Below are 56,575 nucleotides of genomic sequence, written 5' to 3' on the forward strand. Positions count from 1 at the left end.
CCGAGCCCGAGAGCACCTGCTGGTGCACCGCCCGCAGCTCTTCGCCGGGATCGATTCCCAGCTCCCGCACGAGCAGGGTGCGGATCTGCTGGTACGCGGCCAGCGCCTCCGCCTGTTGCCCGGACTCGGCCAGCGCGAGCATCAGCCTGGCCCACAACGGCTCCCGGAACGGGTGCCGCTTCGTCAGCGCACGCAGCTCGGCGACCAGTTCCGGGCCTCTGCCGGACGCGAGGTCCGCGTCGATCCGCCGTTCCAGCGCCCCGAGCCACTCCTCCGTCACCAGCGGGACGTCCTGCCGGTGCAACACGTCCGACGAGACGTCCCCCAGCACGGGCCCGCGCCACAACGCCACCGCACCACCGAAATCGCCCGACCGCACCAGCGAGCGGAACCGCAGCAGGTCGAGCTGCTCCGGCTCCACCGACGCCTGGTAGCCACCGGCCAACGTCCGCACGCAGTCGGCGTCCCCGAGCGCGACCCTCAGCCGCCGCACCACCATGTGCAGCGACCTCTTGGCTCGGGCAGCGTCAACCGGCGAACCGTCCCACACCCGTTCGACCAGGTCGTCGACGGACACGAACTTGTTGGGGCGCAACAACAACATGGCCAGCAACACCCGGCACCGCCCGGCGGGCACCGGCACGACGGCACCGTCGAGCAGCACCTCCAGCGGCCCGAGGACCCGGTACTCGGCGGTCACCCCTCCCCCTTCCCCCGGCGCGTGACCGAAGTGTGAGCGCGCTCAGGGAATCTGTAGCCGGTCGGTCCAGCCGCAGTTACCTCCCTCTTCACTGTGGCGGGACCGGCCTCTCCACGAGGGACAGCAGCTCGCGCACGTCGTCCGCCTTGGCGAACCCGAGGTCGTCGTACACCGCGAGCGCCGAGAGGTAGTAGCCGCGAGCCGCGTCGGCCGCGCCCAGCTCCCGTTTCATGTCGGCCAGCCGGACGAGGGTGTCGGCCTGGTAGTGGCGGTACGACAACGTTGCCTGCAGCTCGACGGATCTGAGGTAGTTCGCCTCCGCCTCCTCGTAGCGGCCCAGTGCGCGGTAGATGCTGCCGAGGGTGTCGCGGTTCGAGGCGACCACGGTGTCCCGCTCGTCCGGCACCAGGTCCAGGTACATGTCGCGGGCCTGCTCGGCCCGGCGTGCCGCTTCGAGGTGGTCGCCGAGCTCGTGGTGCACGAACGCCAGCGAGGCCGAGACGCTCGCCAGCTCGATGCGGTCGCCGCTGCGCAACGCCACGTCCGAGGCGCGCAGCAGCGGGTCGAGGGCGTCGGCGTACCTGCCCTGCCTGCCGAGCAGGTAGGCGAGGCCGCGCAGGTCGTTGGACAGCCCGATGAGGTCGCCGAGGCGTTCGTCCAGCGCGACGGCCGCGCGGAGCTGGTGCTCGGCCTCGTCGAACTCCCGCTCCGGTACGAGGCAGGACACCAGGCCGCGGCGGGCGCGGCACTCGCCTTCGAGGTCGCCTGCCCGTTGCGCGGCCGCGACGGCCAGGCGTTGCAGCCGTTCGCCCTCGCGCCAGCGGCCGGTGGCGAGCAGGAAGTGGCGGATCGCCCACACGGTGCGCCACACGTGACCGTCGAAGCCCGCCTCGCCCGCGGCGGCCACCGCGGGGCCGAACACCGCGCGTTCCTCCGCGTACCAGCGGTCGGCGTCGGTGCTCGCCTCGAACGTCAGCACGACCGCGCCGGGAGCGGGATCCGGTGTGGTGATGGGCTGGCGCAAGGGGTCGGACTTGGCGGTCGCGGCCAGCGCGGAGTGCATGAGGTGGTCGAAGAACCGTTGTTGGGCGGCCGTTCGCTCAGCGGACGACAACCGTTGAGCCGCCTCCTCCGCCGCGTACGAACGCATCAGGTCGTGCAGCCGGTAGCGGTCCCTCTGGCACGCGATCAGGCTGTAGCGGACCAGTTCGTCCAGCGCCTCGGCCGAGGGGGCCGCCAGCAGACTCGTCGCGGCGGGCTCGGTCACGTCGGGGCCGGGGTGCAGGCCGAGCAGGACGAACAGGCGTGCCGCCGCCGGGCTCAGGCAGCTGAACGTCCACGAGAACACCGCCCGCACGCTCGTCAACGGGTCGTCGGTGTCCAACGCGTCCAGCGCGGCGTGTTCGAGCTCCTCCACGAGCATGCCCAACGGGTGCTGGTCGAGCGTCGCCCGTGCCGCCACCACCGCCAGCGCCAGCGGCAGGCCCGCGCACAGCTCCACCAGCCGGGTGGCCGCCTGCGGTTCCGCCGCGATCCGTTCGGCGCCCACCCTGCCGCCGAACAACACCATCGACTCGTCCGGATCCAGCACGTCCAGCGGGAACACGCGGTGCTGGGCGGCCAGCCCGCGCAAACGGTTGCGGGACGTGATCACGGCCAGGCTGTGCGACCCGCCGGGCAGCAGCGGCCGCACCTGCGCCACGTCACGGACGTTGTCGAGCAGCACGAGCACTCGCCGCCGGGACAACAGGGAGCGGTAGCTGCTCAGCATGTCCTCGGTGCCGACCGGGATCTCGTCCGCGGGCACGCCGAGGGCCAGCATGAAGTCGCGGGCCGTGCTGATCGGGTTCACCGGCGCACCGGTCGGGTCGAACCCGCGCAGGTCGCTGTAGAGCTGACCGTCCGGGAACCGGTTCGCGACCCGGTGCGACCACTGCACCGCGAGCGACGTCTTGCCGATGCCACCGCTGCCGCTGATCACCGCGACCAACCGGCCGGAGGCGAGCACGGCGTCGAGCCTGTCGAGTTCCGGTTCCCTGCCCACGAAGTGCGGCAACGCGGTCGGCAGCTGCCTCGGCACGTGGTGCGGCTGCGGCAACGGCGGCGTGGCGGGCACGTCTCCCGCCAGCACCTGCTGCTGCGCCTCCCGCACCCGTGAACCCGGCGGGACACCGAGCTGGTCGGCGAGGACCGCCACGACCTCCTGGTGGGCGGCCAGCGCGTCGGCCTGCTGACCGCTGCGGTGCAGGGCGAGCATCAACTGCGCCCAGAACACCTCCCGCAGGGGGTGCTGGGTGGTGAGCGCCCTCAGTTCGGGGACGAGCTCCGCGGCGACACCCCGGGCCAGGTCGGTGTCGATCCGCCGTTCCAGCGCGTCCAGCCGTTCCTCGGTCAGCGCGGGCACGAAGTCGCGGTGCAACGACTCCGACGAGACGTTCGCGAGCACCGGCCCGCGCCACAACGCCGTCGCCTCGGTGTGCTCGCCGGCCGCGACGTGAGCGCGGAACCGCAGCAGGTCCAGCTGGCCGGGTTCGACGACGGCCGCGTAACCACCGGGACGAGTGTGCACGCAGCTCGCCTCACCGAGCGCCCGCCGCAACCGGGTCACGATCATGTGCAGCGTCTTGCCCGCGCGATCGGCGCTGGGCGGCGTTCCGTCCCACAGCCGTTCGACGATCTCGCCAGTCGAGACAGGCTCGTTGGCGCGCAACAGAAGTGTGGCGAGCAACACGCGGCACCGGCCGGCCGGGACGTTGACCGGAACTCCGTCGAGCAGGACCTCGAGCGGCCCCAGCACGCGGTACTCGACTCGCACGTCGCCCCTCTCCCCGGTGTGACCGAGCGCCGAGTGTAGGGGCGTGGACGCGGTGTGACCGAAGTGTGAGCGCGACCCGGCAAAGTAGTGATCAGCCGGACGACGAGAGTGACAACGAGTTCTTGGGGGGTGTCACGATCGTCGGCCTCCGTCCCGGTCGCCCCTCCCCAGTGGGTCGGTCGGAGAAGGAACCCGGTCATGGGGGAACCGGACAGTCCCCTGCTGTTCGGTTTGGGCCCGCGGCTTCGGCTGCGGGCCCATTTTTGTCGCCCGGAAACGGGAACGCGGGGGCCTCGCGTTCCCCGGAAGGAAACGAAAGGCCCCCGCGTTACTTCTCGAACGGCTTAGTCGGGCGGGATCCAGGCGAACTGCATGCGCTGCTGACCGTGCTTGCGGGTCACCAGCGTGCCCCGGCCGGGAGGCTGCGGCGACGGCTTCAGGTTGCCGACGATGTTGCCCTCCTCCTTCGAACCGGAACCGACGAAGATCGGCGCCGCGATCTCCTTCAGCTTGCCGATGATCGGGTCGTACATCGCGCGGGACGCACCACCCATGCGGCGGACGACGACGATGTGCAGACCGACGTCCTTCGCCTGCGGGATGAACTCGGCCAGGGGCTGCATCGGGTTCGCGCCGCCCTGCGGGGCCACCAGGTCGTAGTCGTCGACGACGATGAACACCTCGGGCCCCGTCCACCAGGACCGGTTCTTGAGCTGTTCCTGCGTGACGTCAGGACCGGGCATGCGCTTGGCGAGCGAGCCGCGCACCTCCTGGACGTTCTGCGTGAACTGCGTGCCCGACACCGCGTAGCTGAGCAGGTGGTCGGTGTCGATGAAGCCCAGCATCGTGCGGCGGTAGTCCGCGAGCAGGATCAACGCCTCGGACGAGGTGTAGCTCTGCATGATGCCGCGAACGATCGTGCGCAGGATGTTCGTCTTGCCCGACTCACCGTCGGCGAGTGCCAGGAAGTGCGGGTCCGCGTCGAAGTCCAGGTAGACCGGCGCGAGCTCGTCCTCGTTGACACCGACCGCGACGAGGTGTCCGCGGTTGGGGTTGATCTGCTGGACCTGCGCCATGAACTGCGCGTGGTCGAGCAGGTCGGGCAGCATCCGGACCTGCGGAGCCCGCGGGCCCTGCCACGTCTGGTTGAGCTTGGCGCTGAGGTCCTGCACGCCCGCGGAGACCGTGGTCGGGTCCTGCGAGGTGTCGATGCGCGGCAGGCCGGTGAGGAAGTGCAGCTTGTCACCGGTCAGACCGCGGCCGGGGCGGCCGGGCGGCACGTTGACCGCGACCTTGCGGTCGATCTCGGACTCGCTCGGGTCACCGAGACGCAGCTCGAACCGGGTGCCGAGGAGGTCCTTCATCGCGGGCCGGATCTCCGCCCACCGGTTGGCGGCGACGACCACGTGCACGCCGTAGGACAGACCCTGCGCCGCCAGCGCCTGGACCTGCGGCTCGACCATCTCGAACTCCTGGCGGAAGTTCATCCAGCCGTCCACGATCAGGAACGCGTCACCGAAGTCGTCGTCCTTGATCTCACCGCGGCGCTTGCGGTTGCGGAACTCCGTCATCGAGTCGATGCGCTGGTCGCGCCACCGCAGTTCGCGCTCGGTGATCAGGGTCTGGAGCTCGGCCACCATGCGGCGGACCTTGTCGACGTCGAGACGACCGGCGAAGCCACCGACGTGCGGCAGGTCCTCCATCGCGGCGAGCGTGCCACCACCGAGGTCGATGCAGTAGAACTGCGCCTCCTGCGGGGTGTGCGTCAACGCCATCGACGCGATCATCGTCCTGAGCAGCATCGACTTGCCCGACTGCGGACCACCGACGACCGCGCCGTGACCGGCGGCACCCGAGAAGTCGGCCCACAGCAGGTCGCGGCGCTGCTCGAACGGCTTGTCGACCACGCCGACCGGGATCTGCAGCGTGCCGTTCGCCGGGTAGCCCGGTGACGTGAGACCGCGGTCCGGCGTCACGTCGAGCGGCGGCAGCATCGTGTCCATCGTCGGCGGCTCGTTGAGCGGCGGCAGCCACACCTCGTGCGCGGGCGGGCCCTGGCCGACGAGCCGCTCGACGATGAGCTCGAGCTGGGTCGGCTCGTTCGCGTCTTCCTTGACCGGCGCGGCCTCGACCTTGACCGGCTCGATCGGCCGCTCCGGCTCCTTCGGGATCTCGATGAAGTCCGGCACGAAGAACCGCGGGCGCTTGTCGCTGCGGACCGCCACCGACTCACCGGCGGACTGCATGCCCGACGGCCGGTAGGTGCCCGAGACGTAGAGTGCCTTGAACCTGGTCAGCGGCATGCCCTGCACGCTGAGGTAGCCAGAGCCCGGGATCGGCGGCAGCTCGTAGGCGTCCGGCACACCGATCGCCGCGCGGGACTCCGCCGCGTTGAACGTCTTCAGACCGATCCGGTACGAGAGGAACGTGTCCAGACCGCGCAGCTTGCCCTCTTCCAGTCGCTGCGACGCGAGGAGCATGTGCATCTGCAGCGACCGGCCGACACGACCGATCTGGAGGAAGATGTCGATGAAGTCCGGCTTCGCCGTCAGCATCTCGGAGAACTCGTCGATGCAGATGAACAGCGCGGGCAACGGGTCGAGCTGGGCGCCGTTCTCACGGGCCTTCTCGTAGTCCCAGACGTTCTTGTAGTTGCCCTTCGCCAGGACCTCCTGGCGGCGCGACACCTCACCGGCGATGGCGTCCTTCATGCGGTCGACCAGGGTGAGGTCGCCGGCCAGGTTGGTGATCGTCGCGGCGACGTGCGGTGCCTTGTCCAGACCGAGGAACGTCGCACCACCCTTGAAGTCGACGAGGATCATGTTGAGCGCCGTCGACGAGTGCGAGGCCAGCAGACCGAGCACCAGCGTGCGGAGGAACTCCGACTTGCCGGAACCGGTCGCGCCGATGCACAGGCCGTGCGGGCCCATGCCGTCCTCTGCCGCTTCCTTGATGTCGAGCTCGACCGCCTGGCCGTGCTCGCCGATGCCGAACGGGATGCGGTAGCGGTCGCGCTTGGGCCGGGGCCGCCACGCCTGCTGCACGTCGAACGTGATCGGGTCGCCGGGGATGCCCATGAACTCGAGCAGCGGCGGGTTGTTGCTCATCGCCAACGGGTCCTCGCCGCTGTCGCCACCGGCCTCACCGGCGGCGCCCATGCGGTACGGCGAGAGCCTGCGGGCGAGCGCCTCCGCCTCCACGACGGACAGCCGGTCCGGCGCGCCGAACCACTCGACACCGCTCGCGGAACGGGCGCCGAGCTGGTTGTTCTCGACGACGAGACGCAAGCCCCGGCGAGCGGTCAGGTTGCCCAGGCACTCGGACAGGTCCAGCAGCGTGACGCCGACCAGACCCTCCTCGAGGATGATCATCTCTTCGCGGCTGATGTCGCCGTCGTCGATGACGATCACGATGTGCGGCTGGTCGGGCGGCGGCGGGGCGTTGCGGGTGAACCGCTGCCGGTCGCGCAGGTTCTCGTCCAGCATCGCCTCGATCTCGGCGAGCGAGTTCGCCATCATGCGGCGCTGGCCGATGCCGTCGATGTCGGTGGGGTGCTGCGCGTGCGGCAGCCACTTCACCCACTCCCACAACTGCTTGGTGCGGCCCGCGCTGACGACCGCGATCAGCAGGTCGTCCGGGGCGTGGAAGGTGACGAGCTGGGCGAGGAGGGCGCGCGCGAGGTCGCGGCGGTCCTCCAGGTCACCGAGCAGGCCGACGGCGGCGAAACCGCGCAGTGCGATGGAGATCGGCAGGTCGGGCACGAGCGAGTGGGCGCGCACGAACCGGCGCAGCGCCAGCGTCGCGATCGGCTCGAGCTCCTCGACCGGTCCGGTCTGCGGCGGCACCAGGCGGGTGGCGAGGCGCTGCGAGCCCCGTCCCGCGCGCAGGTGGCAGAAGTCGGGGTCGTTCTGGCGGCGTTCCCACATGCGGCGGGTGGTGGCGAGCGACCACAGCATCTGCGGGTCCGGGTGCACCCACTCGCGTTCGGCGCGCTGCTCGTCGGCGGCTTCGCGGGCGCGGTCGCGCATCTGGCCGAGGTACCGCAGATAGTCCTTGCGGTCCTCGTTCATCTCGGCTTTCTTCTGGCCCTTGCCAGTGCCCATGCCGCTCGCCATCATGCCGATGGTCGAGATCATCATCATGCCCGGCATGATCATCGCGGCGGGCTGCCTGTTCGAGTACACGAACATCATCGCCATCATGCCCACGGAAGCGATGATCATCACGACGGGCATCGCCTTCATCATGATGTTGCCGGGGATGATCCGGGGGACCTCGGGTGGCGGCTCGAGGTGGACCTCACCGCCGGGAGGCCGGGGAGCAGCAAGGCGTGCCGTTCGCTTGAACTGCAGCGTGCTCAACTGACAGGCACCTCTTCGACTCTCGTTACGCCACCAGTAGCAACCGACACTATTGCGCATCAGCGCGCGTCACGAAGGTGGGTCGGGAAAAAACCCAGTCGAACGTGTTCTGCGAACCGCACGTGCAGAAGGCGTCGGTGCGGCCATACTAGGGCCGCCCGGCGAGCGTCCGAGTGGACCAATAGGGTCGGGCCGTTGATTCACAAGTGCTGATCTGACTTAGGGGGCCCTGGTGGCGACCGGTACGACGGTGTTCAGCCGTGTCACGGTGGTGGCGCCTCGAACGCGTATCGACGTCGCGCTACCTGCCGACGTGGCGGTGGCCGATCTCCTGCCGATGCTGCTGGACATGGCGAGAGAGGCCACTCCGGACGGTGGCGTGCGGCACGGTGGCTGGTGCCTCGCCAAGCTCGGCGACAGCCCGCTCGACCCGGCGCGCACGCTCGCGTCGCTCGGCGTCGTCGACGGTGAGCTGCTGCAGTTGCGGCGCCGCAACGAGAACCCGCCGCCGCCGCTGTACGACGACGTCGTCGACGCGATCGCGGAGTCGGACCCGGACTCGTTCCGGCCGTGGACCAAGGAGACGGCGCAGAAGTTCGGCCACATCGCCGGTGCTCTCGCGCTGATCGCCGCCGCGGTGGCGCTCTTCCTGTCCGGCCCGTTGATGCAGGGCGATTCCGGCAGCGGGCTCGCCGCCGCGATCGCCGGTGGTGTGGCCGCGATCGCCGCACTGGCCACGGGCGCGACCATCGCGCGGGCGTACAAGGCGGTGTCGACGGGCGTGCTCATCGCCGCGTGCGGTGCGCTGCCGATGGCGTTCGTCGCCGGCTTCCACGCGGTGCCCGGTGTCGGCTTCAACCCGAAGATGCTGCTCGCCTCGGCGTTGATGATGATCTTCGCGTGGGGCGGCATCCTGCTGATCGGCCAGGGCATCACGGTCTTCATCGCCGCAGCGACCAGCGGCACGATCGTCGCACTGGCGTTCCTCGTCGCGACGTTCGTCGAGCACCCGCTCGCCGGTGTGGCCGCCGCGACCGGTGCGGTCGCGCTCGCCGCGCTGTCGATGCTGCCCAGGCTGACGCTCCAGCTGGCCAAGATCCCGCCGCCCGTCGTGCCCACGAACGCCGAGGACCTCAAGGAGGACACCGGCTTCCCGGAGTACGCGGTGATCGAACGCCGCACCGCCGTCGCGCACGAGTACCTGACCGGCATGATCATCGGAACGGGTGTCGTGGCCGCGCTGGCCGCGATCGTCGCCGCGTCCTCCGACACGATCTGGGGCCCGATCTACGGCGTGGTCGTCGCGATCGTGCTGATGATGCGCGGCCGTGCGTACGCGAACGGCGCGCAGGCCGTGGCGCTGCTGTCGACCGGCATGCTCGCCAGCGCCGGCATCCTGCTCGGCTGGCTGGTCGACGCCTCCGAGTTCAACCGCATCGTCTTCGTGTTCGGCACGCTGCTGGTCCTCGGCGCGGGCGCACTCGTGCTCGGTGTCGTGTTCCCCGGCCAGAAGTTCTCGCCGCCGTTGCGCCGCACCGTCGACATCATCGAGGCGATCCTCATCGCGTCGGTCGTGCCGCTGGCTCTCGCCGTGATGGACCTGTACTCGGTGTTCCGAGGTCTGGTCACGCTATGAGGTCCGGCATCAGGCGCACCACGGCGGCCGCGACCGCCGGACTGCTTCTGCTCACGGGAGCGCTTCCCCAGGCCTCCGCCCAGCCCTCCTCGTCCGCACCGGCGACGGCGAAGGCGAACTCGGTGCCGCCGGACCTGCCGCCCGGCACCCAGCCGCCGGAGGACAAGGGCGTGCCGGACGTGCCGTACAAGCGCACCAACAAGGGGTGCGTCGAGTCCGACACCAAGAGCGAGCTCATCGAGTACAAGCCCTGGGGCCAGGTGTACCTGAACCTGGAGCAGGCGCACCGGTTCGCCACGGGCAAGGGCGTCAAGATCGCGATCATCGACACCGGTGTCGACCCGCGCAACCCGCGCTTCGGGGGCAGGGTCAAGGGCGCCGGTGAGTACGTCGACAACTCCGGCGGCAAGAACGGCACCGACGACTGCGACGGCCACGGCACCGAGGTCGCGGGTGTCGCCGCGGCCGCCAAGACCGAGGGCGACTTCGTCGGCGCCGCACCGGAAGCGGAGATCCTCGCGATCCGCCAGACCAGCGACCGCTACGAGTTCGCCGGCGACGCGAACAACGAGAAGCGCAGCTCCGCGGGCAAGGTCGGCACCCTCGCGCAGGCGATCGTCCGTGCGGCGAACCAGGGCGCCAAGGTCGTCAACATCTCGTTGACGAACTGCGGTCCCCCCAAGGGTTTCAGCCAGGACGACCAGAAGCTGCAGGCCGCCATCAAGTACGCGGTGGACGTCAAGGACGTGGTGATCGTCACCGCGGCCGGCAACCTCAGCGACCAGGGCACCGGCTGCGCCAACCAGAACAACAACCTCGACCCGAACAACGTGAACTCGATCTCGTCCCCGGCGTGGTTCGCGAACGACGTGCTGTCGGTGGGATCGATCGCCAGGAACGGTTCGGTCTCGTCGTTCAGCGTCTGGGGTCCGTGGGTCAGCATCGCCGCGCCGGGCGAGGAGATCATCTCCGTCGACCCCAAGGGCACCGGCCTGACGAACGCGAACGTCACCGCGCAGGGCACCACCGACATCAAGGGCACCAGCTTCGCCTCGCCCTACGTCGCCGGCATCACCGCGCTGGTGCGCGAGCGGTTCCCGGATCTCAAGGCGCGCCAGGTGATGGACCGTCTGAAGGCCACCGCCCTGCACCCCGGCAACGTGTCCGGAAAGGACAACAAGGTCGGCTTCGGCATGATCAACCCGGTCGCCGCGCTGACCGCCGTGCTGCCCGCGGAGGCCTCCGGTTTCCAGAAGCCGGAACCCAAGGCGATGAACACGGCCGTCACCCCGCCGCAGGGCCTCGACTGGCCGCCGATCATCGTGGCGCTGGGCGGGATCGGTGTCGGTGGCGTGCTGCTGATGCTGACGCTGTTCACCCGCAACTCGCTGAACCGCAAGCGCGGCAAGTCCGCGTAGTCGCGTGAAACGGGAAGGGCCCCGCCGGTGAATCCGGCGGGGCCCTTCTCGTTGTCAGCGAAAGACTTCTCAGTCGTCGTCACCGATCGTCTTCGGCGCCGCCTTCTTCGGCTTGCCGAGCAGGTCGTCGATCGACCCGGAGAGCCGCTGCCTCGGCTTGTGCTCCTTGTCGCCGCCCTGCTGACCGCCGGTGCCGCCCATCGGCATCCCGCCCATCATCGGCATGCCACCCGCCATGCCACCGCCAGGGCCTCCAGGACGGCCACCAGCGCCCGCAGCGGCCGCGGCGGCCCCGGAACCCTGCTGCGAGGGCGGAGGCTGCTCAGAGATGCCCGTGGAGCCTCCGAACTGCATCGGCTGCGGCGCCGCGGCGGCCGGGGCACCGACCGACCCGACGCCACCGACGCCACCGGAGCCACCACCAACGCCACCGCCGTGCGACGCGACGCCGCCCGTGCCCGCGGCGGCCGTGGCGGACGCCTTGGGCGGTTCCGGCAGCTTCGTCTCCGGCTTGGCGGGCGCGGTGTAGGTCCAGTCCTTCTCGGGGTACTTGTGCTCCATCCGCACGGCGCCGAAGCCCTCGGCCTCGCCCGAGACGCCGTCGCACAGCTTGAGGAACGCCTCCATCACCTGCCGCGCGGACTCGTGCAGCTCCCGCACGGGGTCCTTGAGGTCCTCGATGTGCTTGACCGCGCGCTGGTCGCCCTCCAGGGGCAACGCCGCCGTGCCGGACACCGAGTCGGCGACGTCGGCCAGCACGTGCGCCATGTCCTGCACGATGTCGCGCACGCCGTCCGCGGTCTCCTCCAGCGCGTCCGCCATCGCGTTCATCGCGTCGGACATGTCGCCGCCCGCGAGGCCCACCTTGCGCATGTGGTCGAGGAACGCGTCGGCGTCCTTGCCCTCCCACCGCGCGTCGACGCCGCCGAGGGGTGCCGCGACGTGCTTGGTGACCGCCTCGGTCACCTTCGCCGCCTTGCGCCAGCGCTCGGCTTCCTCGCGCAGGTCGTTCCAGTCGCCCACCAGCGGGTCGAAGAAGTCGTGCACGAGGTCCACGACACCGAGCTTCCGGCTCACCTGCGAGAGGTAGTCGAGCTCGGGACCGACCTCGGCCGCGATCTGCCTGCCGTCCTTGGCCACCACAGCCCTACCTCCGGTCGGCCTTCTTGACGAGGTGCAGGCTCTCGTCGTCCTGGTGCCCGTACTGCTTCGCGACGGCGTGCAGGCCCTTCGCCGCGGCGTCGAGCGTGTCGCACGCGCGGGCGAGCTGCGAGTTGAGCAGCTCGGCCGCACGCGCGTAACCCCGGGCGGTGCCGACGGTTCTGCCGATCTCGCCGAACGACTGCGGGCGCAGCGGGGACACCTTCATGGCGTCCCGCACCCGCCTCAGATCGTCGGTAGTGCCGTCGATGCGGTCGGCGTACTTCTCCAACCACTCGGGATCGACACTGATGCGACCGGCCACGACTGTCCCCTCACGACACTTCCGGGTGCTTTCGTTCATTCGACGGTGATGCACCCGGACCGGTTCCGCTACTTCTGCGTGGACTGCGGATCCTTGATCGTGCCCTTCGGCGCGGGAATCGAGTCGTAGCTGCGGTTCGCCTCGTTCTTGTTGAGCTGCGGTCCCATCGGCAGCAGGCTCAGGATCTGGTTCGGTGCCGGCGGGAACGTCCCGTCGAGCCCCAGCGCCGTCGCGGTGCCCGCGTCCGGGATGCCGTAGCGCACGCCACGTCCCGTGACGATCTGCACCGGACCGGTCCCGAAGTCGCCCTTGCCCTGGCTCGCCCGCACGACCGCGGCCTTGCCCGGCAGCATCAGGAACTGGTCGATGATCTCGCCCGCCGCACCCGGCGCGTTGAGCTCGACCGGCGTCATCTCCTTGGGGCCGGGCAACTTCGAGCCGATCGTGACCGAGGTGTGCTCGGCCTTGGTCTGCTCGGTGTAGTTCTCGGCCTTCCAGCCCAGGCACACCACGGTGTTGTTGGCGTTCGCCTCGAGCGTGGTGGGGATCTTCGCCGGGTAGGAGTCGAGCTTCAGCGGGTCTTTCGGGTCCTTGTGGTCCGCGATCGCGGACGGCGAGAGCGGGGTCGGCTTCTTGTTGTTCGAGTAGGCGTAGCGCAGCAGGTCGCCGACCGTCTGGTCGACCTCCTGGAAGCCGTCCTTGAGCGCCACCATGTACGTCGCCGTGCCGGTCAGGTTCACCTCGACGACCTCACCGATGTTCACGTTCGTCTCGGTGACGTAGGCCGCCTTCTTGCCCTGGTCGGAGATGACAGGTGCGATCAACGGCGCGACCTCGGGAATCGCGTTCAGCATCGCCGTGCTGATCGCGCGCGGCTGCTTGCCCTTCAGCTTCAGGGCGTTCATCACCTTGTCGTCCTTGAGGTCCACCTCGGCGCGGACCGTCGACGACGAGATGTCGCGCAGCGAGCCGGGCTTCTTGTAGATCAGGTACGCCTTCTTCGCGCCCGTGCGCTGCTGGACCAGCACCGCCTCGTCACCGAGCTCGGGGTTGCCACCACTCACACCCGCGATCACGGAGGTCTTGATCTGGTTCTCGATCGCCTGGTTCTCGCGGAACTCGTCCAGGTCGAGCGTGTCGCAGACGGACCACTGCGCGTCGATGCGCAGGTCCGGCTTCGGCAGCACGTCCGGCGCGTCCGGCAGACCGGTCAGCCTGCCCCGCGGCAGGCTCGCCAGCGCCGACTCGCTCACGAGCTTCGGTTCACCGCCCGCGGCCTGCTGCTGCGCACCGTTCGCGGTGCCGCCCGGTGCGTCGCCGCCACCGGCCTGCTGGTCGGGGTTGTTGCGCGAGTACCAGAGCAGCCGGGCCGACGCCAGGTTCGTCATCGGGATCAGGCGCTTCGGTGAGGCGTCGACCACGTAGACCTGGCCGGTCTCCTTGCTGATGGCGATCTGCGTCTGGTCGTCCAGTCGCGGCGCAGGCTTGAAAACCCCGTACACGAGGAAGCCCAGGAGGCCGACGACACCGAGGACCACGCCCACCGCTGTCGCGCGCGAGTGGTTGCGCATCGGGTCGTGCAGCATCACCGCGTCTCTGCGGACAAGCGCGGACTGCATCCGCTGCAGGACGAATCGGTAGGCCTGGACCTGTGACTTGGTGGTGGGTGTTGATGCCATTCTCGGCTCGCTGCTCTCCCAGTCGCGGTACGGTTCGGCAGGATAGCCGGACGCAGGTTGCTCCGTGGGCCGGTTCGCCAAGCCCACCGACCATCGAGGGGAAAGAGACCACAACGGATGTCCGTGACCACTCCACATCCGCCCCGGCCCAACCCAGGGATGGCACGGCCGCAGGGACCTGGGGGTCCTGGCCAGCAGGCACCTGCGCCGCCGCGTCCGGTCGGGCGTGTCCGCCGCAGAGCTTCCGGCGCCAGCCTCGGCTCGTTGCCCGTCTCGAACGTAGTCACGATCGAGGTCGGTCTCGCCATCGCCCTCCTCGTGCTCACCCTCATGGGCCTGAAGAACAGCGCCGGCGCGCTGAACGTCGTCTCGGTGTCGATCGCCGGCGGTGTGCTCTTCATCGCACTGATCCTGGCTTTCACCCGATCGCGTGGTCGTTGGCTGACCCAGTGGATCGGCGTCCGGCTCCGCTACAACTTCCGGTCGCACAGCCGCACCGCGAAGCGCGTGGACCCGCAGGAGTCCAAGCCCGGTGACGACGAGATGCAGGTGCTCGGCCCGGAGGACCCGCGCGTCGCGCTGCTGCGCCTCGCGATCCCGGACCTGGTGATCGCGAAGGGCGTCGACCACGAACGCCGCCCGCTCGCGCTGTCCTGGCACGACGGCGTGTGGACCGCGGTGCTGCTGGTCGACCCGACCCCGCCGCTGATCTCCGCTGTCGGTTCGGCACCGTCGCTGCCGCTCGGCGCGCTGGCACCGTGCCTCGAGGACCGCGGTGTCGTGCTGGACGCGATCACCGTGATCTGGCACTGCTACCCCGGCAGCGCGGCGCTTCCACCGAACTCACCGGCCGTCAGCTCGTACATGGAAGTGCTCGGCTCGATGCCCGCCGCGGCCCGGCGCACCACGTGGATCACGGTGCGGCTCGACCCGCGCCGCTGCGGTGAGGCGATCAGGGAGCGCGGCGGCGGCGTGGTGGGCGCGCACCGCGCGTTGATCGGCGCGTTGTCCCGCGTCCGCAACGCCTTGGAGTCCGCGGGCGTGACGATCCGCCCGCTCGACTCGGACGAACTGCTTCGCGCGGCGATCTCGTCCGCCGAGCTCACCGCGGCCGTCGGCAACACGAACCCCGTGTCGCTGCGGGAGAAGTGGTCGGGCGTCACCGCGGGTGGCGTCGGTCACGCGAGCTACGCGATCACCGGCTGGCCGTCGAAGGGCCTCAAGGGCAACCTGAACGCGCTGACCGGCGTGCGCGCGCTGTCCTCGACGCTCGCGATGTCGATCTCACCGTCCCGTGAGGACGGTCAGGTCTCGCTGCGCGGCCTGGTGCGTGTGAGCGCCCGCACGCCGAGCGAGCTGGACCGCGCGGAGGACCAGTTGTCGAAGCTGGGCGACAAGCTCGACATCACGCTGACCCCGTTGCGGGGCATGCAGCTCGCCGGCCTGGCCGCGACGCTGCCGCTGGGAGGTGTGGCATGAGCAGCTCGTCCCGTCTGCTGGACTCGCGCGGCCGCGACGGCGTGGCGCCGGAGTTCCTGGTGTCGCCGAGCATGCTCGACGTGGTCAGCCCGAGCGGCGACCGCGGCGGCATGATGCTCGGCCAGGGCACCAAGGGCGAACCGCTCACCGTGTCCGTCCTGCGCCCCACCCCGACCCGCATGGTGGTCGTCGGCGGCCTGTACCTGGCCCGCCAGATCGCGTTGCGGGCCATGGCAACGGGCGCGTGGATCATCATCGCGACGGGCCGCCCCCAGGCCTGGCAGCCGGTCGTGCGCGCCGCGGGCCAGGGCCCGGACGGCCGCCCGTCCCAGCTGGTGCAGCTGCGCCGCCTGTCCCCGGCGGACCTGCCGCGCCCGACGGAGGACATGCCGCTGCTGGTGATCCACGACGGCGGCCACGTCCCGCAGGAGCTGTTCCCGCCCCGCGCCCCGTGGCAGACCACGATGTACGTGCTGCCGTACCTGCACCCGCAGGCGTCGTCAACGGCGAACAACGCGGACCTCGTGCTGCTGCAACGCCTCCCGATGGGCCAGGCGCAACTCGCCGGCCAGATGTGGCGCCTGCGCCCGCAGATGTTCCAGCAGCTGACCCAGCTGAAGGACGACCAGGTCATCGCGATGGGCCAGGACATGTGGGCGCACCTGCGCCTGTACACCACCCCGGCCGAGCAGCAGATCCTGGGAGCCGTCCGCCGCGGCGATTGAGAGGCTCGACGAATTGCGCCCCGAACGGTGAACCGTTCGGGGCGCAATTGTTTTGTCCATAGATCAGCGGAACCAACTAATTCACAGGACGACCAAATCTGTTGATTCGCCATTCGATGGCAATTCCGTGGACCTTCTTGTGCGAAATCCGTCTACGCCACTAAGAAAACTCTCACCTGTACTACTCCTGCGACGAGGGAGCACGCTGCTATGGGTGAATCGTGGCTCAGACGAGCGGCTGGAATCGGACTGGTGGCGGGCACCGCGCTCGCGCTGACGTCCGTCTCCGCCACCGCTGCGCCCGAGGGGGAGATTCGCAACCTCGGTGCGTCCAACGCGGTCAAGGACAGCTACATCGTCGTCCTGAAGGACTTCAGCACGACCAGCGCGGAGAACCTCAGCGCCAAGTACGGCGCGAAGGTGAAACACTCCTACAAGTCCGCTTTGCGCGGTTTCTCCGCGCAGATGTCCGAGGCCCAGGCCAAGCGCCTGGCAGCCGACCCGTCAGTCGCCTACGTGGAGCAGGACGGCGAGGTCCACCTCTCGGACACGCAGACCCCGACCCCGTCCTGGGGCCTCGACCGAATCGACCAGCGCACGCTCCCGCTGGACAACAGCTACACCTACCCGAACCGCGGCGCGGGCGTGACGGCCTACATCATCGACACCGGCATCCGCCTGTCCCACAGCGACTTCGGCGGCCGCGCCGTCTCCGGCCGCGACACCGTGGACAACGACAACGATGCCACCGACTGCAACGGCCACGGAACCCACGTCGCGGGCACCGTCGGCGGCACCAAGTACGGCGTGGCCAAGGACGTGAAACTGGTAGCCGTCCGAGTCCTGAACTGCTCAGGCTCCGGCACCTTCGCGGGCGTCATCGCCGGCATCGACTGGGTCACCACCGAGGTGACCAACAACCCGGCCAACAAGCCGGCAGTGGCCAACATGTCTCTCGGCGGCGGCGCCAACGACACCGTGGACGCAGCCGTGAAGCGCTCCATCGCCGCAGGCGTGACCTACGGCCTGGCCGCAGGCAACGACAACGGCGGCAACGCCTGCAACACCTCCCCGGCCCGAACCGCGGAAGCCATCACCGTCGGCTCGACAGACCGAACCGACGCCCGCTCGTCCTTCTCGAACCTGGGCACCTGCCTCGACATCTTCGCCCCGGGCCGCGACATCACGAGCGCCTGGCTGACCGACGACAACGCCACCAACACCATCAGCGGCACCTCAATGGCCACCCCGCACGTGGTGGGCGCGGCAGCGGTGTACCTCGGCTCGTCCCCGACGGCAACGCCCCAACAGGTCCGCGACGCCCTGGTGGAAAACGCCAGCTCCGACGTGGTCACCAACCCGGGGGCAGGCTCCCCGAACAAGCTCCTGCAGATCACCGGCACGGCCCCCGGCAACCCGCCCGGCCAGTGCCCCGCAGTCACGAACGACACCGACACGGCCATCCCGGACGCCTCATCGGTCACCTCGTCGATCACCGTCGCCGACTGCAACGGCAAGGCCAGCGCCACGGGCACCGTCCAGGTGGCCATCAAGCACAGCTACCGAGGCGACCTGGAACTGGCTCTGATCGCCCCCTCGGGCGCGGTGAAGATGCTGAAGGTCTCGAGCGGCAACGACAGCGCCGACGACATCAACGCGACCTACAACGTCAACGTGTCCACTGAGGACGCCAACGGCACCTGGCAACTGCGGGTCCGCGACCTCTACCGCCAGGACACGGGCTTCATCAACTCGTGGACCCTGGACATCTAGCCAACACCGCTTCACCCCCAGGAGCCCCCGGTCCCCCCGCCGGGGGCTCCTCCCTTTCCAGGAAGGCAGGCTCGTGCAGGCGTCCCCCTGGATTTGGAGTCCCCCGCGACCCAACGTACAGAGAGGGTCTGACAGTGCAGAGCAGTCGATCGGACGAGGCCAAGGCGACCTCAAGCCCGATGCCGGAGGCGAGGCGACGCGGAGGCGAAGCCGAGCAAGCTCTTAGCGTGGGGTTCCGGTCGGTTGGTCCCGTCACGAGTCGTGCCACAGCTCTTGTCGCGCCTGAGGGGTGACTCGCTCTGGCTCGACTTGGGACGGGACCAACCCACCCGAACCGCACGCCCTACACAACGCGCAGCCGCCCAACGCAACAGGCGTGCCATCAACCCGCCCGCGGCGCTGGCCGGTCTTTGATCAGATTGGCGGGGCCTGGGGCGGAGCTCCCAGAACGCAACAGGCGCACCCGCACGCAACAAGACCATCTACGAACACGAAACCGGCAGCCGCCAACGCACCAGGGGGACGGCAACGAACCAGACGCGTCAGGACAACGTCCGAACCCGCCGAGTCACCTCAGCCCGAGCCGCCAACTCGTCATCCCCAGGAAAGTCCACCCGCACAAGACTCAACCCATGCGCCGGCGCCACGGTAACCCCACTGGAACGGGCATGAAGCGACAGAAGCGACCCCGGCCACTCCAGGCCCTTCCGCCCCTCCCCAACAGCCAACAACGCCCCAACCAACGACCGAACCATCGAGTGGCAAAACGCATCAGCCGACACAAACGCCGTGATCACACCATCCGAAGCGCCACGCACCAGCTCCAGCCGCTGCAACTCCCGGATGGTCGTAGCCCCGTCCCGCCGCTTGCAGAACGCACAAAAATCGTGCTCCCCCAACAACAACGAGGCAGCAGCGTTCATGGCCGAAACGTCCAAAGCACGTGGCCAGGCAAGAGTGTCCAACCGCCGCAACGGATCCGCCCCAAAAGCAGCATCCGTGACCCGGTACTCGTAGTGCCGCCGCAACGCGGAGAACCGAGCGTCAAACGCCCCAGGCACCACCCGAGCAGAAAAAACCCGCACATCAGCCGGCAACACACGAGCCAACCGCCGCGGCAGCCCGGCAACATCCACAGTGGACGGCAGATCAACGTGAGCGACCTGCCCGGACGCGTGCACGCCGGCATCCGTCCGCCCGGCCACCGTCAGCACGACGTCCTCACGCAGCACCATCGACATGGTGTCCTCGAGAACGCCGCAGACGGTCCGGCGGGACGGCTGCCGAGCCCAGCCGGAGAACTCGGTTCCGTCGTAGCCGAGGTCCAGGCGCACACGAACGAGCCCGCCGTCCCCAGAAGCGGGAACGACGGGCTCGTCAGCAGACCTACTGCTCAGGACTTGTCCTTCTCAGCAGCCTCTTCCGCCTTGACGTCCTCGGCCGACGGCTCGCCGTCGACCTCGACAGCGCCCTCAGCGGGCTCGTCGGCGGCGTCGATGGTCGCGGACTCGGGCGCCTCGGCGTCCTGGTCGACGACCTCGGCCGCTGCCGGCTTCTCGTCCTTGGCGAACTTGGTCTTGCGCGCAGCCTCGGCCTCGGTGGAGACGAGCTTCTGCTGCACCAGCTCGATGATGGCCATGGGGGCGTTGTCGCCCTTGCGCGCCAGCGTCTTGGTGATGCGGGTGTAGCCACCGGAACGGTCGCTGAAGAACGGACCGATCTCGGCGATCAGCTTGTGCACAACGTCCTTGTCGCGGATCGTCTTCATGATCTCGCGGCGGTTGTGCAGGTCGCCGACCTTGGCCTTGCTGATGAGCTTCTCGGCGTACGGACGCAGCCGCTTCGCCTTCGCCTCAGTGGTCTTGATCCGGCCGTGCTGGAACAGCGCCGTCGCCAGGTTGGCGAGCAGCAGCCGCTCGTGCGCCGGAGACCCACCGAGCCGGGGGCCCTTGGTAGGGGTGGGCATCGCTTACTCCTGTAACTGAAAGAGATCCTCTAGCTCTGAATCAGAGCGTCAGAGCTGCTCGGTCTCCGCGTAGTCCTGGCCGTCGTCGTGCGGGTCCAGGCCGGCACCGGCACCCCAGCCCGTGTCACCGGGGTGGTAGTCCGACGCAGCCGCGGACGGGTCGAACCCAGGAGGCGAGTCCTTCAGCGCGAGGCCGAGGCCGACGAGCTTCATCTTGACCTCGTCGATCGACTTCGCACCGAAGTTGCGGATGTCCAGCAGGTCCGCCTCGCTGCGCGACACGAGCTCGCCGACGGTGTGGATGCCTTCCCGCTTCAAGCAGTTGTAAGACCGGACCGTCAGGTCCAGGTCCTCAATCGGCATCGCGAACGCGGCGATGGTGTCGGCTTCGGCCGGCGACGGGCCGATCTCGATGCCCTCGGCGTCGATGTTCAGCTCGCGAGCGAGGCCGAACAGCTCAACCAGGGTCTTACCCGCGGAGGCAACCGCGTCCCTCGGAGTGATCGAGGGCTTGGTCTCCACGTCGAGGATCAGCTTGTCGAAGTCCGTACGCTGCTCGACACGAGTGGCCTCGACCTTGTACGTCACCTTGAGAACCGGCGAGTAGATCGAGTCGACGGGGATGCGGCCGATCTCGGCGCCCGCCTGCTTGTTCTGGACAGCCGGGACGTAGCCGCGACCGCGCTCGACGACGAGCTCGATCTCCAGCTTCCCCTTGCCGTTCAGGGTCGCGATGTGCAGGTCGGGGTTGTGCACGGTGACACCGGCCGGAGGCACGATGTCGCCCGCGGTCACCACACCGGGGCCCTGCTTGCGCAGGTACATGGTCACCGGCTCGTCCTCCTCGGACGAGACAACGAGCTCCTTCAGGTTCAGGATGACGTCGGTGACGTCCTCCTTCACCCCGGGAACCGTGGTGAACTCGTGCAGCACGCCGTCGATGCGGATGCTCGTGACAGCAGCACCGGGGATCGACGAGAGCAGCGTGCGGCGGATCGAGTTGCCGAGCGTGTAACCGAAGCCCGGCTCCAGCGGTTCGATGACGAACCGGGAACGGGTCTCGGAGACCGCTTCCTCGCCGAGCGAGGGGCGCTGGGAAATCAGCACTGGGTTCTTCCTTCCACCAACGACGCCCGCTATTTGACGCCGTCAACAACAGCCAGCCGCGAGGACCGGCAAACGCACTCGGCACACCCTTCGCGCCGATGCGGGACCCGACCCGAGCGTCAGTCCACGAAGGACTGACGCTCGGAGAGGATCACTTCGAGTAGAGCTCGACGATGAGCTGCTCGGTGACAGGCGTGTCGATCTGCGCGCGCTCGGGCAGCTGGTGCACGAGGATGCGCAGGTTCGACGGAACGACCTGCAGCCAAGCCGGGATCGGGCGGTCACCGAAGGACGCGCGAGCAGCCTCGAAGGGCAGCGTCGGCATGGACTTCGGCTTCACGTCGATGATGTCGAACTTCGACACCTGGTAGCTCGGGATGTTCACCTTGTGGCCGTTGACCAGAAAGTGCCCGTGGCTGACCAGCTGGCGAGCCTGGCGACGCGTGCGGGCGAGGCCCGCGCGGTACACCACGTTGTCGAGGCGGGCCTCGAGGATCTGGAGCAGGTTCTCACCGGTCTTGCCCGGGCGACGAACCGCTTCCTTGTAGTAGCGGACGAACTGCTTCTCGAGCACGCCGTAGGTGTACCGAGCCTTCTGCTTCTCCTGGAGCTGCAGCAGGTACTCGGACTCCTTCACCCGGCCGCGGCCGTGCTGGCCGGGCGGGTACGGACGGCGCTCGAACGCCTGGTCCCCACCAACGAGGTCGACCTTCAGGCGGCGCGAGATACGCGTCGCGGGTCCCGTGTAACGAGCCATTAGTTCTTACTCCTCCCCGTGCCTCAGACCCGGCGCCGCTTGGGCGGGCGGCAGCCGTTGTGGGGCTGCGGGGTCACGTCCTGGATGGTGCCGACCTCGAGACCGGCGGCCTGCAGCGAACGGATCGCGGTCTCACGGCCGGAGCCGGGACCCTTGACGAACACGTCCACCTTGCGCATGCCGTGCTCGGCGGCCTTGCGGGCGGCGTTCTCGGCAGCCATCTGCGCCGCGAACGGCGTGGACTTGCGCGAGCCCTTGAAACCCACGTGGCCGGCGGACGCCCAGCTGATCACGTTGCCCATCGGGTCCGTGATGGACACGATGGTGTTGTTGAACGTGCTCTTGATGTGCGCCTGGCCGTGCGAGACGTTCTTCTTTTCCTTGCGCCGGATCTTCTTGACCCCGGCGCCCTGGCGGGACTTCGGTGGCAAAACGAGCTCCTAAGTTGAGGGCAGTAGACGCGAGGTCTTACTTCTTGCCGGCCTTCTTCTTGCCGGCCACGGTCTTCTTCGGACCCTTGCGGGTACGGGCGTTCGTCTTGGTGCGCTGTCCGCGAACGGGCAGGCCGCGACGGTGCCGAAGACCCTCGTAGCAACCGATCTCCATCTTGCGACGGATGTCGGCCGCGACCTCACGGCGAAGGTCACCCTCGACCTTGTAGTTCGTCTCGATGTGGTCCCGCAGCTTGGCGAGGTCGTCGTCAGACAGGTCCTTGACCCGGAGGTCAGGGGAGATCTGCGTGGCGGCGAGCAGCTCCTTGGAGCGCGTACGACCAATGCCGAAGATGTAGGTGAGCGCGATCTCCATCCGCTTCTCGCGGGGGAGGTCGACGCCAGCGAGTCGTGCCATGTGGCGGTTAACTCCTGTCGATTACTTCCAGGTCTGCTCCTCGCCCAATTCCGGTGACTGACTCGCTGTGTGTCGTGTCCGGCTGCTCTCACAGCCGGTGTCCCGGCCCCGGCCTGGAATCCGGGGGTGTCCGCACGCTTGAAGCCCTGCGTGCGGCAGGTGCGAGGAGTTTCTCGTTACTGCGTCATCGATGATCTCGACGAGCGCGTGGTGGAGCTGCTCAGCCCTGGCGCTGCTTGTGGCGCAGGTTCTCGCAGATCACCATGACCCGGCCGTGACGGCGGATCACCTTGCACTTGTCGCAGATCTTCTTGACGCTCGGCTGGACCTTCACGCCTGAGATCTCCTGCTATTGGAGGTCACTTGTAGCGGTAGACGATGCGCCCGCGGGACAGGTCGTAGGGCGAGAGCTCCACGACAACCCGGTCCTCAGGGAGGATGCGGATGTAGTGCTGTCGCATCTTGCCGCTGATGTGTGCGAGCACCTTGTGACCGTTCTCCAACTCGACGCGGAACATCGCGTTGGGTAGCGGCTCGACTACGCGGCCCTCGACCTCAATGGCCCCGTCCTTCTTGCCCATGTCCTCCGCGTTTCGTGACGGTGGTAATAACCTTTGGACGCGCGCCAGCCGGGTTCGATCTCACCTGCAAGGGCATGACAGAACCGGCGCGACGGATGCGCCACCTGACCAGTGTACGCACCTCGCTCCGGCAACCCAAATCGGGTCCGGTCAGGCCTGCCGACGGGGGCGCGTGCACCCCTCCATCAGCCGCTGAGCTGCGTCGTTGAGCGCCAGGTCGCCCGCCCGATGCCGAGACCGCGCTCCGTGAGCCCGATCGCGCCTCCCGCTCGCGGACCACGGTGTCGTGCAGCGCCGTGATGCGTCTCACGGCGTCGACCCTGACAAACGAACGACCCCGCTCACCGCACGCGGTGAACGGGGTCGTGTCCGAGCTTTCAGGTCACTCTTCGGGGGCGGTGAGCACCCAGGGGCCGTCCTCGGTGATCGCGACGCTGTGCTCCCAGTGGGCGGCACGCGTGCCGTCGAGCGTGATGACGGTCCAGCCGTCCTCGAGCTCCTGGGAGTCGTCGGTGCCGAGCGTCAGCATCGGCTCGATCGCGATGGCCATGCCGACCTTGAGCCGCGGGCCCTTGCCGGGCTTGCCGAAGTTCGGCAGGAACGGGTCCATGTGCATCTTGGAGCCGATGCCGTGGCCGCCGTAGTCCGCGACGATGCCGTACTCGATGCCGTCGCGCTCGCCCGAGGAGATGGCCGAGGACTCGATGGCGAACGAGATGTCCGTGAGCCGCCCACCGGGCACCGCGGCCTCGATGCCCGCGAGCATCGACAGCCTGGTGGCCTCCGACAGCTTGTGGTCGGCAGGCGACAGCTCGCCGACGCCGACGGTGACCGCCGAGTCGCCGTGCCAGTCGTCGAGGATCGCACCGCAGTCGATGGAGATCAGGTCGCCCTCGGCCAGCACCTGCTTCTTGCTGGGGATGCCGTGGACGATCTGGTCGTTCACCGACGCGCAGATGCTCGCCGGGAAGCCGTGGTAGCCCTTGAACGACGGGATGGCGCCGGCGTCGCGGATGGTCTGCTCGGCGATCTCGTCGAGGTCCCACGTGGAGACCCCGGGCTTCACCGCGTCGACCACGTTCTTGAGCGCGCGCGCCACGACCAGGCCGGAGGCGCGCATCGCCTCCAGCTGGCCACGGGTCTTGATCTCGATCATGCGTTCACTACCTGAAACAACAGAGCGAAGCCGGTTGAGCAGTCCACCAACACTCACTTCTCGCCGCGCAGCGAGTGCAGCGCGGCGAGGGCCCGCTCACTGATCTCGTCGATCTCACCGACGGCGTCGATGGAGATGACCTTGTCCGCGTAGTAGCTCAGCAGCGGCGCGGTCTCGTTGCGGTACACCTGCTGCCGATGCCGGATGACGTCTTCCTTGTCGTCCGTGCGCCCGCGCGCCAGCAACCGCTCGACCACGACGTCCTCGTCGACCCGGAACTCGAGCACCGCGTCGAGCTCGTGGCCACCGACGGCCAGGAACTCACCGAGCTTGTCGGCCTGGGCCACGTTGCGCGGGAACCCGTCGAGCAGGAACCCGTGCTCCGCGTCCGCCTCCGCGAGGCGCTTGCGCACCATCTCGTTGGTGATGGAGTCCGGCACCAACGCGCCCTCGTCGAGGATGCTCTGCACCTCGAGGCCGAGCTCGGTCTGGTTGGAGATGTGTGACCGGAAGAGGTCGCCCGTCGAGATGTGCGGCACACCGAGCTTGCGGCTCAGCACTTCGGCCTGGGTGCCCTTGCCCGCACCGGGCGGGCCAACGAGAACGAGTCGCATCTAGCGGAGGAACCCTTCGTAATTGCGCTGCATGAGCTGGCTCTCGATCTGCTTCACGGTGTCGAGACCGACACCGACCATGATCAGAACCGCGGTGCCGCCGAACGGGAAGTTCTGGTTCTGGCCGTCACCGGTCAGGTCCAGGAACAGGTTCGGCAGGATCGCCACGATGCCGAGGTAGAGCGAACCGGGGAGCGTGATGCGACCCAGCACGAACTTGAGGTACTCGGCGGTCGGACGACCAGGACGGATGCCGGGGATGAAGCCACCGAACTTCTTCATCTCGTCAGCGCGCTCGTCCGGGTTGAACGTGATGCCGACGTAGAAGTACGTGAAGAAGACGATCAGCAGGAAGTAGACGCTGATGTGCACCCAGCTCGACTGCTTGACTAGGTACGTCTGCACGAACGTCGAGAACCAGTTCGGCTCCGAGGAGGAACCCTGGGTGAGGCGGACGATCAGGTCCGGCAGGTAGAGCAGCGACGAGGCGAAGATGACCGGGATGACGCCGGCCTGGTTCACCTTGAGGGGAAGGTACGTCGACGTGCCGCCGTACATGCGACGGCCGATCATGCGCTTGGCGTACTGCACCGGAATGCGACGCTGGGCCTGCTCGACGTAGATGACGCTCGCGATGATGATGAGAGCAGCCACGACCACGAGAGCGAACGTGACACCGCTCTTCTGAAGGATGTTCTTGCCCTCGGCCGGGATGCGGGCGGCGATACCGGTGAAGATCAGCAGCGACATGCCGTTGCCGATGCCCTTCTCGGTGATCAGCTCACCCAGCCACATGATGACCGAGGTACCGGCGGTCATGGTGATGACCAGCACGATGAGGGTGAAGATGCTGTCCTTGCCAGGAATGACGTCCTGGTCGCACTCGCCGAACAACTGCCCGCGCACCGCCAGCGCCACCAGACCGGTGGACTGCAGGATCGCCAGACCGATGGTCAGGTAGCGCGTGTACTGCGTCAGCTTGCCCTGACCGGCCTGTCCTTCCTTCTTCAACTGCTCGAACCGGGGGATGACCACGGTCAACAGCTGAATGATGATGCTCGCGGTGATGTAGGGCATGATCCCCAGCGCGAACACGGACAGGTTGAGCAACGCTCCACCGCTGAACAGGTTGATCAGCGAGTAGATGTTCTGGCCTTCGAGCTGCTCAGCACACGCCCGCACGTTCTTGAAGGACACGCCCGGCGCGGGCATGGTCGCTCCAAGCCGGTACACAATGATGATCCCGAGCGTGAAGAGGATCTTCTTGCGTAGATCCGGCGTCGCGAGAGCCGAGCGGAATGCGCCGAGCACGCGAACCTCCTGAGCGTTGCCGACCCCCAGGGACCGGCACATGCGGTAGTTGGCAGGCCGCAGCAGGCAGCCACGACCAAGCAACCCGGAGGACATCCGGGTTCAGCCCGCGACTTTAACAGTCCCCCACGACCTGGTCGTACCCAGTGGCCAATCACAGGTTAGAACCGGTTGATCTCCCACCAACACGCTAGCCCATCCGGGGTAGCCACCCCGGTGATTCCGTGCTACGAGCAGGCGTTACGCCAAGCGCGAACGTTTGCGCCCACCCCGAAGTTCCCCCAAAAATCACCGCAAAGCGAACCCGCCGATGGCGAAGCCGAGCCCCAAGCCCGGTGGCGAAGCCGAGGCGAGAAAACCGCCCTCCGACGCGACCCGGCGGTGTGGCTCGCTGCGGAGCGCTAGACGGGGGAGCCACACCGCAAACGCAACCAAACCAAGCAACCGCAAGCCGCCCAACCCAACAGGCGTGCCATCAACCCGCGAATGACGCTGGAGGGCTCTTTTGGGAGTGTCGGGAGTCTGAGGGCAGAGCCCTCAGACCAAGCACCCAACAGGCACAGCAGCACGCAACACAACCAAGCACGAACACGAACCAGGAACCCGCCAACGAAACAGGGAGACGGCCAACGCAACCTGCGCGACGCCCTCAAACGCCCCCAGAACACGCCAAAGGGCCCCGAGGCAAAGCCTCAGGGCCCTCCAGACGCGACAACTACGCGCCAGCGACCGTAGCGGTACCACCAGCGGCAGTCAGCTTCTCCACAGCGGACTTGGAGAACTTGTCAGCGGTGACGTCCAGCTTGACGCCGACCTCACCATCGCCCAGCACCTTGACGAGCGAGCCCTTGCGGACCAGCCCGGCCAGCACCAGCGCGGGAACGTCGACCGAACCGCCCTCGGGGAACGAGGCAGCGATGTCGGAGACGTTCACGACCTGGTACTCGGTGCGGAACGGGTTCTTGAAGCCCTTGAGCTTCGGCAGCCGCATGTGCAGCGGCATCTGGCCACCTTCGAAGCGCGGCGAGACGTTCTTGCGAGCGCCCGTGCCCTTCGTACCGCGGCCGGCGGTCTTGCCCTTGGAGCCTTCACCACGACCGACGCGGGTCTTGGCGGTCTTGGCTCCGGGGGCGGGACGCAGGTCGTGAATCTTGATGGTCACGACTGGACCTCCTCAACAACCACCAGGTGGCGCACGGCGTGGATCAGGCCGCGGACCTGGGGGGTGTCCTCACGCACGACCGACTGGCGGATCTTGCGCAGCCCGAGGGTGCGCATCGACTCGCGGTGGTTGTGCTTGGTGCCGATGGTGCTGCGAACCTGGGTGATCTTGAGAGCCATGGTCAGACCCCCTGGCCCGCGCGAGCGCGGATCATGCCGGCGGGGGCGACGTCCTCGAGGGGCAGGCCACGACGGGCCGCGACCTCTTCCGGACGCTGCAGGCCCTTGAGGGCCGCCACGGTCGCGTGCACGATGTTGATCGCGTTGTCGGAGCCCAGGGACTTCGACAGCACGTCGTGCACGCCGGCGCACTCGAGGACGGCGCGGACAGCGCCACCCGCGATGACACCGGTACCGGCCGAGGCCGGACGCAGCAGAACCACACCAGCGGCCTTCTCACCCTGGACCGGGTGGGGGATGGTGCCGGCGATGCGAGGCACGCGGAAGAAGTTCTTCTTCGCTTCCTCGACACCCTTGGCGATGGCCGCGGGAACTTCCTTGGCCTTGCCGTAACCGACGCCGACCATGCCGTCGCCGTCACCCACCACGACGAGCGCGGTGAAGCTGAAGCGACGACCACCCTTGACCACCTTGGAGACGCGGTTGATCGCAACCACGCGCTCGAGGTGGGGGGTCTTCTCCTGGGCCGCGCCGCCGCGGCCGCCGTCACGACGGTCGCGGCGCTCTCCGCGCTCGCCCCCGCCGCCTTCGCGACGCGTACGTCCTGGCATCAGGCGTCCCTCTCAATTCCAGTGATCATCATTGTCAGAACTCCAGCCCCGCCTCGCGGGCGGCGTCCGCCAGGGCGGCGATCCGGCCGTGGTACGCGTTGCCACCGCGGTCGAACACGACCGCCGTGATGCCGGCGTCCTTGGCACGGGCCGCGGCCAGCTGGCCGACCTTGGCCGCGCGGGCCTTCTTGTCGCCTTCCAGCGCACGGACGTCGGCCTCCATGGAGGAAGCGGACGCGACCGTGTGGCCCTTCAGGTCGTCGATGATCTGCACGGTGATGTGCTTCGACGACCGGTGCACGACCAGGCGCGGGCGCTCGGCGGTGCCGCTGACCTTCTTGCGGAGGCGGAAGTGGCGACGGGCCTTGGCAACACGACGCCTGGTGGAGATGTCCTTGCCCACCGGCTTGCGCTTCGTAACAGTCGACTCGCTCATGTCACTTACCCGTCTTTCCGACCTTGCGACGGATCTTCTCGCCCGAGTAGCGGACGCCCTTGCCCTTGTACGGGTCGGGCTTGCGCAGCTTGCGGATGTTGGCGGCGACCTCACCGACCAGCTGCTTGTCGATACCCGAGACGGAGAAACGGGTCGGGGTCTCCACCGCGAAGGTGATGCCCTCGGGGGCCTCGACCTTGACGGGGTGGGAGTAACCGAGCGCGAACTCGAGCTCAGAGCCCTTGAGCGCGACGCGGTAACCGACGCCGTGGATTTCCATCTTCTTTTCGTAACCCTGGGTCACGCCGACAACCATGTTGTGCACGAGCGTGCGCGACAGGCCGTGGAGCGCGCGGTTGCGGCGCTCGTCGTTCGGGCGCTTGACCTCGAGCGTGCCGTCCTCAGCCTTCTCCAGGCTGATCGGCTCAGCGATCGTCAGCGTCAGGGTGCCCTTGGGGCCCTTCACGCTCACGTCCTGGCCGGCGATGTTCACGTCGACCCCGGAGGGGACAATGATCGGCTGCTTACCGATGCGCGACATGTCTACTCCCCCTTACCAAACGTAGGCGAGGACTTCTCCGCCCACGCCTGCCTTGTTGGCCTGGCGGTCGGTCATGAGACCACCAGAGGTCGAAATGATCGCCACACCAAGACCGCCGAGAACTCGCGGCAGGCCGGTGGACTTCGCGTACACGCGCAGACCGGGCTTCGACACGCGGCGGAGGCCGGCGATGCTGCGCTCACGGTTCGGGCCGTACTTCAGCTCGACGACGAGGTTCTTCGCGACCTCGCCCTCCTCGTCGCGGTACGAGGCGATGTAGCCCTCGCGCTTGAGGATCTCGGCGATGTTGGCCTTCAACTTCGAGTGCGGCATCACGACCTTGTCGTGGTAAGCCGAGTTCGCGTTCCGCAGACGAGTGAGCATGTCTGCGATGGGATCGGTCATCGTCATGGTGACCTGGTCAACCCTTCTCGCTGCGGTTCACCGCTCAGGGTCCAGACCTGCCCTCCTCCGAGGAGGAGGGACAGGACGGTCGTGTGCGGGCCTACAGCGAAGTAATGGAGCTTGGAATTACCAGCTGGACTTGCTCACGCCAGGCAGCTCACCGCGGTGAGCCATCTCGCGCAGGCAGATCCGGCAGAGGCCGAACTTGCGGAACACCGCGTGGGGGCGGCCGCAACGCTGGCACCGGGTGTAGCCCCGGACCTTGAACTTCGGCTTCTTCGCGGCCTTGTTGATCAACGCCTTCTTGGCCATCGACTCAGTTCTCCTTGAACGGGAAGCCCAGGAGCTTCAGCAGCGCCCGGCCCTCCTCGTCGTTCGTGGCGGTGGTGACGACGGTGATGTCCATGCCGCGGGGACGGTCGATCGAGTCGGGGTCGATCTCGTGGAACATCGACTGCTCGTTCAGACCGAACGTGTAGTTGCCGTTGCCGTCGAACTGCTTGCCCGAGAGGCCGCGGAAGTCGCGGATACGGGGCAGCGCGATCGTCAGCAGGCGGTCCAGGAACTCCCACATGCGGTCGCCGCGCAGCGTGACGCGCGCGCCGATCGGCATGCCCTCACGCAGCTTGAACTGCGCGATGGACTTGCGGGCCCGACGAACCTCGGGACGCTGACCGGTGATGATCGAGAGGTCCTTGACGGCACCCTCGATCAGCTTGCCGTCACGGGCGGCGTCGCCGACACCCATGTTGACGACGACCTTGACGACGCCGGGGATCTGCATCACGTTGGCGAAGGAGAACTGCTTCTGCAGCTCGCCCTTGATCTCGTCGCGGTAACGCGTCTTCAGCCGCGGGATGATCTTCTCTGCGGTAGTCATGCTCAGATGTCCTTCCCGTTACGACGGGAAATGCGGACCCGCTTGCCCTCGTCGTTCGTACGGTAACCAACACGGGTCGGCTTGCCGTCCGAGTCGACCACCATCACGTTGGAGACGTTGATCGGGGCTTCCTGGGTCACGATGCCACCGGACTGCGCGCCACGCTGGGTCTGCGTGATCCGGGTGTGCTTCTTGATCCGGTTGACGCCCTCGACCAGGACCTTGCCGGTCTCCGGGTAGGCCTGGATGACCTTGCCCTTCGCGCCCTTGTCCTTGCCGGCGATAACGACGACCGTGTCGCCCTTCTTCACCTTCATGGTCAGAGCACCTCCGGAGCCAGCGAGATGATCTTCATGAACTTCTTGTCGCGCAGCTCGCGCCCGACCGGGCCGAAGATGCGGGTACCGCGGGGCTCGTTGTCGTTCTTGATGAGCACAGCGGCGTTCTCGTCGAAGCGGATGTACGAGCCATCCGCGCGACGGCGCTCCTTGACGGTGCGGACGATGACGGCCTTGACGACGTCACCCTTCTTCACGCCGGCACCGGGGATCGCGTCCTTGACGGTCGCGACGATGATGTCGCCGATGCCCGCGTAGCGGCGGCCCGAACCACCGAGAACACGGATGCAAAGGATCTCCTTCGCACCAGTGTTGTCGGCGACACGAAGCCGCGACTCCTGCTGAATCACTTACTTGCTCCTGACCATTCCTGGCCCGCCGGATTTCCGACCCGACGGGCTCGGTCTGTCTAGAAAGGACTTACTTGGCCTTCTCGAGGATCTCGACGAGCCGCCAGCGCTTGGTCGCCGACAGGGGCCGGGTCTCCATGAGCAGGACGCGGTCGCCGATGCCCGCCGCGTTCTCCTCGTCGTGCACCTTCACCTTGGTGGTGGAGCGCATGATCTTGGAGTAACGCGGGTGCTTCTTGCGGTCCTCGAGCGCAACCACGATCGTCTTGTCCATCTTGTCGGACACGACGAGGCCCTCGCGGACCTTGCGGTCGTTGCGCTTCTCGGTCTGAACTTCGTTGCTTTCGGTCATGCCGCACCCTCACCAGTGGATTCCGGCGAAACGGAGAGCCCGAGCTCCCGCTCCCGCATCACGGTGTAGATCCGGGCGATGTCGTGCCGGACCGTGCGCAGCCGCCGGTTGTTGTCGAGCTGGCCCGTGGCCATCTGGAAGCGAAGGTTGAAGAGCTCTTCCTTCGATTCCTTCAGACGCAGCACGAGCTCTTCCTCGGTGAGCTCACGCAGCTCGGAAGCGGTGGTACCCGCTGCCATCAGAACTCACCACCCTCACGCGTAACGATGCGGCACTTCATCGGGAGCTTGTGGATCGCGCGGCGGAGCGCCTCGCGAGCGACCTGCTCGTTCGGGAAGGCCATCTCGAAGAGGACGCGACCCGGCTTGACGTTGGCCACCCACCACTCCGGCGAACCCTTACCGGAACCCATGCGGGTCTCGGCCGGCTTCTTCGTCAGCGGACGGTCCGGGAAGATGTTGATCCAGACCTTGCCGCCACGACGGATGTGGCGCGTGATGGCGATACGAGCGGACTCGATCTGCCTGTTGGTGACGTACGCCGGCTCCAGAGCCTGGATGCCGTACTCACCGAAGGTGACCTTCGTGCCGCCCTTGGCAGCACCCGACCGCTTGGGGTGGTGCTGCTTGCGGTGCTTGACCCTGCGCGGGATGAGCATGACTCAGCTCTCCGTCTTCTCTGCAGCAGCCGGGGCCTCGCTGGACGCCGCGGAGGCGTCAGCGGCGGCACGACCGGCCTCGGTGCTCGTCGCGGTGGTGCCGCTGGCACCGGAGCGACGGGCCCGGTTCGGACGCTCGCCACGGTCGCGACGCGGGGCGCGGTCGGCCTGCGAAGGCGCAGCCGCGTCGAGCGCGCGCTTGGCGGAGATGCCACCGACGATGTCGCCCTTGTAGATCCACACCTTCACGCCGATACGGCCGAACGTGGTGCGGGCCTCGAAGAAGCCGTAGTCGATGTTGGCGCGGAGCGTGTGCAGCGGCACGCGGCCGTCGCGGTAGTGCTCCGAGCGGGACATCTCAGCGCCGCCCAGGCGACCGCCGCACTGCACGCGGATGCCCTTGACCTGCGGCGAACGCATGGCCGACTGAATGGCCTTGCGCATCGCGCGCCGGAAGGCGACGCGGTTGGACAGCTGCTCGGCGACACCCTGTGCCACGAGCTGCGCGTCCGACTCGGGGCTCTTGACCTCGAGGATGTTCAGCTGGACCTGCTTCTTGGTGAGCTTCTCCAGCTCACCGCGGATGCGGTCCGCCTCGGCACCGCGACGGCCGATGACGATGCCCGGCCGGGCGGTGTGGATGTCGACGCGAACCCGGTCACGGGTGCGCTCGATCTCCACCTTGGAGATGCCGGCACGCTCCATGCCGCGCGAGAGCAGCCGACGGATCTTGACGTCCTCGGCCACGTACTCGGCGTACTGCTTGTCTGCGTACCAGCGGGACTTCCAGTCGGTGGTGATCCCCAGCCGGAAGCCGTGCGGGTTGATCTTCTGGCCCACTACCGCGTTCCCTTCGCGCTGGTCTTCTTGGGACGAGACTCCACCTCGATGGTGATGTGGCTCGTCCGCTTGCGGATCCGGTACGCGCGGCCCTGGGCACGCGGGCGGAAACGCTTGAGGGTCGGACCCTCGTCCACAAAGGCCGCCGAAACCCAGAGGGTGTCGGGGTCCAGGGACAGGTTGTTCTCGGCGTTGGCCATGGCGCTGGCGAGCACCTTCGCGACCGGCTCAGAAGCGGCCTGGGGCGCGAACTGGAGCACGGCCAGGGCCTCGCTGGCGTTACGACCCTTGATGAGCTCGACGACGCGACGGACCTTCATGGGGGTGTCGCGGACGTAGCGAGCCCGAGCCACGGCGCGCGGAAACTCCTGCGCCTCAGCGTCCTTACGGGCGTTCATCGCTGCTTTTCCCTTGCTCTTCTCAGTTCGACGCCTAGCGGCGACGAGACTTCCGGTCGTCCTTGATGTGGCCCTTGAAGGTGCGGGTCGGGGCGAACTCGCCCAGCTTGTGCCCGACCATGGCCTCGGTCACGAACACCGGGACGTGCTTGCGGCCGTCGTGCACCGCGATGGTGTGACCCAGCATGTCCGGGATGATCGTGGACCGGCGGGACCACGTCTTGATGACGGTCTTCTTGCCCGACTCGTTGAGAACGTCCACCTTCTTGAGCAGGTGGTCGTCCACGAAGGGGCCCTTCTTAAGGCTGCGAGGCATCCTTCACTCCCTCCCTGCTCAGCGCTTCTTACCGGTGCGACGACGCCGGACGATGAGCTTGTCGCTTGGCTTGCGGCGGCGAGTACGACCCTCGGGCTTACCAGCCGGGTTGACCGGGTGGCGACCACCGGAGGTCTTGCCCTCACCACCACCGTGCGGGTGGTCAACGGGGTTCATGGCGACACCACGCACGGTGGGCTTCTTGCCCTTCCACCGCATGCGGCCTGCCTTGCCCCAGTTGATGTTCTGGTGCTCCTTGTTGCCGACCTCGCCGAGCGTGGCGCGGCAGCGCACGTCCACGTTGCGGATCTCGCCCGAAGGCATCCGCAGCTGGGCGTACGGGCCGTCCTTCGCCACGAGCTGAACCGAGGCGCCGGCGGAGCGAGCGATCTTCGCGCCGCCACCGGGGCGGAGCTCGATCGCGTGAATCACGGAACCGACCGGGATGTTGCGCAGCGGCAGGTTGTTGCCCGGCTTGATGTCGGCCTTGGGGCCGTTCTCAACCGTGTCACCCTGCTTGAGCTTCTCCGGGGCGATGATGTAGCGCTTCTCGCCGTCCGCGTAGTGCAGCAGCGCGATGCGCGCGGTGCGGTTCGGGTCGTACTCGATGTGAGCGACCTTGGCCGGCACGCCGTCCTTGTCGTGGCGACGGAAGTCGATCAGGCGGTAAGCCCGCTTGTGACCGCCACCCTTGTGCCGCGTGGTGATCTTGCCCGAAGCGTTGCGGCCACCCAGCTTGTGCAGCGGGCGGATCAGCGACTTCTCCGGCGTCGACCGAGTGATCTCGGCGAAGTCGGAGACGCTCGCACCGCGACGACCGGGAGTCGTCGGCTTGTACTTGCGAATGCCCATCTCTACGCAGTCCTCGTCATCAGGCGGCAGGGCCGCCGAAGATCTCGATCGGCTTGCTGTCCGAGGACAGGGTCACGATCGCGCGCTTCGTGTCCTTGCGCTTGCCGAACCCGGTGCGGGTGCGCTTGCGCTTGCCCTGCCGGTTGATGGTGTTGACGCTGACGACCTTCACGCCGAAGACCTTCTCCACGGCGATCTTGATCTGGGTCTTGTTCGAACCCGGCGCCACCAAGAAGGTGTACTTGTTCTCCTCAAGAAGCCCGTAGGACTTCTCGGAGATCACCGGCGCGAGCAAGATGTCCCTGTGGTCGGGGATCACTTGGAAGCCTCCTCGTCCACCACGACCGCCGCGCCCTCAGCCGAGCCACGACCCTGCTGGGCCTTGCTGGCGAGGAACACGTCGAGCGAGTCCTTGGTGAACACCACGTCGTCGTTGACGAGCACGTCGTAGGTGTTGAGCTGGTCGGGCGCGATCACGTGCACGTGCGGAAGGTTCCGCACGCTGACCCACGCGACCTCGTCGGTGCGGTTGAGCACCACGAGAACGCGACGAGCCTGGGTGACCGACTCCAGGACCTTGCGTGCGGTCTTGGTCGACGGGGTGTCCCCGTCCACCAGGCCGGACACGACGTGCACCTGGTTGGCGCGGGCCCGGTCGGAGAGGGCGCCACGCAGAGCGGCGGCCTTCATCTTCTTGGGGGTCCGCTGGGTGTAGTCACGCGGCTGCGGGCCGTGGACGACGCCACCGCCGGCGAACTGCGGCGCACGCGTCGAACCCTGGCGGGCGCGACCGGTGCCCTTCTGGCGGTACGGCTTCTTGCCACCACCGGACACCTCGCCGCGGGTCTTCGTGGCGTGCGTGCCCTGGCGAGCGGCGGCCTGCTGGCCGACGACAACCTGGTGCAGCAGCGCAACGTTCGCCTGCGCGTCGAAAATGGCCGACGGGAGCTCAACCGTGCCGGCGGACTTGCCGTCCGGGGTGCGGATCTCAACAGTCGACATCAGGCACCACCCTTCGCAGCAGTCCGGACGAACACCAGACCACCCTTGGGGCCGGGAACAGCGCCCTTGATGAGCAGCAGGCCGTTCTCGGCGTCGATCTTGTGCACCTTCAGGTTCTGGGTCGTGACGCGCACGTGGCCCATGCGGCCGGCCATGCGCAGACCCTTGAAGACGCGACCCGGAGTGGCGCAGCCACCGATGGAACCCGGCGAGCGGTGCTTGCGCTGGGTGCCGTGGCTGGAGCCGAGGCCCCGGAAGTTGTGGCGCTTCATGACACCCGCGGTGCCCTTGCCCTTGCTGGTGCCGGTGATGTCGACAACAGCGCCGGCCTCGAACACCTCAGCGGTGATCTCCTGGCCGACCGTGTACTCGCCGGCGTCCGTCGTGCGCAGCTCCACCAGGTGGCGGCGGGGCGTGACCCCGGCCTTGGCGAAGTGGCCCGCGACGGGCTTGTTGACCTTGCGCGGGTCAATCGCGCCGGCCGCCAGCTGGACGGCGGTGTAGCCGTCCTTCTCTTCGGTGCGAACCTGGGTGACGACATTCGGCTCGGCCTTCACGACGGTCACCGGGACGACCCGGTTGTTCTCGTCGAAGACCTGAGTCATGCCGAGCTTGGTGCCCAGGATGCCCTTCATCTGCCTGTCAGACATTGGTCCGTTACTCTCCGCGCCCAACGCTTACTGGATGTTGACGTCGACGCTGGCCGGCAGGTCGATGCGCATGAGCGCGTCAACCGTCTTCGGCGTCGGGTCGAGGATGTCGATCAGCCGCTTGTGCGTGCGCATCTCGAAGTGCTCGCGCGAGTCCTTGTACTTGTGCGGCGAGCGGATGACGCAGTACACGTTCTTCTCAGTGGGCAGCGGCACCGGCCCGACGACCCGAGCGCCGGTGCGCGTCACGGTCTCCACGATCTTGCGCGCAGACGCGTCGATCGCTTCGTGGTCGTAGGCCTTGAGCCGGATGCGGATCTTTTGTCCCGCCATGATGGCTTGCCGTTCCTCTGCTTCTCGTAACCGCTGCGGTGCGGTGCCTCGGATGAGGCCTGTTACAGCCTCTTGGCGCGCTCCGCCCCTGTTGAAGTGTCATGGTGCCCGGTCCACGCGGTCGGGCGTGTCGCGCCCGGTGCGCATACCGGTCCCACTCAAGGTCTCCCCGGTGGGATTGGGCCTACCACAGCCCTTGCACCCTGATGCCCATCTCCGCAAGGAGGCGTTCACTAACAGGGCGCGGACGCTCGGTCGAAGGACTCAGGCACGCACGGATGCGACCCGGCCTTCGTCGAGCAACCCGTAAAGGATGCCACACGGGCGTGAGGCGCTCCAAATCGGGGTGGGTGAGTTGGAGCCAGATCACGTCAGGATCTTGGCCGGTGAGCCGTCCTGTTCGTCGCGTGTGGAGCGACGAGCACGACAGTTCCGTTGCCCGGCAACAGGATCTCCGACGCGGGCCCACTCCCCTGCGCGTCGCGACAGCCCGACGTGAGCTGTCGCACAACTTCGACCTGGCAACGACGAAGGCCGGGCCAACGGAACCGTTGGCCCGGCCTTTCGCCGAACTGGGTGCTGCTAGGTCACTTGATGATCTTGGTGACCGAGCCGGCGCCGACGGTGCGGCCACCCTCGCGGATCGCGAAGCGCAGACCCTCGTCCATGGCGATCGGCTGGATCAGCTTGACCGACATGAAGGTGTTGTCGCCCGGCATGACCATCTCGGTGCCCTCGGGCAGCGTCACAACGCCGGTCACGTCCGTCGTCCGGAAGTAGAACTGCGGACGGTAGTTGTTGAAGAACGGCGTGTGGCGGCCACCCTCGTCCTTCGACAGGATGTAGACCTGGGCCTCGAACTCGGTGTGCGGGGTCGTGGTGCCCGGCTTGACGATGACCATGCCGCGCTCCACCTCCTCGCGCTTGATGCCGCGGAGCAGCAGCGCGGCGTTGTCACCGGCGCGACCCTCGTCGAGGAACTTCTTGAACATCTCGATCGAGGTGACCGTCGTCTTCTTCGACGTCTCCTTGATACCGACGATCTCGATCTCGGAGTTCACGTTGATGATGCCGCGCTCGATGCGACCGGTCACCACGGTGCCGCGACCGGTGATCGTGAAGACGTCCTCGACGGGCATGAGGAACGGCTTGTCGACCTCGCGCTCCGGCTCCGGGATCGCCGAGTCGACGGCGGCCATGAGCTCGAGAACGGACTTGCCCCACTGCTCGTCGCCCTCGAGCGCCTTCAGCGCCGAGACGCGCACGACCGGCAGGTCGTCGCCCGGGAACTCGTACTCGGAGAGCAGCTCGCGGACCTCGAGCTCGACGAGCTCCAGGATCTCCTCGTCATCGACCATGTCGGCCTTGTTGAGCGCGACGACGATGTAGGGGACGCCGACCTGGCGGGCCAGGAGGACGTGCTCCTTCGTCTGCGGCATCGGGCCGTCGGTGGCCGCGACCACCAGGATGGCGCCGTCCATCTGCGCCGCACCGGTGATCATGTTCTTGATGTAGTCGGCGTGCCCGGGGCAGTCGACGTGCGCGTAGTGACGGTTCTCCGTCTGGTACTCGATGTGCGCGATCGAGATCGTGATGCCGCGCTGCTTCTCTTCCGGCGCCTTGTCGATCTGGTCGAACGCGAACGAGGCGTTCACATCGGGGTACGCGTCGTGCAGAACCTTGGAGATCGCCGCGGTCAGCGTGGTCTTGCCATGGTCGATGTGACCGATGGTGCCGATGTTGACGTGCGGCTTCGTCCGCTCGAACTTCGCCTTGGCCACTGGATTGTCCTCCTGGACTTCTTTTTGCTGGTCCGGCGGGCATTTGTGGCCACCCGCCGGACTTACACGTCAGGGTCTAAAAGTAGCGGACCCCAGGGATTCACCCCCGGAGAGCCCGCGGTCGAACTGCGGTGCTCCGGTGGGGAGTTACTCCCCGGTCGCCTTCGCGATGATCTCCTTCGAGACGTTCGCGGGAACCTCTGCGTAGGAGTCGAACACCATCGAGTAGTTGGCACGACCCTGGGTCTTGGACCGCAGGTCACCCACGTACCCGAACATTTCCGACAGCGGAACCAGTGCCTTGACGACACGGACGCCGCTGCGCTCCTCCATGGCCTGGATCTGGCCGCGGCGGGAGTTCAGGTCGCCGATCACGTCGCCCATGTACTCCTCGGGCGTCGTGACCTCGACGGCCATCAGAGGCTCGAGGATCGCGGGAGACGCCTGACGGGCGGCTTCCTTGAGGGCCATCGAACCAGCGATCTTGAACGCCATTTCCGAGGAGTCGACCTCGTGGTAGGCGCCGTCGATCAGAGTCACCTTCACGCCGACCAGCGGGTAGCCCGCCAGCACGCCGTACTGCAGCGCGTCCTGTGCACCCGCGTCGACCGACGGGATGTACTCACGCGGGATGCGACCACCGGTGACGGCGTTCACGAACTCGTAGAGCGCGCCGTCGTCCTTCTTCTCCAGCGGCTCGACGGTGATGAGCACCTTCGCGAACTGGCCGGAACCACCGGTCTGCTTCTTGTGGGTGTAGGAGTACTTCTCCACCGCCTTGCGGATGGTCTCCCGGTACGCCACCTGAGGCTTGCCGATGTTGGCCTCGACCTTGAACTCGCGGCGCATGCGGTCCACCAGGATGTCCAGGTGGAGCTCGCCCATGCCGGCGATGATGGTCTGGCCCGTCTCCTGGTCGAGGTTGACCCGGAACGTCGGGTCCTCCTCAGCCAGCTTCTGGATCGCGGTGCCGAGCTTCTCCTGGTCCGCCTTCGTCTTGGGCTCGATGGCCACCTGGATGACGGGCTCGGGGAAGGTCATCGACTCGAGGACGATCGGGTGAGCCGGGTCGCACAGGGTCTCACCGGTCGTGGTGTCCTTCAGACCGATCACGGCGTAGATGTGGCCCGCGATGGCCTCGGTGACCGGGTTCTCCTTGTTGGCGTGCATCTGGAAGATCTTCCCGATGCGCTCCTTGCGGTCCTTGGTCGCGTTGACGACCTGGGTGCCGGAGGCGACCTTGCCCGAGTAGACCCGGATGTAGGTCAGCTTGCCGAAGAACGGGTGCACGGCGATCTTGAACGCCAGAGCCGAGAACGGCTCGTCGCTCGAGGCCTTGCGCGACACGACGGTCTCGCCGTCCTGCAGCGTGCCCTCGACCGGCGGGAGGTCCAGCGGCGACGGCAGGAAGTCGATGACCGCGTCGAGCATGGGCTGAACGCCCTTGTTCTTGAACGCGGAACCGCAGAGCACCGGGTAGGCGGTGCCCTCGGCGACGATCTTGCGAAGGCCGGCCTTGATCTCCTCGACGGAGAGGTCACCGTTCTCGAAGTACTTCTCGGTCAGCTCGTCGTCGGTCTCGGCGACGGCCTCGAGAAGCTGCTCGCGGAACTCCTGCGCACGCTCGACGAGATCCGCGGGGATCTCCTCGATCGCGTAGTCCTCGCCCTTCTGGACCTCACCACGCCACGTGAGAGCACGCATCTCGACCAGGTCGACGACGCCGATGAAGTCGCTCTCGGCACCGATCGGGATCTGGATCGGCAGCGGCTTCGCGCCGAGACGTTCCTGAATGGTGCGGATGGTGAAGTAGAAGTCCGCGCCGAGCTTGTCCATCTTGTTGACGAAGCAGATGCGCGGGACGTCGTACTTGGTGGCCTGCCGCCAGACCTGCTCGGACTGCGGCTCGACACCCTCCTTGCCGTCGAAGACGGCAACGGCGCCGTCGAGGACGCGCAGGTTGCGCTCGACCTCGACGGTGAAGTCGACGTGGCCGGGCGTGTCGATCAGGTTGATCTGGTGGTTCTTCCAGTAGCAGGTCGTCGCGGCCGACGTGATCGTGATGCCGCGCTCCTGCTCCTGCTCCATCCAGTCCATCACGGCCGCGCCGTCGTGAACCTCGCCGATCTTGTAGCTGATCCCCGTGTAGAAGAGGATCCGCTCAGTCGTCGTGGTCTTGCCCGCGTCGATGTGCGCCATGATCCCGATGTTGCGGACCTTGGCAAGATCAGTGAGCACGTCCTGTGCCACGGGTCTTTCCCCTGTCTTGAGCTTGTCAGCTCACTAGGGCCGGGAGAGCCCGGCCTGGTGTCCAGGCCGGGCGTCACATCACCAGCGGTAGTGGGCGAAGGCCTTGTTGGACTCGGCCATCTTGTGCGTGTCCTCACGGCGCTTGACGCTCGCACCGAGACCGTTGCTCGCATCGAGCAGCTCGTTCATCAGACGCTCGACCATGGTCTTCTCACGGCGCTGCCGCGAGAAGGTGATCAGCCAACGCAGCGCCAGCGTGGTGGAGCGGCCGGGCTTGACCTCGACCGGGACCTGGTAGGTCGCGCCACCGACGCGGCGGCTCTTGACCTCGAGAGCCGGCTTCACGTTGTCGAGCGCGCGCTTCAGCGTGACGACCGGGTCGGTGCCGGTCTTCTCGCGAGCACCTTCGAGCGCTTCGTAGACGATCTTCTCGGCCACGGAACGCTTGCCGTCGACCAGCACCTTGTTGATGAGCTGGGTCACGAGCGGCGAGCTGTAGACCGGGTCGGAGATCAGCGGCCGCCTGGGGGCCGGTCCCTTGCGGGGCATCAGCTCTTCTCCTTCTTCGCGCCGTAGCGGCTGCGAGCCTGCTTGCGGTTCTTGACACCCTGCGTGTCGAGAGAGCCACGGATGATCTTGTAACGAACACCCGGCAGGTCCTTCACACGACCGCCGCGCACGAGCACCATCGAGTGCTCCTGGAGGTTGTGGCCCTCACCGGGGATGTAGGCCGTGACCTCGATACCGCTGGTCAGCTTGACGCGAGCGACCTTGCGCAGTGCGGAGTTCGGCTTCTTGGGGGTGGTGGTGTAAACGCGGGTGCACACACCGCGCCGCTGCGGCGAGCCCTTGAGGGCCGCCGTCTTCTGCTTGGCCACCTTGTCCTGGCGGCCCTTGCGGACCAGCTGCTGGATCGTTGGCATTCGCCGGCTGCTTCTTCCGTCTTTTGCGGGTTCGCCTCTCGGTTCACCCTCGTGTTTCTTGATCCCTCTCTGCACCCGAGGTCGGGCGTGTCGCCCGCTCCCAAGGTCCGCAGGCAACAGCTCAACTGCCCCTGCGAGTGGAGGACACCGCTGCCTCACGGGCACGCGGAGCGGCCCGACATGGGTCGGGCACGAGTAGCAAAGATACCCGCCCACGTCTACCTGGGTCAAAACGGGGGTACCGCGCTCGTACCTGCAGTAGACATGGCGACCGGACCCCACGGTACTCGTGTGACGGAGAACGCACTTTGAAGGCCAACCTGCTGGTCTATGGCGCCATCGCCGTGGTCATCGCCGTACCGGGGTTCTTCATCGCGAAGGACCTGCTCTCGACCCCTTCGGTCGGCGACTGCGCCCGGCCGACCGGCGAGCTGGAGATGGACGAGACCGACTGCGCCTCCCCGGAGGCGACCTACCGGCTCGTCAAGGAGGAGACGAAGCGGTCGTCGTGTCCCGAGGGCGACTACTTCGTCCAGACGACCCAGCGCGCCCGCAAGACCGGTGGCAAGACGCGGCACTGCTACGTGCTCAACGTCAAGGAAGGCGACTGCCTCAAGCGCGCCAACGCGTTCCACGAACGGGTGACGTGCGGCACTGGCGGGTCGCAGCGCGTGTCCAAGGTCACCGGCGGCGTCGACCGGTCGTTGTGCGGCGACCACGAGATCCGCACGTACAGCGAACCCGCGACCACGATCTGCCTGGAGAAGTCGTGAAGACCGTTGCCACGGCCGCCGCGCTCGTCCTCACCCTGTCCGGCTGTTCCGGCTGGCACGAGCAGGCGGGCGTCGGCGAGTGCGCGAAGCAGATCGACCTCAACGACACGAGCGTCAACATGGCCGAAGTGGACTGTTCGTCCCAGGAGGCCGTGTACCGCGTGTCTTCCCGTGAGCGGCGCACGATGTGCCCGACCGGTGACTACCTCGACGAGTCGTCCGGGCGGTCGAAGCGGAACGGCAAGACCCGCTACTGCTACGTGCTCAACGTGAGCGAGGGCGACTGCCTCAAGGCGGTCAACCAGTACTTCGAACGGGTGGTGTGCGGCACCGGAACGCGCAAGGTCACGAAGGTCGTCGAGGGCAAGTCCGACCGCTCGCTGTGCGCAGGCGAGGACTCGAAGACCTACTCGCAGCCGATGAAGACGATCTGCATCACCAAGTGATCCGTTCGGCCGACAGGGTGCTCCCGCGTTCGGTACGTTGCCGCAGTGCTCGACGACGATCAGCTAGCGGCTCGTAACGCAGAGTTGCGCGGCACCCTCGACAACCTGATGCGAGAGCTGAAGGACCGCACCGACGGCCTGCGCGACGCCCAGGCGGCGATCGCGGCGATGTCCGGGGTCGCGTCCTCACCCGACGGCAACGTCGTGGTGACCGTCGACTCCACCGGTGTGCTGGACAAGCTGGAGCTCGGCCCGCGCGCGTTCGAGCGGGTCACGCCCGAGCAGCTGGCGCAGACGATCACCCAGGTGACCCGTCGCGCGGCCGCGAACGTGCGCGAGCAGGTGACCGCGCAGATGGCCCCGCTGACCTCGGAAGAGGGCATGGTCGACCTGCCGGACATCGTGCCGGGAGCACCGTCGTTGAAGGACATCTTCAAGGTGGAGCAGCGCGACGAACCGGCGCCACCGTCCGATGAGGACTTCGGCTCCTCCGTGCTGCGCAAGGAAGCCCGGCCCGTCCAGCGTGCGGCCTCCGAGCCGGACGACGACGACTTCGGCGGCAACTCGATCATGGGCCGGAGGGACAGCTGGTGACCGGGCAGACCTGGATGGAAGCCGCCGGCGTGCGCTCGGCGGCGGCCAAGATGGTGAGCACCGGCGAGGACATGGCGACCGGCGCGGCCACGCTCGCCCGCGGCCTCGACGCCGAAGGCCAGTGCTGGGGCAACGACGAGGCGGGCCAGAAGTTCGCCACCGACTACGTCCCCGCGGCCGACGGCGTCCGCAAGGTGATGGCCGAGGTCGCGAAGACCTTGCAGGACATCGGGAAGAACCTGGAAGAGTCCGCGAACCTGATGGAACAGCAGGACAATTTCAACGCACGCGGCATCAGCGGTTAGCAGTCTGGGGGGATTGCCGCCATGGGCATCGAGATGCCCGCCGAGGTCCGCTGGCTCATCCCGATCGTGGTGGGTGACAGCTGGCCGGAAGGCGACGAAACGGCGCTGCAGCGACTCGGCGACGTCTGGAAACAGGCGGCGACCGACGTCGACGAGGCCATGCGCCAGGCGGAGGACGCCGTCAAGCAGGCAACGTCCCACATGGACGGTGAGGCCGCGGAGGCGTTCAAGAAGTACTGGGAGAAGTTCGTCAAGGGCGAGGAAGCCACCCTGCCCAAGATGAAGGACGTCTCCGAGAAGCTCGCGACGGCCTGCCGCAACTGCGCGATGCAGATCGAGTACGCCAAGCTCTCGATCATCATCGCCCTGGTCCTGTTGGCCATCCAGATCGCGGTGATGCTCGCCTCGGCCGTGGTCTCGTTCGGCGCCTCGACCGCGGGCATCGTGCCGGCCCAGCTGGCGACCAGAGCCGGCGTGCAGATCGTCTTCCGCCAGCTCGTGCAGCGCCTGATGCAACAGGTGGGCCGCAACCTCATCGGCAAGCTGGCCCTCCAGGTGGGCATCGAGGTGGCCACCTCGGTCGCCACCGACCTGGCCGTCCAGGGCATCCAGCTGGCCAAGGGCACCCGCGACACCCTCGACACCTCGCTCACGCTGGACGCGGCCAAGTCCGGCCTGATCTCCGGCGTGGTCGGCGCGGGCGTGGGCGCCGGCACGGGCAAGACGCTCGGCGACGGCCTGGGCGACTCACTCGGCCGCTCCATCGGCCGCAACGCCGCCGAGGAGGCCATCACCGGCGCCGGCTCGGCCCTGGCGGAAGGCGCGCTGAGCGAGGAGGGCATCAAGGCCTCCGACGTGCTGTTCGGCGCCACCTCGGGCGCCGTCAGCGGCAGCGTCTCGGGCGCGAAGTCGGGCATCGAGGGCCTGAACGCGGACATCGACGTCCCCACCGCAGGCGACATGCCCTCGGCAGGCGACGCTCCACCGCGTGCGGACGCGCCCCGCGCCGACGTTCCTCGTGCGGACGTTCCTCGTGCGGATGCGCCTGGGTCGACGTCCACTCCGGACGCCGAGGCCCCACCGCGCCGCTCCTCCGACGCGACGAACATGTCGTACGCGGCCCCGCCCGTGGAGCAGCCGCAGCACCGCGGCGGTACGGACACGACGCCTGCTGCGTCGGCACCGCCGCCTCCTTCCCAGCAGCCGCAGGGCTTCCAGGCTTCGCAGCAGTCCGCTCCTGCGGCGGGGAATGCGCCAGCCGCGCCTGCCGCTGGGAATGCTCCGGCTGCGCCGCGCTCCACGCCGGGCATGTCGGGTGGAGGGTTCTCCCCCAGCGGTGGCGCTTCGCCGATGGGGGGCGGGCATGCGTCGAGCAGCGCGCCGTCATCGGGTGGCGGCGGCCACTCGCCTGCGGGCGGCTCCGCGCCGACGAGCGGCAGCCACTCCCAGGCGGGTGGACCCACGCCGGCGGCTGGCGGTCACGCACCAGCGGCAGGAACCAACCCGACGGCCGGCGGTCACTCGCCGAGCAGCGGCGGTCCCTCACCGAGCGGCCCAGCCCCGACGTCCACCGCGCACCCGCCGAACACCGGCGTCCCCGGTCCCGCTGTCCACTCGTCCGGTCCCAACGGGCCGACGCCGTCGGGCAGCCCGACCCCGCACGGCGCAAGCCACCCGTCCGGTAGCGGCGGTCCCGTACCGAGCGGCCCGCCCGCCTCGGCGAGCCACCCGCACGGTGGCCCATCACCCATGGCGGGCAACCACTCCCCGATCTCGCCCGCGGGCGGTCATGCGCCGAGCCCGAACGGACCGGCCAACCTCGCCCCGGCAGGCTTCACACCTCCCGGCGGCACGAACCACGGTCCTTCCCCGACCGGCCTGGGCCCGGCCGGACCGCAGCAGCACAGGTCTCCTGCGGGCGACGCCATCCACCAGGCGGCGACGTCCACGCCGGTTCCTCCCGCGCCCTTCACCGCGCCGCCCGGCCGCCACAGCGAGGCCCCTGCCTCGTCGCAGTCCTCGCCTCTCGGCCAGGGCCCGGCGCCGCAGGGCGTGCCGCAGCAGCAGCCGCGCCCACACAACCAGCGCCCTCAACAGCCCGGACCACACCCGCGCAGCGCTCCCCCGCAGCGGCCCCTGCACGGCCAACCGCCAGCGCACACCTCCGCGCCGCCGCACACCCGAGCTCCGCAACACGCGCAGCCGCAACACGCGCAACCCCGCCAGCAAATCCAAACGCCCCAGCACACCCAAGCGCCCCAACCCGCCCCGCAACAGCACCAGGCACCACAGCCCCAACGGCATCCCGTGGCGCAGCAGGTTCCGCCCAGCCACGGCCCGACACCTCAGCACCGGCCCGTCGACACCTCCCAGCCGCACGAACGGCAGGCCCGCAGCCACGCCGAGGACCTCGCGCGGCAGAAGACCCCGGTCACCCTGCCGGACCACCTCAAGCACCTGCAGGACCACGCGGCGCACACCAAGGCCGGGCTGTCGTTGCACGAGCGCGCCGGCTCGGGCTGGAACCGCATGGACGGTGCGGTGTACTCCGCGACCACCGTCGCGCCCGACCCGCACCGCTACACCGTCGACGTGCACGGGTCGGCCGACAACGTGCGGGTGGGCGACACCAAGCTCACGCCCAAGGACCTCGCCGACATCATCCGGTCCAGCGGCGACTGGGACGGCAAGCAGCCGATTCGGCTGTTGTCCTGTCAGACCGGGACCAAGGCGGACGGATTTGCCGCGAAGCTGAGCCAGGAGCTCGGCGTCGAGGTCGTGGCGCCCACGAAGGACGCGTGGGTCGACGACATGGGCAACGTGTTCGCCAGCTCGACGCACTACGACCACAAGCGCGGTGGCGAGTCGCCCGGCTGGCCGCCCAACGGTGACTGGGCCACGTTCAAGCCGGACGGCACCAACTCCAAGCACGAGCGCTCCACCGCGCCGGGCACCACGCCGACCTGGGGCGACAACGTCCCGGAGCAGGGCGTGCGCGCGCACCGGCGTGGCGAGCCGATGGTGTGGGTTCACGACAGGTTCGGCAACGCGATGCTCGTGCCCGCGAGCCACGTCGCGCCGCCGCACCAGGTCAGGCAGCCACCGCCACCTCCGCCGCCGCAGCACTGGGGTCCGCCGCCGAACCGCGGCCAGCGGCCACCGCTGCCACCACCGCCGAACCAGGGCCACCGCCCGGTCGGACCGCCGCCGAACCAGGGGCACCGCCCGGTCGGGCCGCCACGCGGTCCCGTGCCGCCGCGCTTCCCGCAGCAGGGCCAGCCGCGTTTCCCGCAGCCCTCTGCGCACCAGCAGCGTCCTCCGCTGCCGCCCCAACAACAGCCGAACCCCGGACAGCAGCGGCCGAACTGGCAGCCGCCCGCACCGGGGCGTGACTGGCGACCGGTGAAGCCGCTCGACGCGTCCGAGGTGCAGTGGCACCGGCCGGGCGACGAGCGTCAGGCCGTGCCGAGCACGCGACCGGACGTGGTGCCGCCGCCGGCTCAGCCCGTCCAGCACGCGCCTGCGCCCGAACGCCACCCCGCACCGGAACCGGAGCGCCAGCCCGCCCCCGACCAGCGACCGGAGTCCGCACGGGTTCCCGAGGAGAAGCCAGCCCACAACCCGGAGCCGGTTCACGACACCGAACCGGTCCGAGACACCGAGCCAGCTCAGGACGCCGAGCCGGTCCACGCCCCAGAGCCAACCCCCGCCCCAGAACCCACCCCCGACCCCGCACCCAAACCCCAACTCCCCCCGTCGAAGTACACCGCGGAAGAGGACCGGAACGGCATCGCCTCGCGCCTCGAAGGCTGCGAACCGCCGCCCGACATCCGCCGCGAATGGGCCCAGAAGGCACACGACCTGCGCGAGGACGCGATCGCCAAGGGCGCCACCGACTACGACGACCCGCACTCCGACGAGGCACGCGCCCACGGAGCGCAGGCCGCACCGGAAGGCGCCGCCCTGCACTTCGAGGACATCAGCGACGAGGCCGCCTGGCGGATCAGCAACGAGGAGCTCTACCGGTTCGACAACCGGGACCCCGCCGTGGTCTTCGGCGAGGGCTTCCACGTCAGCGAGCACAAGCAGGGCGGCACGACGCGCCAGCAGGTCACGTCCAACTCCGGCCGCATGGTGTCGGTGACCCGCGACTCGACCTGGTACACGAGCAAGCAGTTCGGCGGCGACATGCCGCCCCAGATCGGCGACGTCGCGTACAACTACGTCATCGACGCTCCCGGTGGACTCGACGTGCTCGCCACGCTGGAACGAGAAGGCCACAAGGACCTGTTGATGTCCGTCGACCAGGAGGCCGAGATCGGCTTCCTCGGCGGCATCGACCGGCGCTACATCAAGGAAGCAGTCGAGGTGAAGTGGAACGGCACGGAGTGGGTCCCGACGAAACGGGCCTTCACCAACCCGCACTACGAGCCGCACACCACTGATGCACTGAGGACCACGTCATGACGCAGCCCGGCAAGCCAGAGATCACCGCCGAGATGCGGGCAGCGGCCAAGCAGCAGGCCGGTGGCTGGCTCTACGCGATCGACCCGATGCTCGACCCCGACGGCGTGGTGCCCCCGTACGCGATCAGGGGCGCCTTCGCGGTCGACGATCGCGGCGAGATCGGGGACTTCAGCCCGAACGCCAACTACCGGCCGAGCCCGCGCGCGCTCGAGCTCTCCCCTCCGGAGAACGCTCTGGAGCAGGCGATCGAACTGGCCGCCACCGGGTACGGCCCCGAAGGCGATGTGGTGCTCGCGTTGCTGGAGGCGGAGGTCTTCCTCGTCGACCGCGAGGAGCACCCCGGCCAGTTCGCCGTCGCGAAGGAAGGCGACGACGAGGTCCTGCACGTCTTCACCTCCGAGGCTCGGCTGCCCGGCAACTGGTCGCGCTGGCAACGGGCGCGCGGCCGGGACCTCGGTGCGCTCGACGGCGTGCTGCTCCGGCTCAACCCCGGCGTTCCGGCCGTGGCCTCGGTGACCGTGCCGACAGCCGACCTCGCCGCCTTGGTGCCCGGCCCCGCGCCCACGTCGGAGTCCGAGCTCGGCATGCGCCAGTTCCTGGTGTGGAACAACAAGCTGTTCCCCAGCACGTTCACGCGGCTCGACCACCGGATCGCACGGCACGTGCTCTTCGACGACGGGTCCGGCACCCCGGAACCACTGGGGCTGAGCCTGGTCGAGTCGGCGTTCCTGAGCGTCGCGGTGGCGCACGGCACCGACGGTTCACTGCACGAGGTGCAGGGCGTCGGTGACGACGAGCTCTCGGTGGCACGGCTGCGGACCGGCAAGCCGAAGGAGGCCGTCACCAGGCCGCGCACGGAGTTCGAACGGCTCGCGCAGATGCGTCACGACGACCTGCCGACGCTCGACGTGGTCGACACGTCGCCGCCGTACCTGGTGCTGCCGGAGTCGAAGCAGGCCCCCGCCCAGACGGACGCGCTGGTGGACGCGATCACGGCGCTGCTCACCCGGCACTGCCCTGAGGGCTGGCAGACGATCGTCGTGGAGTGCCACGCGCTCGGTCCGTGGCAGGAGCTCACGACGTTCCTGCGCACGGCAGACGGCGAGGAGCGCCACTGGCTGCCACCGCTGATGGTCGGGCAGTGGTTCCACCGCCTGCGCACGGCCACCTACGTCTACCCGCACGGTGCCTGGACCACGGCGCGCTACGAGGTCAGCAGGGGCGAGCGGCCGACGCTGGCGTTCGACCGGCGCGCCGAACCGCGCTGGGCCGCGTACTACGACCGCGGCCCCATGGACCTCGCGGACCAGTTGCTGCGCACCGAGTTCCTGTACTTCCCGCGCATGCCGCAGACCACCCCGGACTGGATGGCCTCCGCCCTCAGCACGCTGAGCCTGGCCGGACCGCCGAAGTCGGTGTTCGCCGAGTCGCCCGCACCGGGCAACCGCGAAACCAACCTCGTGCGGATGTTCGACGGCATGGACGAGAACGAGACCCCGGTCCTGTTCCGCTCACCTGTCATCGCCGGCGAGAAGAAGGCGTTGCTGGACTACCTGACCAACGCCACGGTGGTGCTGGCGTCGCGCAGTCTCGTGCGCGACTGGCTGGACCCGGAACGTCCGCAGGAAGTGCCGATGGCCTACCACACCGACGGCCGTTGGGTCTGGGCCAGCTCGGTGGCGTACTACCTCGAGCGGTACGACATCGCGCCGGACCAGGCGTTCCTCGCGCACGTCCGCGAACGGGGATACCAACTGCCACAACGGTTGTCCTCGCCCGTGCGCGCACGGGCACTGGCCGTCGCGACGGACGCGCCGGAGCTCGAACCCGCTCTCGCCGGCGAGTTCGACACGGCCGCGCAGGCCGTGCACGGCATCGCCGAGTTCCTGGGCCTCGACCAACGCAGCTACTCGGTCGGCGCGACCGTCGAGAACGCCCTGTGCCTCGTGCGCGCGGAGGACAGCTACGTCGTGTTCTGGTTGCACGACGGCGAAAAGCGGTTCTACGCGGAGTTCGACTCCCCCGGCGACGCCGCGACCTACCTGATCGGCTTCATGTACAGCTACACCGACGCACTGCGCCAGCCGCCCACGCCTCAGTGATTCACTGTGCGCGTGGACGACCTGATCGCGGCGATGGCCTCGTTGACCGGCTCCTCCGCCGACCCCGAGGTGCTCGGCGGCGACCGCGGTGACGTCGTGGTGGTGCGCGTCGGCGACGTGGTGGCCAAGGCGCACCCGGCGAACGTCGACGTGCCCGCGTTGCGGCAGCGGGTGGAGATCGCGGCGGCGCATCCGGAGCTGTTGCTGCCGCCGCTGAAGCCGCTGCAGTTCGTGGACGACCGGCCGGTGACGGTGTGGCCGTACGGGACGCCAGTGAGCCAGGCGGATCCCGACGCGGCACCGTGGGAGGAGAGCGCGGCCCTGCTGGCGCGCCTGCACGCGTTGCCCGTGCAAGGTCCGGTGGCGGGAGCTCCCGAACGGATCGTGCGCGCCATCGAGGCCCTGCCACCCGATCTGCCGTACGCCGATGTCGTCTTGGAGGCCTTCCAAACGCTGCCGCCGCTGGACTTGCCGGGGCGGGCGCTGATCCACGGCGACTGGCACCTCGGTCAGCTGGTCCACCGGGGCGCGTGGCGACTCATCGACGTGGACGATCTGGGGGTCGGCGATCCGGTGTGGGACCTGGCCCGACCTGCGGCGTTGTTCGCGGCGGGCATCCTTCCCGGCGATCTCTGGGCGAGGTTCCTGAACACCTACCGTGAAACGGGAGGTGTGGCGCTGCCGACATCGGAATGGGAGGCGCTCAACATCCCGGCTCAGGCGTACGTTGTGCAAATGGCAGCGCGGGCACTAGTGACCGGTCTGCAAGCAGTGGAACCGCTGGTCGATGCATGTCGTCGGATCATCGCGACGCACGGCAACGGCGACCGCGGCTAATATCGTTTTTGTCCGGTCCCACCCAGGAGGCTCACCACGATGCAGTGTCCCAAGTGTCATGCGAACATGCGCACGTTCGACCGCATGGGCGTTCACATCGAGCAGTGCGACGGCTGCCGCGGCGTCTTCCTCGACTACGGCGAGCTCGAGTCCATCACCCGCCTCGAGGCCCAGATGCACACGCCGCCGCCCGCGGCCCCGGCCCCGCCGCCCGCCGCCTACCCGCAGCCGGCCCAGCCTGGTTGGGGTGCCGCGCCGCAGCAGATCCACCACCACCACGGCGGCTACGGCCACGCCTACGGCCACCGCAAGCACCGCGGTATGGCAGGTCTCTTCTTCTCCTCGTGAGCGTGCACGGCCCCGGATCCCTGCTCCGGGGCCGTTGACGACTACCGAATTTCAGGGTGATAATCGGTAGTCAACGGGAGGAGTAGCCATGTCTGTCGCGACCGAGGCCGCCCACATCCGGGACCTCTTCGAAACGATCGAAGAGATCGAGTCCGTGGCGTCGTCCCTGTCAGAAGACGACGAACGCCGCCGCAAGCTCGACGGCGTAGTAGCCCGCACCCTCCGCCAAGCCCCACCGGTCCGCCCGGTGGTAGCAGGCGAACTCCTCGACCTCACCGAGAAAACAGTGAAGGCCTGGGCCCGAGAAGGCGTACTGGCCATCCACAGCCAAGAACCGCGCATGCTCCTCGACACCGTGCGCCTCCACGAGGTCCTGCATCTCGTCTCCGACCTGCGCCGCGCAGGCAAAACCCGCGGCCTGATCGACGAAGTCCACCGCCGCCTCAGCGACCAGTCCCTCCTCGACAGGTCCGACCTCGCAACCTCCCTCGACGAGATGCGCAGCGGCAAAGGACGCGTGGTCCGCTCAGTTTGATCCAGGTAGTAGAAACCCACACCGCCAACGCCCAGGCCAACGGCCTCCGCGGCCGAGCCCGCGTGGCCTACGAACGCTTCCTCGACGAACTGGCCCACTCAGGCTGCGCAGCCCTGGGCTACCGCGTAACGGGCCCAGAACCACTCCCACGCCTGTGCGTGAAACACCTCCGAGGCGCCGATCGAGTAGTGGTCGCCTTCCCATCACCAGAAGTCGTGTGGGTGCTCCTCGTAGGCCCGCACGACGACGACCCGGGCCTCGACCTCTACGAGGCCCTGTACGAAATGGCCGGCGTCCGTCCCCAGCTCTCCGAGAAGCGCACCAAGCCGCGCTGCTGCACCGACGAGTCCGGCGTGCCGCCCCTGGTGGACGAGCACCTCGTCGACGACCTGGTCATCCGCGCCCGAGCCCTGGCCCGCGCCCGCCGCCGCTGACAACACGCCTCGTCGAGCCCCGTCAGACCTCACCGACAAATTTTCTTGTCAAGACAGGGATGGTTGTCCTAGGCTCTGATCAACCAGAGCGAACGGAGACCACGATGTCCTTCCAGGCCTACCTCGACGGCGCGGAGAAGAAGACCGGCAAGACCCCGGCCGAGCTGCTGGCCGCGGCCACGGCACACGGCTTCGACGTCACCACCAAGGCGAACGACTTCCTCGACTGGCTGAAGAACGACTACGACCTGGGCCGGGGCCACGGCATGCCGCTCTACCAGATCTTCAAGAACGGTCCCGAGATCGCGGCCAAGTACGACAAGTCGCCGAACCCCGCACCGGTTCGCCTGGACGGCCTGGCCAACCGCTGACCAGCTAGAGCCCCAGCGCGGGCAGCAACGCCTCGTCCACGATCGCGGCGAGCTCGTCCACGTCGGGGATGCGGCCGTTGTCGATGGACAGCTTGAAGACGAGCGCTTCGCCGATCTGGGTGGTGATCGGCGTCAGCCGCCGCGGATCGACTCGGCCACTGGCTGCGTAGTGACGCAGCACCGTGGTGGTGAAAGTGCCACCGCGGGGGTCGAACACCTTGCTGTACAACGCCTCCGCCAACTCCGGATAGCGCGCGCGTTCGGACGTGATCACCAGCACCGCACCGGCCGCCGGAGTGGCCATCCAGTCCGTGAGCAACGTCAGTGCCGCGATGAGGTCCGCCCGGAGATCGTCCGCCGCCGGCGTCGGCACCTCGACCGGATGCGCCTCACCCAGGGCATCGATCAACAGCTCGAACGGCGTTGCCCAGCGCCGGTACAGCACGGTTTTCGCGGTTGCCGCGCGGCGCGCGATGCCCTCCATGCTCAGGCCACCGAGACCGGTGTCGGCCACCTCGGCCAGCACTGCCTCGTGAATGGCGCGGACCAGTGCTTCTCCCCGTCGCCGCTCCGGCGTCACGCCACCCACCTTCCCCAACAAGAAACGATGCCGTATCTTATCAGCTCGATAAGCTACGGATGCGTATCTAATGGGGGATTGCCGATGCTCACACTCACTCGCCGGGCGCTCGCGCCCGACCTCGCGCGCGGCGTGATGCTGCTGCTCATCGCACTCGCGCACGCCCACATGTACCTGTCCGGGCACCAGACCGGCTTCCGCTCGTATGCGCTCGACGGCAGCCCGCTCGACCTGCTGGTCACCGGGGTTCAGGTGACGCTGGTCGACGGACGGGCCATGCCGATGTTCGCCGCGCTGTTCGGCTACGGGTTCGTACAGATCGCGGCCAAGCAGAGCGGCGACGCACTGCGGGTGCTGCGGCGGCGCAGCGCGTGGCTGCTGGTGTTCGGGTGCCTGCACGCCCTGTTGTTGTTCTTCGGCGACATCCTGGGCGCGTACGGGCTGCTCGGGCTGGCGCTCGCGGGGGTGGTGCGGTGGCGGGACCGGTCGCTGCTGGTGTTTGCGGGGCTGTGGCTGGTCGTGCACGGCGTGGTGATCACGTTGGGCGGTCTGCGGATCGCGGAGTTCGGCGGCGCGTCGGGGATGACAGCCGCCGCGGACCCTGTGAGCGCGTTGGTCGACCGGATCGCGCTGTGGAGTGCGTTGACGCCGTTCTTCGTCATCGAGCTCGTCGTGCCGTTCGTTCTCGGTGTGTGGGCGGCACGGAGGCGACTGCTGGTCGAGCCGCACGAGCACCGGAAAACGTTGCGTGCCGTCGCGTTCGGCGGCATCAGCGTCGCCGTTCTCGGCGGGCTGCCGCTGGCGCTGGTCGACACCGGTCTCTGGGAGGGCGCGCCGGAGGTGGCCCTCTACGTGCTGCACGGCCTCAGCGGGGTGGTCGGCGGTCTCGGCTACGCGGCGCTGATGGGACTCGTCGCGGCTCGCACCACGACGCCGGGGCCGGTGCTGACCGCACTCGCCGCCTGCGGGCAGCGGTCGATGACCTGCTACCTGTTGCAGTCAGTGGTGTTCGTGACCGTGTTCGTACCGTACGCCGGAGGGCTCGGCACCGAAGTGGGCACCGCGGCGGTGTCCGGCATCGCCGTGCTCACCTGGCTGGCCACCGTCGTGTTCGCAGAAGCGTTGCGGCGCAACAACGTTCAAGGGCCGGCGGAGACGCTGCTGCGCAAGCTCACCTACCGGTGAGGACGGGAACGGCCCCCGGAGCGTCGAGGCTCCGGGGGCCGTTCCAGAACAACCGACTAGCGGTAGTCGCGACCGAAGTCGTAGTCGTCCAACGGCACCGCAGCACCAGTGCCCGTGCCGAAGACGTCCGGGGTGTAGTACCCGTCGTCGTAAGAAGGAATCGCGTACGCAGCCGCACGCGCCTCCTCAGTCGGCTGAACCTGGATGTTGCGGTAGCGGTTGATGCCCGTACCAGCCGGGATCAACTTACCGATGATCACGTTCTCCTTCAGACCGATGAGCTTGTCCGAACGCCCGTTGATGGCGGCGTCGGTCAGCACGCGGGTCGTCTCCTGGAACGACGCGGCGGACAGCCACGAGTCGGTCGCGAGAGACGCCTTCGTGATACCCATCAGCACCGGACGACCGGCAGCCGGCTCGCCACCCTCGGCGACGACCGCGCGGTTGCCCGACTCGAAGTCGGCGCGCTCGACCAGCGAGCCCGGCAGGAACTCGGTCGCGCCGGAGTCGATGATCGTGACCCGGCGGAGCATCTGCCGGACGATGACCTCGATGTGCTTGTCGTGGATGGCCACACCCTGGGCGCGGTACACCTTCTGCACTTCCTGCACCAGGTGCAGCTGGGCCTCGCGCGGGCCCATGACGCGCAGGACCTCGTGCGGGTCCGGAGTACCTTCCAGCAGCTGCTGGCCGACGGCCACGTGGTCGCCGTCCTGCAGCGGGCCCGTCGCCGTGTTGGCGAGACGCTGACGCTTGGACAGCTTCTCGAACACGATCTCCTCGGAGCCGTCGTCCGGGATCAGCGTGATCTTCCAGAAGCGGTCGCCGTCCTCGATGCGGACGCGGCCGTCGACGTCGGCGATCGGCGCCTTGCCCTTCGGGACGCGGGCCTCGAAGAGCTCCTGGACACGGGGCAGACCGGTCGTGATGTCGTCACCGGCCACACCACCCTGGTGGAACGTACGCATCGTCAGCTGCGTGCCGGGCTCACCGATCGACTGGGCGGCGACGATGCCGACGGCCTCGCCGACGTCGACCAGCTGGCCGGTGGCCATCGAGCGGCCGTAGCAGGACGCGCACACACCGACCGCGGACTCACAGGTCAGGACCGAGCGGACCTTGACGCGGAGGATGCCCGCGTCGACCAGCGACTGCAGTGCCGGGTCGCCGAGGTCGTCACCGCGGTTCAGCACCAGGTTGCCCTGGGCGTCCGTGATGTCGTCCGCGACGGTGCGGGCGTAGACCGACGTCTGCGCGAACTCGTGCAGGCCGACCTTGTCGCCCAGCTGCTCGCCGACGGTCATCTGCACACCACGGGTGGTGCCGCAGTCGACCTCGCGGATGATGACGTCCTGCGAGACGTCCACCAGACGACGGGTCAGGTAACCCGAGTCGGCGGTACGCAGCGCGGTGTCGGCCAGACCCTTGCGGGCACCGTGCGTCGCGATGAAGTACTCCAGCACCGACAAGCCCTCGCGGAACGAGTTCTTGATCGGACGCGGGATGTACTCACCCTTCGGGTTGGTGACGAGACCACGCATACCCGCGAGCGAACGGACCTGCGTCATGTTGCCGGCGGCGCCGGACTGCACGATGACGCGGATCGAGTTGTCCTCGGGGAAGTTGTCTTCCATGATCTCGTGGACCTGCTCGGTGGCCTTGGTCCACACCTTGACCAGCTCGGAGTTGCGCTCCTCGTGGGAGAGCTGACCGCGCTGGTAGCGCTTCTCGACGGCGTCCGCGAGGCGCTCGTGCTCCTCGAGGATGTCCTGCTTCGCCGCGGGCACGAGGACGTCCGAGATCGCGACGGTCACACCGGAACGGGTGGCCCAGTGGAAACCGGCGTCCTTCAGCTTGTCCAGCGTCCGGGCGACGGTGACCATCGGGTACCGCTCGGCGAGGTCGTTGATGATCACGGCCTGCCGCTTCTTGGGCATGACCTCGTTGAT

At 68.1% G+C, this 56,575-nt stretch carries 61 protein-coding genes (2 of these 61 cut by a window edge); 17 read left to right on the forward strand and 44 right to left on the reverse strand.

Annotation, left to right across the window (positions count from 1 at the left end):
* The 3 genes from ACFOWZ_RS11010 to eccCa all read right to left on the reverse strand — a co-directional run.
* Positions 1-700, reverse strand: partial view of an AfsR/SARP family transcriptional regulator gene (locus ACFOWZ_RS11010; protein WP_382371705.1) — the 5' portion only. It extends 1,994 nt beyond the left edge of the window; only the first 700 of its 2,694 coding nucleotides appear in the window; its start codon is at positions 698-700; the stop codon falls past the left edge of the window.
* An 88-nt stretch (positions 701-788) separates the two neighbouring features.
* Positions 789-3,515, reverse strand: a complete 2,727-nt coding sequence (locus ACFOWZ_RS11015; RefSeq protein WP_382371707.1) for an AfsR/SARP family transcriptional regulator — start codon at positions 3,513-3,515, stop codon at positions 789-791.
* A 344-nt stretch (positions 3,516-3,859) separates the two neighbouring features.
* Positions 3,860-7,876, reverse strand: a complete 4,017-nt coding sequence (eccCa, locus tag ACFOWZ_RS11020) for a type VII secretion protein EccCa (protein WP_382371709.1) — start codon at positions 7,874-7,876, stop codon at positions 3,860-3,862.
* A 232-nt stretch (positions 7,877-8,108) separates the two neighbouring features.
* Between eccCa and eccD the strand changes: the two genes are divergently transcribed.
* Both eccD and mycP read left to right on the forward strand, forming a co-directional pair.
* Complete coding sequence (gene eccD / locus ACFOWZ_RS11025; protein WP_382371711.1) at positions 8,109-9,512, forward strand: type VII secretion integral membrane protein EccD; 1,404 nt, start codon at positions 8,109-8,111, stop codon at positions 9,510-9,512.
* Complete coding sequence (gene mycP, locus ACFOWZ_RS11030; protein ID WP_382371713.1) at positions 9,509-10,930, forward strand: type VII secretion-associated serine protease mycosin; 1,422 nt, start codon at positions 9,509-9,511, stop codon at positions 10,928-10,930. Before eccD ends, mycP begins: the two co-directional genes overlap by 4 nt.
* A 69-nt stretch (positions 10,931-10,999) precedes the next feature.
* On the opposite strand, the gene ACFOWZ_RS11035 is transcribed toward mycP, so the two are convergent.
* The 3 genes from ACFOWZ_RS11035 to eccB form a co-directional block, all read right to left on the reverse strand.
* Positions 11,000-12,073 carry a WXG100 family type VII secretion target gene (locus tag ACFOWZ_RS11035; protein WP_382371715.1) on the reverse strand — a complete coding sequence of 358 codons (1,074 nt, stop codon included), beginning with the start codon at positions 12,071-12,073 and terminating at the stop codon, positions 11,000-11,002.
* 4 nt (positions 12,074-12,077) lie between these two features.
* Complete coding sequence (locus ACFOWZ_RS11040) at positions 12,078-12,395, reverse strand: type VII secretion target (RefSeq protein WP_382371717.1); 318 nt, start codon at positions 12,393-12,395, stop codon at positions 12,078-12,080.
* A gap of 68 nt (positions 12,396-12,463) precedes the next feature.
* Positions 12,464-14,074 carry a type VII secretion protein EccB gene (eccB, locus tag ACFOWZ_RS11045; protein ID WP_382371719.1) on the reverse strand — a complete coding sequence of 537 codons (1,611 nt, stop codon included), beginning with the start codon at positions 14,072-14,074 and terminating at the stop codon, positions 12,464-12,466.
* Between the two features lie 159 nt (positions 14,075-14,233).
* Between eccB and eccE the strand changes: the two genes are divergently transcribed.
* From eccE to ACFOWZ_RS11060, 3 genes are all read left to right on the forward strand, one after another.
* On the forward strand, positions 14,234-15,553 hold the full coding sequence (eccE, locus tag ACFOWZ_RS11050) for a type VII secretion protein EccE (RefSeq protein WP_382371721.1): 1,320 nt from the start codon (positions 14,234-14,236) through the stop codon (positions 15,551-15,553).
* Entirely contained in the window at positions 15,550-16,278 is a 729-nt protein-coding gene (locus ACFOWZ_RS11055) for a hypothetical protein (RefSeq protein ID WP_030472030.1), read from the forward strand. Before eccE ends, ACFOWZ_RS11055 begins: the two co-directional genes overlap by 4 nt.
* A gap of 210 nt (positions 16,279-16,488) precedes the next feature.
* Positions 16,489-18,051, forward strand: a complete 1,563-nt coding sequence (locus ACFOWZ_RS11060; RefSeq protein ID WP_382371722.1) for a S8 family peptidase — start codon at positions 16,489-16,491, stop codon at positions 18,049-18,051.
* A 542-nt stretch (positions 18,052-18,593) separates the two neighbouring features.
* Here ACFOWZ_RS11060 and truA read toward each other — a convergent pair.
* From truA to rpsL, 36 genes are all read right to left on the reverse strand, one after another.
* Entirely contained in the window at positions 18,594-19,385 is a 792-nt protein-coding gene (truA, locus tag ACFOWZ_RS11065) for a tRNA pseudouridine(38-40) synthase TruA (RefSeq protein WP_382371724.1), read from the reverse strand.
* A gap of 59 nt (positions 19,386-19,444) precedes the next feature.
* On the reverse strand, positions 19,445-20,017 hold the full coding sequence (gene rplQ / locus ACFOWZ_RS11070) for a 50S ribosomal protein L17 (protein ID WP_030472033.1): 573 nt from the start codon (positions 20,015-20,017) through the stop codon (positions 19,445-19,447).
* A gap of 48 nt (positions 20,018-20,065) precedes the next feature.
* A complete protein-coding gene (locus ACFOWZ_RS11075; protein ID WP_030472034.1) occupies positions 20,066-21,124 on the reverse strand; it encodes a DNA-directed RNA polymerase subunit alpha in 1,059 nt (352 codons plus the stop codon).
* A gap of 151 nt (positions 21,125-21,275) precedes the next feature.
* A complete protein-coding gene (rpsD, locus tag ACFOWZ_RS11080) occupies positions 21,276-21,881 on the reverse strand; it encodes a 30S ribosomal protein S4 (protein WP_030472035.1) in 606 nt (201 codons plus the stop codon).
* Positions 21,882-21,904: 23 nt separating this feature from the next.
* Entirely contained in the window at positions 21,905-22,312 is a 408-nt protein-coding gene (gene rpsK, locus ACFOWZ_RS11085) for a 30S ribosomal protein S11 (RefSeq protein ID WP_030472036.1), read from the reverse strand.
* A gap of 37 nt (positions 22,313-22,349) precedes the next feature.
* Complete coding sequence (rpsM, locus tag ACFOWZ_RS11090; protein WP_030472037.1) at positions 22,350-22,730, reverse strand: 30S ribosomal protein S13; 381 nt, start codon at positions 22,728-22,730, stop codon at positions 22,350-22,352.
* 220 nt (positions 22,731-22,950) lie between these two features.
* The gene (gene rpmJ / locus ACFOWZ_RS11095) at positions 22,951-23,064 is read right to left on the reverse strand and encodes a 50S ribosomal protein L36 (protein ID WP_010148647.1); all 114 of its coding nucleotides are present in this window, start codon (positions 23,062-23,064) and stop codon (positions 22,951-22,953) included.
* A 25-nt stretch (positions 23,065-23,089) separates the two neighbouring features.
* Positions 23,090-23,311, reverse strand: coding sequence for a translation initiation factor IF-1 (gene infA, locus ACFOWZ_RS11100; RefSeq protein ID WP_005166804.1), 222 nt, complete (start codon positions 23,309-23,311; stop codon positions 23,090-23,092).
* 382 nt (positions 23,312-23,693) lie between these two features.
* Entirely contained in the window at positions 23,694-24,467 is a 774-nt protein-coding gene (gene map / locus ACFOWZ_RS11105; protein ID WP_030472039.1) for a type I methionyl aminopeptidase, read from the reverse strand.
* 53 nt (positions 24,468-24,520) lie between these two features.
* Positions 24,521-25,081 carry an adenylate kinase gene (locus ACFOWZ_RS11110; RefSeq protein ID WP_382371729.1) on the reverse strand — a complete coding sequence of 187 codons (561 nt, stop codon included), beginning with the start codon at positions 25,079-25,081 and terminating at the stop codon, positions 24,521-24,523.
* Complete coding sequence (gene secY / locus ACFOWZ_RS11115; protein ID WP_382371731.1) at positions 25,082-26,392, reverse strand: preprotein translocase subunit SecY; 1,311 nt, start codon at positions 26,390-26,392, stop codon at positions 25,082-25,084. It abuts the gene before it with no gap.
* A gap of 715 nt (positions 26,393-27,107) precedes the next feature.
* Positions 27,108-27,554, reverse strand: coding sequence for a 50S ribosomal protein L15 (gene rplO / locus ACFOWZ_RS11120; protein WP_382371733.1), 447 nt, complete (start codon positions 27,552-27,554; stop codon positions 27,108-27,110).
* Positions 27,551-27,733: a 50S ribosomal protein L30 gene (gene rpmD / locus ACFOWZ_RS11125; protein WP_030473450.1), complete on the reverse strand. Its 183-nt coding sequence runs from the start codon at positions 27,731-27,733 to the stop codon at positions 27,551-27,553. The genes rplO and rpmD overlap by 4 nt, the downstream gene beginning before the upstream one ends.
* A 2-nt stretch (positions 27,734-27,735) precedes the next feature.
* Positions 27,736-28,344: a 30S ribosomal protein S5 gene (gene rpsE / locus ACFOWZ_RS11130; protein ID WP_030473451.1), complete on the reverse strand. Its 609-nt coding sequence runs from the start codon at positions 28,342-28,344 to the stop codon at positions 27,736-27,738.
* A gap of 34 nt (positions 28,345-28,378) precedes the next feature.
* Positions 28,379-28,780, reverse strand: a complete 402-nt coding sequence (gene rplR, locus ACFOWZ_RS11135; protein ID WP_030473452.1) for a 50S ribosomal protein L18 — start codon at positions 28,778-28,780, stop codon at positions 28,379-28,381.
* A 1-nt stretch (position 28,781) separates the two neighbouring features.
* Positions 28,782-29,321 carry a 50S ribosomal protein L6 gene (rplF, locus tag ACFOWZ_RS11140; RefSeq protein WP_030473453.1) on the reverse strand — a complete coding sequence of 180 codons (540 nt, stop codon included), beginning with the start codon at positions 29,319-29,321 and terminating at the stop codon, positions 28,782-28,784.
* A 12-nt stretch (positions 29,322-29,333) separates the two neighbouring features.
* A complete protein-coding gene (rpsH, locus tag ACFOWZ_RS11145) occupies positions 29,334-29,732 on the reverse strand; it encodes a 30S ribosomal protein S8 (protein ID WP_030473454.1) in 399 nt (132 codons plus the stop codon).
* A gap of 120 nt (positions 29,733-29,852) precedes the next feature.
* Positions 29,853-30,038 (reverse strand): type Z 30S ribosomal protein S14, encoded by a 186-nt coding sequence (locus tag ACFOWZ_RS11150; RefSeq protein ID WP_030473455.1) that lies wholly within the window; start codon positions 30,036-30,038, stop codon positions 29,853-29,855.
* Positions 30,039-30,042: 4 nt separating this feature from the next.
* On the reverse strand, positions 30,043-30,606 hold the full coding sequence (gene rplE / locus ACFOWZ_RS11155) for a 50S ribosomal protein L5 (protein WP_030473456.1): 564 nt from the start codon (positions 30,604-30,606) through the stop codon (positions 30,043-30,045).
* 2 nt (positions 30,607-30,608) lie between these two features.
* Positions 30,609-30,923 (reverse strand): 50S ribosomal protein L24, encoded by a 315-nt coding sequence (gene rplX, locus ACFOWZ_RS11160; protein WP_030473457.1) that lies wholly within the window; start codon positions 30,921-30,923, stop codon positions 30,609-30,611.
* Positions 30,924-30,925: 2 nt separating this feature from the next.
* Entirely contained in the window at positions 30,926-31,294 is a 369-nt protein-coding gene (gene rplN, locus ACFOWZ_RS11165) for a 50S ribosomal protein L14 (RefSeq protein WP_030473458.1), read from the reverse strand.
* Between the two features lie 70 nt (positions 31,295-31,364).
* Positions 31,365-31,646, reverse strand: coding sequence for a 30S ribosomal protein S17 (rpsQ, locus tag ACFOWZ_RS11170; protein WP_065915974.1), 282 nt, complete (start codon positions 31,644-31,646; stop codon positions 31,365-31,367).
* Positions 31,643-31,885, reverse strand: coding sequence for a 50S ribosomal protein L29 (rpmC, locus tag ACFOWZ_RS11175; protein ID WP_146358719.1), 243 nt, complete (start codon positions 31,883-31,885; stop codon positions 31,643-31,645). Before rpmC ends, rpsQ begins: the two co-directional genes overlap by 4 nt.
* Positions 31,885-32,304 carry a 50S ribosomal protein L16 gene (gene rplP / locus ACFOWZ_RS11180; RefSeq protein WP_030473461.1) on the reverse strand — a complete coding sequence of 140 codons (420 nt, stop codon included), beginning with the start codon at positions 32,302-32,304 and terminating at the stop codon, positions 31,885-31,887. Before rplP ends, rpmC begins: the two co-directional genes overlap by 1 nt.
* A gap of 3 nt (positions 32,305-32,307) precedes the next feature.
* Entirely contained in the window at positions 32,308-33,144 is an 837-nt protein-coding gene (gene rpsC, locus ACFOWZ_RS11185) for a 30S ribosomal protein S3 (RefSeq protein ID WP_030473462.1), read from the reverse strand.
* Positions 33,144-33,542 carry a 50S ribosomal protein L22 gene (rplV, locus tag ACFOWZ_RS11190; protein WP_030473463.1) on the reverse strand — a complete coding sequence of 133 codons (399 nt, stop codon included), beginning with the start codon at positions 33,540-33,542 and terminating at the stop codon, positions 33,144-33,146. Before rplV ends, rpsC begins: the two co-directional genes overlap by 1 nt.
* Positions 33,543-33,576: 34 nt before the next feature.
* The gene (rpsS, locus tag ACFOWZ_RS11195) at positions 33,577-33,858 is read right to left on the reverse strand and encodes a 30S ribosomal protein S19 (protein ID WP_015105260.1); all 282 of its coding nucleotides are present in this window, start codon (positions 33,856-33,858) and stop codon (positions 33,577-33,579) included.
* An 18-nt stretch (positions 33,859-33,876) separates the two neighbouring features.
* Complete coding sequence (rplB, locus tag ACFOWZ_RS11200; RefSeq protein WP_030473464.1) at positions 33,877-34,710, reverse strand: 50S ribosomal protein L2; 834 nt, start codon at positions 34,708-34,710, stop codon at positions 33,877-33,879.
* A 19-nt stretch (positions 34,711-34,729) separates the two neighbouring features.
* Positions 34,730-35,029 carry a 50S ribosomal protein L23 gene (rplW, locus tag ACFOWZ_RS11205; RefSeq protein ID WP_030473465.1) on the reverse strand — a complete coding sequence of 100 codons (300 nt, stop codon included), beginning with the start codon at positions 35,027-35,029 and terminating at the stop codon, positions 34,730-34,732.
* Complete coding sequence (gene rplD / locus ACFOWZ_RS11210) at positions 35,026-35,712, reverse strand: 50S ribosomal protein L4 (RefSeq protein WP_030473466.1); 687 nt, start codon at positions 35,710-35,712, stop codon at positions 35,026-35,028. The genes rplW and rplD overlap by 4 nt, the downstream gene beginning before the upstream one ends.
* A complete protein-coding gene (rplC, locus tag ACFOWZ_RS11215) occupies positions 35,712-36,362 on the reverse strand; it encodes a 50S ribosomal protein L3 (protein WP_030473467.1) in 651 nt (216 codons plus the stop codon). Before rplC ends, rplD begins: the two co-directional genes overlap by 1 nt.
* Before the next feature lie 27 nt (positions 36,363-36,389).
* Positions 36,390-36,695: a 30S ribosomal protein S10 gene (gene rpsJ / locus ACFOWZ_RS11220; protein WP_003938093.1), complete on the reverse strand. Its 306-nt coding sequence runs from the start codon at positions 36,693-36,695 to the stop codon at positions 36,390-36,392.
* Positions 36,696-37,282: 587 nt separating this feature from the next.
* A complete protein-coding gene (gene tuf, locus ACFOWZ_RS11225; protein ID WP_030473468.1) occupies positions 37,283-38,476 on the reverse strand; it encodes an elongation factor Tu in 1,194 nt (397 codons plus the stop codon).
* Positions 38,477-38,623: 147 nt separating this feature from the next.
* Positions 38,624-40,726, reverse strand: a complete 2,103-nt coding sequence (gene fusA / locus ACFOWZ_RS11230; protein WP_030473469.1) for an elongation factor G — start codon at positions 40,724-40,726, stop codon at positions 38,624-38,626.
* Positions 40,727-40,804: 78 nt separating this feature from the next.
* Complete coding sequence (gene rpsG / locus ACFOWZ_RS11235) at positions 40,805-41,275, reverse strand: 30S ribosomal protein S7 (protein WP_030473470.1); 471 nt, start codon at positions 41,273-41,275, stop codon at positions 40,805-40,807.
* Positions 41,275-41,649 carry a 30S ribosomal protein S12 gene (gene rpsL, locus ACFOWZ_RS11240; protein ID WP_030473471.1) on the reverse strand — a complete coding sequence of 125 codons (375 nt, stop codon included), beginning with the start codon at positions 41,647-41,649 and terminating at the stop codon, positions 41,275-41,277. The genes rpsG and rpsL overlap by 1 nt, the downstream gene beginning before the upstream one ends.
* A 308-nt stretch (positions 41,650-41,957) precedes the next feature.
* Between rpsL and ACFOWZ_RS11245 the strand changes: the two genes are divergently transcribed.
* From ACFOWZ_RS11245 to ACFOWZ_RS11295, 11 genes are all read left to right on the forward strand, one after another.
* The gene (locus ACFOWZ_RS11245) at positions 41,958-42,422 is read left to right on the forward strand and encodes an LppU/SCO3897 family protein (RefSeq protein WP_382371745.1); all 465 of its coding nucleotides are present in this window, start codon (positions 41,958-41,960) and stop codon (positions 42,420-42,422) included.
* A complete protein-coding gene (locus ACFOWZ_RS11250; RefSeq protein ID WP_382371747.1) occupies positions 42,419-42,868 on the forward strand; it encodes an LppU/SCO3897 family protein in 450 nt (149 codons plus the stop codon). Before ACFOWZ_RS11245 ends, ACFOWZ_RS11250 begins: the two co-directional genes overlap by 4 nt.
* Before the next feature lie 45 nt (positions 42,869-42,913).
* On the forward strand, positions 42,914-43,462 hold the full coding sequence (locus ACFOWZ_RS11255; protein ID WP_382371749.1) for a YbaB/EbfC family nucleoid-associated protein: 549 nt from the start codon (positions 42,914-42,916) through the stop codon (positions 43,460-43,462).
* Positions 43,459-43,767: a WXG100 family type VII secretion target gene (locus ACFOWZ_RS11260; protein ID WP_051784734.1), complete on the forward strand. Its 309-nt coding sequence runs from the start codon at positions 43,459-43,461 to the stop codon at positions 43,765-43,767. The genes ACFOWZ_RS11255 and ACFOWZ_RS11260 overlap by 4 nt, the downstream gene beginning before the upstream one ends.
* A 21-nt stretch (positions 43,768-43,788) precedes the next feature.
* Complete coding sequence (locus ACFOWZ_RS11265; protein WP_382371752.1) at positions 43,789-48,234, forward strand: WXG100-like domain-containing protein; 4,446 nt, start codon at positions 43,789-43,791, stop codon at positions 48,232-48,234.
* The gene (locus tag ACFOWZ_RS11270; protein WP_382371754.1) at positions 48,231-50,336 is read left to right on the forward strand and encodes a type VII secretion system-associated protein; all 2,106 of its coding nucleotides are present in this window, start codon (positions 48,231-48,233) and stop codon (positions 50,334-50,336) included. The genes ACFOWZ_RS11265 and ACFOWZ_RS11270 overlap by 4 nt, the downstream gene beginning before the upstream one ends.
* A gap of 12 nt (positions 50,337-50,348) precedes the next feature.
* Positions 50,349-51,173 (forward strand): phosphotransferase family protein, encoded by an 825-nt coding sequence (locus tag ACFOWZ_RS11275; protein ID WP_382371756.1) that lies wholly within the window; start codon positions 50,349-50,351, stop codon positions 51,171-51,173.
* A 39-nt stretch (positions 51,174-51,212) separates the two neighbouring features.
* Positions 51,213-51,521, forward strand: a complete 309-nt coding sequence (locus ACFOWZ_RS11280) for a TFIIB-type zinc ribbon-containing protein (RefSeq protein WP_382371758.1) — start codon at positions 51,213-51,215, stop codon at positions 51,519-51,521.
* 88 nt (positions 51,522-51,609) lie between these two features.
* Positions 51,610-52,056 carry a hypothetical protein gene (locus ACFOWZ_RS11285; protein ID WP_030473479.1) on the forward strand — a complete coding sequence of 149 codons (447 nt, stop codon included), beginning with the start codon at positions 51,610-51,612 and terminating at the stop codon, positions 52,054-52,056.
* 221 nt (positions 52,057-52,277) lie between these two features.
* Entirely contained in the window at positions 52,278-52,490 is a 213-nt protein-coding gene (locus tag ACFOWZ_RS11290; protein WP_382371761.1) for a hypothetical protein, read from the forward strand.
* A 104-nt stretch (positions 52,491-52,594) separates the two neighbouring features.
* Complete coding sequence (locus ACFOWZ_RS11295) at positions 52,595-52,861, forward strand: DUF4287 domain-containing protein (protein WP_382371763.1); 267 nt, start codon at positions 52,595-52,597, stop codon at positions 52,859-52,861.
* A 4-nt stretch (positions 52,862-52,865) separates the two neighbouring features.
* Here ACFOWZ_RS11295 and ACFOWZ_RS11300 read toward each other — a convergent pair whose 3' ends face one another.
* Complete coding sequence (locus ACFOWZ_RS11300) at positions 52,866-53,441, reverse strand: TetR/AcrR family transcriptional regulator (protein ID WP_382371765.1); 576 nt, start codon at positions 53,439-53,441, stop codon at positions 52,866-52,868.
* An 84-nt stretch (positions 53,442-53,525) separates the two neighbouring features.
* On the opposite strand from ACFOWZ_RS11300, the gene ACFOWZ_RS11305 reads away from it, so the two are divergent.
* Entirely contained in the window at positions 53,526-54,626 is a 1,101-nt protein-coding gene (locus ACFOWZ_RS11305) for a DUF418 domain-containing protein (RefSeq protein ID WP_382371767.1), read from the forward strand.
* Positions 54,627-54,682: 56 nt separating this feature from the next.
* On the opposite strand, the gene ACFOWZ_RS11310 is transcribed toward ACFOWZ_RS11305, so the two are convergent.
* Positions 54,683-56,575, reverse strand: the end of a protein-coding gene (locus ACFOWZ_RS11310; protein WP_030473483.1) for a DNA-directed RNA polymerase subunit beta'. Its footprint extends 2,004 nt past the window's final position; only the last 1,893 of its 3,897 coding nucleotides appear in the window; the start codon falls outside the window, past its right edge; it ends in the stop codon at positions 54,683-54,685.

Origin of the sequence: Lentzea rhizosphaerae, assembly GCF_042649515.1 — a bacterium.
In the GTDB taxonomy this organism is placed as follows: Bacteria; Actinomycetota; Actinomycetes; order Mycobacteriales; family Pseudonocardiaceae; genus Lentzea; species Lentzea aerocolonigenes.

Bases quoted from the DNA above. Each gene is read 5' to 3' on its own strand.
- ACFOWZ_RS11110 (WP_382371729.1), bottom strand. From the start codon at position 25,081: ATGCGACTCGTTCTCGTTGGCCCGCCCGGTGCGGGCAAGGGCACCCAG.
- eccB (WP_382371719.1), bottom strand. From the start codon at position 14,074: ATGGCATCAACACCCACCACCAAGTCACAGGTCCAGGCCTACCGATTC.
- rpmC (WP_146358719.1), bottom strand. From the start codon at position 31,885: ATGGCAGCGGGTACCACCGCTTCCGAGCTGCGTGAGCTCACCGAGGAA.
- ACFOWZ_RS11270 (WP_382371754.1), top strand. From the start codon at position 48,231: ATGACGCAGCCCGGCAAGCCAGAGATCACCGCCGAGATGCGGGCAGCG.
- rplF (WP_030473453.1), bottom strand. From the start codon at position 29,321: ATGTCGCGCATCGGTAAGCAGCCGATCATTGTCCCCTCCGGGGTCGAC.
- eccE (WP_382371721.1), top strand. From the start codon at position 14,234: ATGGCACGGCCGCAGGGACCTGGGGGTCCTGGCCAGCAGGCACCTGCG.
- rpsL (WP_030473471.1), bottom strand. From the start codon at position 41,649: ATGCCAACGATCCAGCAGCTGGTCCGCAAGGGCCGCCAGGACAAGGTG.
- rpsE (WP_030473451.1), bottom strand. From the start codon at position 28,344: ATGCCAGGACGTACGCGTCGCGAAGGCGGCGGGGGCGAGCGCGGAGAG.
- ACFOWZ_RS11265 (WP_382371752.1), top strand. From the start codon at position 43,789: ATGGGCATCGAGATGCCCGCCGAGGTCCGCTGGCTCATCCCGATCGTG.
- ACFOWZ_RS11280 (WP_382371758.1), top strand. From the start codon at position 51,213: ATGCAGTGTCCCAAGTGTCATGCGAACATGCGCACGTTCGACCGCATG.
- map (WP_030472039.1), bottom strand. From the start codon at position 24,467: ATGATCGAGATCAAGACCCGTGGCCAGCTGGAGGCGATGCGCGCCTCC.
- rplR (WP_030473452.1), bottom strand. From the start codon at position 28,780: ATGAGCGAGTCGACTGTTACGAAGCGCAAGCCGGTGGGCAAGGACATC.
- rpsS (WP_015105260.1), bottom strand. From the start codon at position 33,858: ATGCCTCGCAGCCTTAAGAAGGGCCCCTTCGTGGACGACCACCTGCTC.
- rpsQ (WP_065915974.1), bottom strand. From the start codon at position 31,646: ATGACCGAAAGCAACGAAGTTCAGACCGAGAAGCGCAACGACCGCAAG.
- rpsH (WP_030473454.1), bottom strand. From the start codon at position 29,732: ATGACGATGACCGATCCCATCGCAGACATGCTCACTCGTCTGCGGAAC.
- rplE (WP_030473456.1), bottom strand. From the start codon at position 30,606: ATGACTACCGCAGAGAAGATCATCCCGCGGCTGAAGACGCGTTACCGC.
- rpsM (WP_030472037.1), bottom strand. From the start codon at position 22,730: ATGGCACGACTCGCTGGCGTCGACCTCCCCCGCGAGAAGCGGATGGAG.
- ACFOWZ_RS11150 (WP_030473455.1), bottom strand. From the start codon at position 30,038: ATGGCCAAGAAGGCGTTGATCAACAAGGCCGCGAAGAAGCCGAAGTTC.
- rplX (WP_030473457.1), bottom strand. From the start codon at position 30,923: ATGAAGGTGAAGAAGGGCGACACGGTCGTCGTTATCGCCGGCAAGGAC.
- rplB (WP_030473464.1), bottom strand. From the start codon at position 34,710: ATGGGCATTCGCAAGTACAAGCCGACGACTCCCGGTCGTCGCGGTGCG.
- ACFOWZ_RS11305 (WP_382371767.1), top strand. From the start codon at position 53,526: ATGCTCACACTCACTCGCCGGGCGCTCGCGCCCGACCTCGCGCGCGGC.
- rplC (WP_030473467.1), bottom strand. From the start codon at position 36,362: ATGTCTGACAGGCAGATGAAGGGCATCCTGGGCACCAAGCTCGGCATG.
- ACFOWZ_RS11060 (WP_382371722.1), top strand. From the start codon at position 16,489: ATGGGTGAATCGTGGCTCAGACGAGCGGCTGGAATCGGACTGGTGGCG.
- rplP (WP_030473461.1), bottom strand. From the start codon at position 32,304: ATGCTCATCCCGCGCAGGGTCAAGCACCGCAAGCAGCACCACCCCAAG.
- rpmD (WP_030473450.1), bottom strand. From the start codon at position 27,733: ATGGCTCTCAAGATCACCCAGGTTCGCAGCACCATCGGCACCAAGCAC.
- rpsJ (WP_003938093.1), bottom strand. From the start codon at position 36,695: ATGGCGGGACAAAAGATCCGCATCCGGCTCAAGGCCTACGACCACGAA.
- ACFOWZ_RS11055 (WP_030472030.1), top strand. From the start codon at position 15,550: ATGAGCAGCTCGTCCCGTCTGCTGGACTCGCGCGGCCGCGACGGCGTG.
- rplV (WP_030473463.1), bottom strand. From the start codon at position 33,542: ATGAACGCCCGTAAGGACGCTGAGGCGCAGGAGTTTCCGCGCGCCGTG.
- rpsG (WP_030473470.1), bottom strand. From the start codon at position 41,275: ATGCCCCGCAAGGGACCGGCCCCCAGGCGGCCGCTGATCTCCGACCCG.
- ACFOWZ_RS11295 (WP_382371763.1), top strand. From the start codon at position 52,595: ATGTCCTTCCAGGCCTACCTCGACGGCGCGGAGAAGAAGACCGGCAAG.
- ACFOWZ_RS11285 (WP_030473479.1), top strand. From the start codon at position 51,610: ATGTCTGTCGCGACCGAGGCCGCCCACATCCGGGACCTCTTCGAAACG.
- infA (WP_005166804.1), bottom strand. From the start codon at position 23,311: ATGGGCAAGAAGGACGGGGCCATTGAGGTCGAGGGCCGCGTAGTCGAG.
- rpsD (WP_030472035.1), bottom strand. From the start codon at position 21,881: ATGGCTCGTTACACGGGACCCGCGACGCGTATCTCGCGCCGCCTGAAG.
- mycP (WP_382371713.1), top strand. From the start codon at position 9,509: ATGAGGTCCGGCATCAGGCGCACCACGGCGGCCGCGACCGCCGGACTG.
- rplQ (WP_030472033.1), bottom strand. From the start codon at position 20,017: ATGCCCACCCCTACCAAGGGCCCCCGGCTCGGTGGGTCTCCGGCGCAC.
- rplD (WP_030473466.1), bottom strand. From the start codon at position 35,712: ATGTCGACTGTTGAGATCCGCACCCCGGACGGCAAGTCCGCCGGCACG.